Below are 57,671 nucleotides of genomic sequence, written 5' to 3'. Positions count from 1 at the left end.
ATTGACCAGGGTGTTGGCTGTTCCAAGGTTCCGGATATCAACGACGTTGGTCTGATGGAAGACCGTGCCACGCTGCGAATTTCCAGTCAGCACATTGCCAACTGGCTTCGTCATGATATCTGTTCAGAAGCGCAGGTAATGGCAACCATGAAGCGTATGGCTGTGATTGTAGACCGACAGAATGCCGCTGATACTGCCTACCGGCCCATGGCACCAGACTTTGATAAAAGTATTGCCTTTGCGGCAGCCTGCGACCTGGTGTTCAGGGGTTGTGAGCAGCCTAACGGTTATACCGAGCCTGTACTTCATCAACGCCGGAAAGAGTTTAAAGCGGCTGGTTTGGCTTAAAGACTGGCTGCCCGGGCGAATAAAAACGCTCTCAATCAACCGGTTAGCTGGTTAAATGAGAGCGTTTTCTCTATTGGGTCAACGATTCTCCCTGATCTTCTTTAACATTATTTTTGATGACTATTTGTCAGTGTTAAATAGCCAGAGCCTGCTCTACCGCATTACCAACATAGGTGGCTGGTGTCAGCGCTTTTAGCTCGGCCTTTACATTGGCAGGAAGCTCCAGACCATCAATAAACGTTGCCAGAGTCGCTTTGGTAATGCCTTCCTGACCACGGGTCAGTGCTTTCAGCTTTTCATAAGGCTGTTCGATACCATAGCGGCGCATGACGGTTTGAATGGGTTCTGCCAGCACTTCCCAGGCGTTATCAAGGTCTTGCTGAAGACGGGCAGGGGAGGCTTCCAGCTTGCCAATGCCTTTCAGGGTCGCCGCGTATGCAATCAGACTCTGACCCAGACCAACGCCCATATTGCGCAGCACGGTGGAGTCCGTCAGATCGCGCTGCCAGCGGGACACCGGCAGTTTGGCAGCAAGATGCTGCATAATGGCGTTGGCGATGCCCAGGTTACCTTCAGAGTTTTCAAAATCAATCGGGTTGACTTTGTGGGGCATGGTGGAAGAGCCTACCTCACCGGCAACCGTCTTCTGCTTGAAATACCCCAGAGAGATATAGCCCCAGACATCCCGGTCAAAGTCGATCAGAATGGTGTTGAAACGACAGATGGCATCATAAAGCTCAGCAATGTAGTCGTGGGGTTCGATTTGGGTGGTGTAGGGGTTCCACTCCAGACCCAGACTGGTAACAAACTGCTCGGCATGTTCAGCCCAGTCCACTTCCGGGTAGGCCGACAGGTGGGCATTGTAGTTGCCGACAGCACCATTGATTTTTCCCATGGGGACAATGCTTTCGATGTGTTTCAGCTGACGCTTCAGGCGGTAAGCCACATTGGCCATCTCTTTGCCCAGGGTGGTCGGGGAGGCGGTCTGGCCGTGGGTTCTGGACAGCATGGGCTGGTCGGCATGGGTCCTGGCCAGCTGTTCAATGGCTGTGATGATGTTACGCATCTCAGGCAGCACGGCTTCGCTCATACCGGTTTTCAGCATCAGGCCATGGGCGAGGTTATTGATATCTTCCGATGTGCAGGCAAAATGGACAAACTCACTGATCGCTGACAGCTCATCATTACCCTGAAAGCGCTCTTTGATCAGGTATTCCACCGCTTTCACATCGTGGTTGGTGGTGCGCTCAATCTCTTTCACCCGCTCAGCTTCGGCCATGGAGAAACTACTGACCAGACTGTTCAGCAACTGGCTGGCTGGTTCAGACAGTGCCGGAACCTCGGTAATGGCAGAATGGCTGGCCAGAGATTGCAACCAGTGAACCTCCACCGCAACCCGAAAGCGGATCAGTCCATATTCACTGAAAATGGTTCTGAGGGATTGGGTCTTATCACCATAACGTCCATCAATGGGAGAGACGGCGGTCAGTGCATTCAGCTCCATGTTTTATGCCTTAAGCTCGGGGGAAAAGGGCGCATGATAACGGATCCCTCTGTCAGATTCTAATCATTGGCCGGTTGGCCTGAAGCAGAATGCTGATCAGGAGGGAGATCACAGGCAGTTTTCCGATGCAGTGGATGGGTCAGGCACCGGGAAGTGCCCTTTGAAATTCAGCTATTACAGTCGCTTGAGGCCATCAAGTAACTTGCTTCGGCTGATGAACAGGTGCCAGCGACTGCCACCACACTGACGCCAGAGGGCGGCAGAGCGGATACCGGCTAGCAGGATGGCTCTGATCCGGTTAGCGTTAACCGGGTTCTGCAGGTGACGCATATCGCCAGCCACCTGTATCCGGGTTTTAAAGGTGCTGATGGTATCCAGGTAGATGCTGGCCAGGCTGGCAATCACATTGTCATGCAGCATGCCAAAATGTTCGACCTGTTCTTTGGTTCTGTTGAGACGCTCACCGATGGTGTTCAGCATCTTCCGGTTACGACTCAGCTTTTTCTCAATGTGAATCAGGGCCAGGGCATAGCGGATAACATCCCCCTGAATCGCGGAGCTGTCCCTGCTTAACACGGACTCCAGGGTTTTTCGCCCCTTGGACAGACCATTGAAACCACCGTAAACTTGGGAGACATCATCCGGTGAGGTGACAAAAATACTGTGGATGGATGGGGTCAGAGCCTCTTCACTCCATTGCCCGGTCCTGGCCAGCTTGTCTACCAACTCTGCGGCCTGGAACACGCCAGATAATGCCGCCGCCTGGTCCTTTGTAGAATATCGCACCAATCTTCTTCTCTGGGATTTCCGTTGTCGTTGATAAGATTTTCAGGTTCGTGAAGGTCAAGCTGACGCTTGTGTTCGTGTTTCAATAACACCGCCGCCAAGGCAAACATTCTCACCATAAAGGTCATCATAAAAGACCACCGACTGGCCCGGGGTAACTGCCCGTTGCGGCTGATCAAAGATAACCCGGTAATCACCGCTGGCTTCCTGGGTAAGCGTGCAATCCTGATCCTGCTGGCGATAACGCACTTTTGCCTTGAGCTGACAGGGCATCTGTGGCGCTTTTCCTGAAACCCAGTCGATGTGCGAGCAGGTCAGGCTATCTGAGAAGAGCAGGGGGTGATCCTTGCCCTGGCCAGCGATTAGCACATTTCTTTCAAGGTCTTTATCAAGTACATACCAGGGCGCTTCATCGGCATTTTTCAGTCCGCCGATCCCAAGCCCCTGTCTCTGGCCAATGGTGTGGTACATCAAACCCGAGTGTTCACCAATCACCTTGCCATCTTCCGTTTCAATAACGCCAGGTTGTGCTGGCAGGTACTGCTGCAAAAAGTCCTTGAATCGGCGCTCGCCGATGAAGCAGATGCCGGTGCTGTCCTTTTTGTTATGGGTGATCAGACCGTGCTCTTCGGCAATGCGTCGAACTTCAGTTTTTTCCAGGTCACCGACCGGAAAGAGAGTGCGGGCAATCTGTTGTTCGCTTACCGCATGGAGGAAGTAGGTTTGATCTTTACTGTTATCAACCCCTTTCACCAGATAGCTATGACCATCACGATCCACACGACGGCAGTAATGCCCCATCGCTATGTAATCGCTGCCGAGGGTGAATGCGTAATCCAGAAAGGCTTTGAACTTGATCTCTTTATTGCACAGGATATCCGGATTCGGAGTTCTGCCGTTTTTGTATTCATTGAGAAAATGTTCGAAAACATTATCCCAGTATTCAGCGGCAAAATTGGCTTTATGTAAATGAATGCCAAGTTTGTCACAGACGGCCTGGGCATCGGCCAGATCGGTCATTGCGGTGCAGTATTCAGACCCGTCATCTTCCTCCCAGTTCTTCATAAAAAGTCCTTCCACCTGGTAGCCCTGCTGTTGCAGAAGCAAAGCGGATACGGACGAGTCAACACCGCCGGACATGCCAACAATCACTTTGGTTTGGGAGGGATGTTTTATCACTGGGGTATACTGCCACCTGTCAAAAATAGCTGGCCATTTTACCTTTCCCGCTAAATAAGCGCCATACCGATGGAAATTTATAGTGGTAAACGCAGATGGCGGTTTCGCTTTTGTAACAAAACTTCGTTTATTCCTGGCTAAGGATGGTATATGGTATACGCGTTTTTGTGCGGTCAGCTTGCCGTTGTCAGCAGTGCTTTTATCCTGCTGACACTGCTGTTGGATATGGCTGCATGCTTTAAATAACGACAAGAAGCGTTGAACCAGTCTTTGATCTGGCTAAACCGATGATTAGAGAACGGAGTTGATAATGGGATACCAAAAGATCAAGGTGCCTGCCAACGGTGACAAAATCACTGTCAACGAGGACCTCTCCCTGAATGTTCCCGATACCCCTGTCATACCTTATATTGAAGGTGACGGTATTGGTGCTGACGTTTCACCAGCAATGCTGAAAGTTGTTGATGCTGCTGTGAAGAATGCCTACAAAGGGCAGCGCAAAATCGAGTGGATGGAGGTTTTCTGCGGTGAGAAGGCTACTCAGGTTTACGACGATAACACCTGGCTTCCGGAAGAAACACTTGAGGCTCTCAAAGAGTATGTTGTCAGCATTAAAGGCCCACTGACAACGCCGGTTGGTGGTGGTATTCGCTCGCTGAACGTGGCTCTTCGTCAGGAGTTGGATCTGTTTGCCTGCATTCGTCCTGTGCGCTGGTTCAAGGGTGTGCCAAGCCCGGTAAAAGAGCCGGAAAAAACGGATATGGTGATCTTCCGTGAAAACTCGGAAGATATCTATGCAGGTATCGAGTGGCAGGCTGGCAGTGCTGAAGCCGAAAAGCTGATCAACTTCCTGCGCAATGACATGGGCGTTACCAAAATCCGGTTTGAGCAAGATTGTGGTATTGGGGTCAAGCCTGTTTCAAAAGAGGGCACCGAACGTCTGGTGAAGCAGGCAATTCAGTTTGCCATCGATAACAACCGTAAATCCGTTACCCTGGTTCACAAGGGTAATATCATGAAGTTTACGGAAGGTGCCTTCAAGGATTGGGGCTATCAGACAGCTGTTGAATACTTTGGCGGCCAGCCTCTGGATGGTGGTCCATGGCATACTGTCAAAAACCCGAATACCGGTGAAGATATTGTTATCAAGGATGTGATTGCTGACGCTTTCCTGCAACAGATTCTCCTGCGCCCGGCAGAGTATGATGTCATTGCCACCCTGAACCTGAATGGTGACTACATTTCTGATGCGCTTGCTGCCCAGGTAGGTGGTATCGGTATTGCTCCTGGTGCCAATATCGGTGCGCCAACGGCCGTTTTTGAAGCCACCCACGGTACTGCTCCAAAGTATGCAGGCCAGGATAAGGTAAACCCGGGTTCCGTCATTCTTTCTGCTGAAATGATGCTTCGACACCTGGGTTGGAGTGAGGCGGCAGATCTCATTATCAAGGGTATGGATGGTGCTATCGGTGCCAAGACCGTTACCTATGATTTTGAGCGACTGATGGAGGGTGCAACGTTAGTCAAGTGCTCAGAGTTTGCCGATGAAATAATTAACCACATGTAAGTTTTCAGTTAACTTTTCATCAGTTAAAGCCGGAAATTCATTTCCGGCTTTAATATTTTATCCCCCCTTTTTTTATTGTACTTTCCACGTTTATCTCCTGTTGTTGTGAGTCGCCCGATCAATTTTCGAAAGTCGGTCATTGTGATTTGCTCCAGTATCTTTAGAATGAGAAGAGAAATCCTGGCAAATTTGTCAATTTCTTAGTAGGTGTGCACTAATTTATCTTCTGTCATCAAATGTCTGTAAACCGTGCCGATCAGTATTTTGTGCTCGTTGTTTTTATGATTAGCTTTTATGATTGGCAGTAGTAAATACTTGCGGTGCCCTGAGTGTGCTGTTGGTTACCAGACAGTTAAGTTACAAATCGAAGGTTGGCAGTCATAAAACCATGAGTAATCTCGAACTGTTTCGTCTAAGCTTGCAAAAAGAGGGAGAGGAACAGGAAGGTGATCTGAGCGTTGCAGTCGTTCCGGAAAAAACCAGACTGGCTCCCCCTCCCATGTATCAGGTCTTGCTCCTGAATGATGATTTTACACCAATGGATTTTGTTGTTGAGGTACTGGAGAAGTTTTTCAGTATGCCAGAAGGGAAGGCGACTCAAATTATGCTGATGGTACATACCCAGGGAAAAGCCGTTTGTGGTGTATACAGCAAGGATGTCGCGGAAACCAAGGCTCAGCAGGTTAATGAATATTCCAGAGAAAACGACCATCCCCTGCTGTGCAAGACAGAAAAGGCCGATTAGCGTTTTCAAGGTTACACCATATGCTTAACAAAGACCTCGAAGCAACACTGAATAATGCATTTAAAGACGCCCGCGATAATCGTCATGAATTTATGACGGTTGAGCATCTTTTACTTGCTTTGCTTGATAATGAATCCGCAGCCAGAGTCCTGGTTTCCTGCGGAATTGATCTTCATAAACTTCGCCAGGACCTCACTGAGTTTGTCAGCTCAACGACCCCATTAATCCCCGGCGATGACCATGAGCGTGAAACGCAGCCAACACTTGGCTTTCAGCGAGTACTGCAGCGTGCTGTTTTTCATGTGCAAAGCTCCGGTAAAAAGGAAGTGACCGGTGCTAATGTACTGGTCGCTATTTTCAGTGAGCAGGAAAGCCAGGCTGTCTACTTCCTGAAGCAACAAGATGTGGCCCGCATAGACGTTGTTAATTTTATTGCCCACGGAATATCCAAGACGCCGGGTCAGGAGCTCGAAGAGCTTGGTCATGATCTGTCTGATGATATGGAGCCGGAGAGCAACAGTGGTGGCAGCAGCAAGAACCCCCTCAAACTGTATGCCACTGATCTGAATGATCAGGCGCGTCTTGGCAGAATTGATCCCCTGGTTGGTCGGGCTGAAGAAGTAGAGCGGGTCTGCCAGATTCTTACCCGTCGCCGGAAAAACAACCCTTTGCTGGTTGGCGAGGCCGGGGTAGGGAAAACGGCCATTGCTGAAGGCCTGGCCCGTCGGATTGTTGATGGTGACGTGCCTGAGGTTTTGTCCAAGGCTGTTGTTTACTCCCTTGACCTGGGTTCGCTTCTGGCCGGGACCAAGTATCGTGGTGATTTTGAAAAGCGTTTCAAGCAGTTACTGAGTGAACTCAAGAAACTGGATCATGCGATTCTCTTTATCGATGAAATTCATACCATCATTGGTGCAGGTGCAGCTTCTGGCGGAGTGATGGATGCCTCAAACCTTCTGAAGCCAATGCTGACTTCCGGCGAGCTGCGCTGTATCGGTTCTACCACATTCCAGGAGTTTCGTGGGATCTTTGAAAAAGATCGGGCACTGGCAAGAAGATTCCAGAAAGTGGATATTGTCGAACCCAACGTTGAAGACACCTTCCAGATACTGCTGGGACTGAAGAAGAAATTCGAAGAGCATCATGCTATCAAGTATCAGGATGAAGCCCTGAAAGCGGCGGCCGAACTGGCAGACCGCTACATTAATGATCGTCATATGCCCGATAAAGCCATTGATGTTATTGATGAAGCAGGGGCGTATCAGCGGCTTCAGCCTGAGTCCGAACGGAAAAAAGTTATTGATGTCGATGATGTGGAAAGGATTGTCGCCAAGATGGCCAGGATTCCGCCAAAGTCTGTCTCTTCCTCTGACAAGGAATTGCTTGGCAAGCTTGAGCGCAATCTGAAAATGGTGGTGTTCGGACAGGACGAGGCGATCACTTCATTATCCACTGCTATCAAGCTTTCAAGAGCAGGCCTCAAGGCACCTGAAAAACCCGTTGGCTCCTTCCTGTTTTCCGGACCAACCGGTGTCGGCAAAACAGAAGTTTGTCGCCAACTGGCAAAGGCCCTGGGTATTGAGCTCGTGCGCTTTGATATGTCTGAGTATATGGAAGCCCACACTGTCTCACGCCTTATAGGGGCACCCCCGGGTTATGTCGGGTTTGACCAGGGCGGTCTGTTAACAGAGGCCATCAATAAAACGCCGCACTGTGTGCTGTTGCTCGATGAAATAGAGAAAGGCCACTCCGATGTGTTTAACCTGTTACTGCAGGTTATGGATCATGGCACCCTGACGGACAACAATGGTCGTAAGGCTGATTTCAGAAATGTGATTCTGATCATGACCACCAATGCCGGTGCTGAAAACATGACCAGAAGCTCCATGGGCTTTCTTGAGCAGGATCATACCACTGACGGCAATGAGGCCATTAAGAAAACCTTCACGCCTGAATTCAGAAATCGTCTGGACGCCATTATTCCTTTTGCCTCACTCAATGATGAAATTATCAAGCATGTGGTTGATAAATTCCTCACTGAGCTCCAGGCTCAGCTGGATGAGAGGCGCGTGCAGCTGGATGTTGATGACAAGGCTCGCAGCTGGCTGGCGGAGAAAGGGTTTGATCGCCAGATGGGTGCAAGGCCTATGGGGCGGGTTATTCAGGAACACTTGAAAAAGCCCATGGCGGAACAGATTCTGTTCGGAAAGCTTGCCGAGCATGGTGGTAATGTAAAAGTAACCGTTCGCAAGGGAGAGTTGTACCTCAAGTTTGAGGCAGCGAAAAGCCGTGCTTCCGATCTGGAGGCAATTGATGGTGGGGCAGGTTAGAAGACAGCGGGTAGGTGCTCAGGGGTGAGCACCGCTGTTAGCGAGAACGGTAAGTGATACGGCCTTTCGTCAGGTCGTATGGCGTCAGTTCTACCTTTACCCGGTCGCCAGTCAGAATGCGGATGTAGTTCTTGCGCATTTTTCCGGAGATGTGCGCGGTAACAACATGGCCATTTTCCAGTTCTACACGAAACATCGTATTAGGAAGGGTGTCAATAACGACACCCTCCATTTCCAGACTCTCTTCTTTTGCCATTAAATAACTACCTCAAAGGGGTTGGTACGGCTTGGTTAAATTTGTTGGGCATTCTGCCTGAAAACAATTGGTAAAGCAAAGCACCCTTTACTGTCAGTCGTATTATTTCAGTTGTCGCCATTCCTGACTGACATAAAGCTCCAGAGGGCGGTATTCGATTTTGTAATTCATTTTCTGGCATTTCCGGATCCAATAACCCAGATGGAGATAGGGTAGCCCGAGTTTTCTGGCATGATCGATAAGCCATAAAATACAATATCGACCAGGGCTGCGTTGTGAGCAATCCGGATCGTAGAAGGTGTAAATTGCGGAAAGACTGCTGCGTAAATGATCTACCACCGATACTGCAAGCAGTTGTCCGTCCAGACGGAACTCATAAAATGCGGTAAATTCGGTGCTTTCAACCAGAAAAGAGGTGTACTGGTCAATCGTTGCAGGATACATATCACCATCCTGGTGGCATTGATTGATATACTTTTCATAGAGCAGATAATGCTCATCCTGAAAGTCTGCAGACACCTTGGCAACCCTGAGTGCAGAGTTGCGATTCCAGGTCTTTCGCTGCGTTCTTCTCATTTGAAAGGCATCTACAGGGATTCTTGCCGGTATGCAGGCCCTGCAGCGGTTGCAGTGTGGGCGGTAAATATGCTGGCCACTTCGTCGAAACCCAACGTCGGCAAGATCACTGCACAACTCTTTGTTCAGCGGAATTTCCGGATCCATAAATAGTGTGGTTGCCTGCTCCTCTGGCAGGTAACTGCATTCATGGGGTTGTGTGGCATAAAATTTGATATTTTTGTACTGGCTCATTATCGAAGGTCATTCCATTGCCATTCCTGTTTCCAGTCTGAACAGGAAGGTGTCTGTGAGCAATAGCGGTCCAAATAATCTACAAATCTGGATCTTGAAATCAATTTTGCCCCAAGAGAGTCCAAATGGTCTGAATAGACCTGACAATCAATCAGTTCAAACTGCCAGGCTAAAAGTTGTTCAGAAAGGGCTGCCATGGCGATTTTGGAAGTATTGCTCTCTCGGCTGAACATGGATTCCGCGAAAAAAATTCGCCCTTGAGCTACCCCATAAAGCCCTCCAACCAGCCTGTCTTCTTGCCAGACCTCAACAGAGTGTGCATGCCCGGCATCATGCAAAGCTGTGTAGGCGTCAATCATCTCATCGGTAATCCAGGTTCCTTCTGAGTCCCTGCGGATACTTGAGCAGGCCGTTATAACCGCTGCAAAGTCGTCATCAAAAGTAACCCGGTAGAGCTCTTTTCGCAGCAGCTTGCGCAATGATCGGGATAAATACAGCTCTCCCGGTTTCAACACCATTCGTGGGGAGGGTGACCACCATAAAATAGGATCGCCCTCATTAAACCAGGGAAAAATGCCTTGCTGGTAAGCCATTACCAAAGTGTCCACCGCAAGATTGCCCCCAATAGCCAAAAGCCCGTCCGGCTGTTTAAGCGCATGCTCAAGGGGAGGAAAGCTGATAACATGGTCCGGCAAAAGTGTTATTGTCTCAGGCATTGTCTAACGTGTTGTTTTATCAAGCTGTTGAGTGCATTGGTGCAGTATCAGGATTACTGCTCCCATCAGAATACCCTATAACCCGGGCTTAGCCCATGAATTTGCAAGTTGGCCATGTATGGCTGCAATTTGGTAAAAAATTCCCTGGACAGGCAAAGTTATCTGTTCATTTTTCAGATAAGCCTTTCAATATGTCTTTTTATGTATTAGACTCCGCCACCTAGTCTACTGATATTCTGCTTTTAACCAGCCGCTTAATGAAGAATAACTCATATCTTCTTAATATTTCTCTCGCTTCAGTGCGTAACTCTCGCGCTGGTGGAAGCTTTTTATTAATTCCTATCTTATAAAACTCCCCGGAGGTAATCGAATCTATGGGTACCCTGAGCATGGGCGGAAGCATTGATACAAGCAGTGAAATGGATATCATTGAACAGCAACGCCTGGCAGCTCTTATTGAAATTACAGAGCAACACAATCGGGAAGTAAGCCAGCTCAAATCGCGCCTGGAAACTGCCGAGAAGAAAGCTGAAAAAGCTGCTGCCCAGCTGAAAAACATGGAAAATGAACTGAAAGATCTGAGAGCCAGCAATCCTGATCGAATGAAGAAGCAGATCAAGCGTCTTCAGGAACAGAATCGCACGCTTACTGGTGAAAACAGTGGTCTGAAAACCAAACAAAAGCAGCTTACCCAGCAGCTGAATACTGCAACTCAGGAGCTTGAGCAGCTGAAGTCTGAAGAGGCTGAAGCAGAAACTGAGAAGGCGTAATTCCTAACCTGGATTACTGGTGACTCCTGGCAGTTCAGTAGGCATCCGGCAACCGCTTACCCCGTGCTTTGGGTTGTTGCCGGTAAGGCACCGCAAGCTTCTTGCAGGTATAGACTGCCTCGCAGGGTCTGTGCACTTTCTCCACAGCATGACCAGACAATTTGCATACCTGCATTTCTGATGCCATCCCCTTATATTTGAATTAGACTGAATTTCGGTTTTTATTCAATAACAGGAGTGCACGTATGAATGACTGGGTTTCCTGTCAGTATGACAGCATTGATCATATTGAAAAATCCTTCGACTTTAAAAAATACTCTCGAGCTTTGGCATTCTGTAACGCCATTGCCTGTCTGGCCGAATCTCATGTCCACCATCCGCGAATTGTTATTGAGTGGGGCAAGGTAACTATTGCCTGGGGAACCCATCAATCCGATGAGGGCAGTGGCGTGCTGGCTATTGATCGGGCATTGGCACAGCGTTGCGATACTTTATATGAACAGATGAATACCCCTGTTTCCTGATTCTTATAGCTCTGGGTATTCTGCCCAGAGTTCGCTCCGTCTCAGTTCATGAATCGGTGCCTGTGTCCTCATGTTTTGAGAGTGGTTCTCCTTGCTTAAAATCACACGCCCAAATGGCGAGTGTGAGCCGTGAGCTATTGATTTCTTTGAATTTCTCTTAATATTATAAAATGATCTTAATCTTCAATGGACGTATTTTGATTCTGAATCATACTTACGATGCTGGTTTGATCGACTTCCCCCTACGAACAGATCAGTCTAGGTCAGTAATGACCTTGGTACTTGGATTGTGTACCTATGTTTCACTCCTAATGGTCTTAGCCCGTGTCTTCTTCCCCCAGAAGCGCGGGTTTCTTTTTGGCTGCCTTTTATGTTTCAGCTCTTGATCCTCGTGGCTCTTAAAGATCTTTAGTTGGTCAGGCGAAGAGTAAGTTGGCCGTGTCTACTTTTGTCTGCATGAACGGCTTTTCGTTTGTTATGCATCAAAAACCTGGAAAATGATTAAATGGCAGCATGCGCCTGGAGTGATCAGTGAGTTGAAACAGAGCCGCTCTCACCACTGTTTTTCTTATCAGGAGAGAGGGGAGCCGCATCACCCAAAACCTCATGATCCACAGTGCTTTCTTTCTGTAGCTGCTCAATTTGCTGGGAAGACATATAAAAATCCGCTTCTCGACCCTCCAGAACCCGCTGACCATGCCAGGGCAATAGTCGATAATCTGCGTGATGACTGTAATCGAGAAATGGATACTTGATAATCTGAAAGTAGGGGGAGTAATCAAAGTCACGGGGCGTGCACAGCTTTGGATTTCGTTGAAAGAGTTGTACGCCGGCATCGCCATCGTGTTTAACCAGGGGCAGGATGGGAAAGTGGATAAAACTAAAAGCTTCAGCAATCATGGTTGAGCAGACGGTTTTTGTTTCCTGACCCGGAGAATGCTGAAATAACGAGGAGCCAAGTCTTCTGGGCAGGAAAGAGTAGGGGAAGAAGAACCGGGCAAGATCAAGAATCTGTCTGACATTGTAATCCATACCCAGGCGGCTGGTTGCGTAGTGTATTACTTTCTGGCTGTCACTGTAGCTCAGACCTTTAGGTCGGCATATCCGCAAATGCTCCCCTTCATAGTTTTTCAGGGGCTGGATGGCGGTACCGATTCCCAGTTCACTCTCAATAATCAGTTGTTCATCAGGGGAGCCGCCATAGGATTCACTGACAATCTGGCGAATTCTGTCATCCTCAATGTCGTGTAGTCGGCCAAGGTAGAGCATGGCATGGGACCAGGGGCTTTGAGTGGTTTGCTTAATAACCCGGCTGACTCTGGATCTTCCTTCAACCAACAGAACATCGCAGGGCTTAATTTCATGCCTGACACGTTCAAAATCACACAGGGGGCTTGTTCTTTCCTGAACGTTGTGGCTTAGCCAGTCTGTAAGGCATCCCGCAACCATTTTGAAGAGTTCCATACTCCAGTCCTGAGCCAATCTTTATTTCTTTATGTTAGCATTGGTTATTCTTGACATTATGAATTGAGATAAAATTGACATTTTTTCATGAGTACATCTGCTTGATGGCAAGCACCCTGAAAAACATCAAAAAGCTGTTACTACCAAATAAGGCATAATAATGGGCTGAATAGCCAGCAAGCATGGGAGTATGCTTTGTGAACAATGGATCAAAGCCGGAAAATATTGTGGCAAATCTGCAGTTTTTGAATAAGAAAAAAGGATTGCCTCCTGTACACAGTTGGAACCCTCCTTTCTGTGGTGATATTGATATGCGCATCAGTCGGGATGGCCGTTGGCACTACAATGGCTCCCCCATTGGCAGGGAATCAATGGTGAAGCTGTTTGCTTCAGTTCTCAGGCATGATGATGATGGCCATTACTACCTGGTTACTCCGGTAGAAAAGGTAAGAATCCAAGTGGATGATGCGCCATTTGTTGCGGTTTCTGCAGAGGCTCGTGATGGTGCGAATGGTCCTGAATACCTTTTTACCACCAATGTTGGTGATGAGGTAGTGCTAAGCAACGAACACAATCTGAAAATGATCAAAAGTATGAAAACCGGAGAATTTGTGCCTTATATCCGGGTTAGAGATCGACTGGATGCATTGGTAAATCGCAATGTGTTTTACCAGTTAGTGGCAGAGGCCGTTGAAACCCGGGTGACTGAGGGGATAGAGTTAAGCATTCGCAGTCAGGGGCAAAACTATTCCCTGGGAGTTGTTGAGGGTGGCTGAGCCACCCTCATTGCAGGAAAACTCACATGTTTGGATAATTCGGGCCGCCAGCACCTTCCGGGGCAATCCAGGTGATATTCTGAGCGGGATCCTTGATGTCACAGGTCTTACAGTGAACGCAGTTCTGGCTGTTGATCTGAAACCGGTTTTCTCCGCTATTCTCGTCCACCACAATCTCATAAACCCCGGCAGGGCAGTACCTTTGTGCTGGCTCATTATAAGCCGGAAGGTTTTGCTTAAGCGGAATGGTTGCGTCTTTAAGCTTCAGGTGACAAGGCTGATCCTCCTCGTGATTGGTATTCGAGAGGAACACTGAACTCAACCGGTCAAAGGTGATCACACCATCAGGTTTTGGATAGTTGATGGGGCTGGACTCTGCCGCTGGCTTGAGCTGGGCGTAATCCGCAGTGGTATCGTGCAGGGTGAATGGCAATTTGCCATTGAAAATATTGAGGTCTGCAAAGGCAAAGGCAGCACCAAAGATGTTACCAAATTTATGCATGGCCGGACCGAAGTTCCGCTGTTGATGCAGTTCTTTATAAAGCCAGGACGCTTTGAATGCCTCATCAAAGGATTCCAGTTTATTGCCGCCCTCAGAGCCTGCACCCACCGACTTGAACACTTCTTCTGCCGCAATCATGCCGGACTTCATGGCGGTATGGGAGCCTTTTATTTTGGCACCATTCATGGTTCCAGCGTCACAACCAATCAAGAGTCCGCCCGGAAAAGTCATCTCAGGTAATGACTGTGGCCCACCTTTGGCCAGTGCTCTTGCACCATAGGAAACCCGTTTTCCACCTTCCAGGTATTGTTTGATAACAGGGCTCTTTTTGAACCTCTGGAACTCTTCAAAGGGGCTAAGATGCGGATTTGAATAGCTCAAATCGGTAATAAGGCCCAGTACTACCTGATTATTCTCCAGATGGTAGAGGAATCCGCCACCGGTAGACCCGCTTTCAGCCAGTGGCCAGCCGGCAGTATGAACCACCAGGCCCTGTTGATGCTTCTCGGGTGCGATATCCCACAGCTCTTTAATGCCGATGCCGTAATGTTGAGGATCACGCCCTTCATCCAGCTTAAAATGGCTGATAAGTTGCTTGCCCAAATGCCCGCGGCATCCTTCGGAAAAGAGTGTGTATTTGGCGTGCAGCTCCATACCTGGCATAAAGCTGTCTTTCTCGTCACCGGAAGCTGAAATCCCCATATCTCCGGTGGCAATGCCCCTGACACTGCCATCGTCGTTAAACAGCACTTCCTGGGCGGGGAATCCCGGGAAAATTTCCACCCCAAGTGACTCGGCCTGCTCCGCCAGCCAGCGGGTGAGATTGCCGAGACTGATGATGTAATTGCCTTCATTGTGCATGGTTTTAGGCACAAACAGGTTGGGTACTTTTATGGATTTTTCTTCAGAACGAAGTACATAAATATCATCGGATGACACTGGAGTATTTAACGGCGCACCCAGCTCTTTCCAATTGGGAAACAACTCATTAAGCGCCGTTGGTTCAAAAACTGCCCCCGAGATGATATGAGCGCCAACTTCGGAGCCTTTCTCAACAACGCAGACACTGAGTTCTTTGTCCTGCTCCTGAGACAATTGCATCAGCCGACAGGCGGCTGACAAGCCGGAAGGGCCTGCACCCACGATAACGACATCAAATGCCATGGATTCGCGTTCCATGATGAGCTTCCTCCCTGTCGGAGTGTTATTTTCAGAACGGTATTCAAACAACTGTTTGAAATTGTTTGGCATTATACTCAGTGTTTCCCTAAATGGACAACACGTCATTAGTTATTAATACCTATACACAGCAATGTTCCGGCTGCTGAACAGCTGCTATCTTGTCCTCCACAGCTATTCTACAACCAGCAGGATCAGGTGTATTTCCGGTAATGCATAGTAACAGACACCTGTCTTAAATAAGAATATCTGAGTGAACTGACTGAAACATACGTTTGAACCCTTATTGACGTACTGGTAGACTGCGCTCCAGCAGATGTGTGAACACAGGTTGCTGAATGATAATAAAATTTGTCTGTCCGGTTGTTCGTTATCTGCTCGACAATTCAAGACCTAGCCAATAACGAGAAGGGAAGGCTGCGAACTCATGAAAATATTAGTAGCCGTCAAAAGAGTCATTGACTATAACGTCAAGGTTCGAGTGAAGGCGGATAACACTGACGTCGATCTCACCAACGTCAAAATGGCAATCAACCCTTTCTGTGAAATTGCTGTTGAAGAAGCAGTAAGACTCAAAGAGAAAGGTGTCGCTACAGAAATCGTTGCCGTATCCCTTGGTGCCAAAGAGTGCCAGGAGCAGATACGAACAGCGCTGGCTCTTGGTGCAGACCGAGGCATTCAGGTTCAGACTGATCAGCCCCTGGGTTCCCTGGCAGTTGCCAAACTGCTAAAGGCCATTGTGGATGAAGAAAAGCCTGACCTTGTTCTTCTGGGTAAACAATCCATCGATAGTGACAATGGCCAGACCGGTCAGATGCTTGCGGCACTTGCCGGTATGTCTCAGGCAACCTACGCCTCAGAAGTCAATGTTGACGGTGATAACGTTAATGTTACCCGTGAAGTGGACGGCGGTTTACAGACGTTAAGCCTGAAGCTGCCCGCAGTGATTACCACGGATTTGCGTCTGAATGAGCCGCGTTACGCATCACTGCCCAATATTATGAAAGCCAAGCGTAAGCCTCTGGATGTCAAATCACCAGAAGATCTCGGTGTAGCAGTGTCGTCTACTTTAACGACGATCAAAGTAGAACCACCGGCTGAACGACAGGCGGGTATCAAGGTGGCCAGCGTGGATGAGCTGGTAGAAAAATTAAAAAATGAGGCGAAGGTGATCTAATGGCCATATTAGTCGTTGCTGATCATGATAACAGCACGCTCGGAGCGGGAACGCTGAACACGGTTGCAGCTGCCACCGCAATCGGGGGAGAGATTCACCTGCTGGTTGCAGGGTCCGGGTGTAGCGGAGTTGCAGAGCAGGCCTCTGCTGTAGCGGGTGTATCAAAAGTCTTGCTGGCCGAGAATGCTGCACTGGAAAACCGACTGGCTGAAAATGTCAGCCTGCTGGTTGCTGAACTGGGCAAGGATTACTCTCACGTACTGGCATCCACCTCAACCGATGCCAGAAATATGATGCCACGGGTGGCAGCTTTACTGGATGTTGATCAGATATCTGACATCATCCGTGTGGAAAGCGAAGATACCTTTGCTCGTCCGATCTACGCCGGTAATGCCATTGCCACGGTTCAGTCCAGTGCATCTATCAAGGTTATTACCGTTCGGAACACAGGTTTTGACCCGGTTTCTGCGGAAGGTGGATCTGCCAGTGTAGAAACCGTCGCCAGCAGTCATGATGCGGGAGTGTCGAGCTTTGTCAGCGAAGAGCTGGCTCAGTCTGACCGTCCTGAGCTGGCGGCTGCGGACATCATTGTGTCCGGTGGTCGTGGCATGGGTAATGGAGAGAACTTCGAGTTACTTTACAAAGTAGCGGACAAGCTTGGCGCTGCAGTCGGTGCTTCCCGTGCTGCCGTGGATGCAGGCTATGTACCCAATGACATGCAGGTCGGACAAACCGGTAAGATTGTTGCTCCCAAGCTGTACGTCGCCGTTGGTATCTCCGGAGCCATTCAGCATCTGGCTGGAATGAAGGACAGTAAAGTCATTGTTGCTATCAACAAAGATGAAGAAGCGCCCATATTCCAGGTTGCAGACTATAGTCTGGTAGCAGACCTGTTTGAAGCTATTCCGGAACTTGAAGGCAAGCTCTGATCAATAGGGCAGCTGCCTTTTAAAAAAAATACCACTTTCTTTGAAAGTGGTATTTTTCTACTGGTTTTATGCCTTTTTTTTCTCCCGGGGTTTTAAGCCCCATCAACTCTGTGCATAATCTTTCACAATAAAACGATAAGAAACATACCGGAGTAGATTTTGATACGAGTTCTGGTTGCGGATGATCATGATTTGGTGAGAACTGGAATTTCTCGCATGTTAGCTGATGTTGAGGGTATTGAAATTGTAGCCCAGGCTGTCAGCGGTGAAGATGCTATCAGCCTTTATCGGGAACTCACTCCGGATGTCACGTTAATGGATGTCAGAATGCCCGGCATTGGCGGGCTCGAAGCCACCCGGAAAATCTGCCAGATCAACCCTCATGCAAAAATCATTGCCGTAACCGTCTGTATGGATGACCCATTTCCCACCAGGCTGCTTGAAGCCGGCGCGTCAGGTTACGTCACCAAAAGTTCAAATATTACCGAAATGGTTACAGCCATTCGCACGGTATTTACCGGAAAGAAATACATTTCCCCGGAAATTGCCCAGCAAATGGCTTTGAAAGCTATAGAGCCAGACAGCGCGTCACCCTTCAATCAGCTCTCTCATCGCGAAATGCAAATAGCTCTTATGATTGTTAATTGCGAGAAAGTACAGACCATATCCGATAAGTTATGCCTTAGTCCCAAAACGGTGAATAGCTATCGCTACCGGATGTTTGAAAAGCTGAATATCACCAGTGATGTCGAGCTGACACACCTGGCTATTCGCCATGACCTGGTAGATACCATAGAGTGAACGCTGCCTTACAGGCTCTGATGAACCTCTTGTTGAGTTCCTTTCGCTACTCCCGGTGCTGATGCCCGAAAATCCTGTTACCTGTACTGAAAAATGCAGGCTTATTCGTTTCTACCGCTCTGTGAAGATATAATGAGCAGGTGATTTGATAACCGTTGTCTGGTGGTTCATGACAGGTAGTGAAGAAAGCAAAAAGTTTGATCACAAATCATTTCTGGAAAAGGTGTCGAGCCGTCCGGGGGTCTATGATATGCGTGATCACAGTGGCAAAACACTCTATATCGGTAAAGCGAAAAATCTTAAAAATCGTCTCTCAAGCTACTTCCGGGCAACCGGCCTTACCACCAAAACCATGGCTTTGGTAAGCAAGATTGCTGATATTCAACTGACGATTACCCACACTGAAACTGAGGCGCTGCTGCTTGAGCAAAACCTGATAAAAGACAGAAAGCCACCCTACAACATTTTGCTGAGGGACGATAAGTCATACCCCTATATCTATATTTCCGGAGATGATGATTTCCCCAGGATGGACTCCTGTCGTGGACGTAAACGACAGAAAGGCCAGTATTTTGGGCCTTACCCCAGTAGCGGAGCGGTTCGGGAAAGCCTGCACCTGCTGCAGAAGATTTTTAAGATACGTCAGTGTACTGACATCTATTTCAACAATAGAACCCGGCCCTGCCTGCAATATCAAATCAACCGTTGCAAGGCCCCCTGTGTTGGCCTGGTCTCAAAAGAAGAGTACCAGCAGGATCTTGAGGATACCCGGCAATTCCTGGATGGCAAAAACCAGCAGTTAATTCGTTCGCTGATAAAGCGCATGGAGGATGCTGCGGAATCCCTGGATTTTGAAGAGGCGGCGGCAACCCGGGATAAAATCAACCACCTCCGGGCTGTTCAGGAACAGCAGACGGTGACCAAATCGGCCGGTGATATTGATGTGATCGGGTTTGCCCAAATGGGTGGCAATACCTGTTTTGACGTGCTCTTTGTTCGTTCTGGCAGGTTGCTTGGCCATAAATATTACTTTCCTGATTTTAAGCTGGAAGCTGAACGGTCTGATTACCTGGAAGATTTTATGGCCCAGTTCTATGTCAGGCTGTTTGCCAGTCGTGATTTTCCCGAGGAGATCGTGGTTCCGTTTGAGCTGGCCGGTGCAGATACTATTGAGGACGCGATCCAGGCTGTTTCTGGCAAGAAAATCAAGATCAAGGACAAGGTACGTTCTGAACGGCACGATTGGTTAGGCCTGGCCAATAAAAATGCGCAGCAGAATCTTGAAAGTCACCTGGCGAGCAAGAGCCATTTAAACCAGCGATACGCACAACTTAAGGGTTTACTGGACATTGAGCAACCCATCCTGCGTATGGAGTGTTTCGATATCAGCCATACCATGGGGGAGGCAACTGTTGCATCCTGTGTGGTATTTGGTCCGGAAGGGCCGGTGTTCAGTGAATACCGCCGTTACAATATAACTGGTATAGAGCCCGGGGATGATTATGCCGCCATGGCGATGGCTCTTGATAAGCGTTATCAGAAACTGGCGGAGGCAGATGCAGGGGAGGGGGTCAGGCCGGATCTTATCATTATTGATGGGGGTAAGGGGCAGTTAGGAAAGGCGTCGGAGGTGATGACCAGGCTGCAATTGCCAATTCCCCTGCTTGGGGTTGCCAAGGGAGTAACCCGAAAGCCCGGGCTTGAAACACTGATTTACCAGGATCAGGAGCTCAACCCCGAAGGTGCTGACGCAGCATTGCTGTTGATACAACAGATCCGGGATGAAGCACACCGCTTTGCCATCACCGGGCATCGACAGCGCAGGCAAAAGGCCAGAAACCGTTCCGTGCTGGAAGATATTCCGGGTATTGGCAGCAAAAGGCGATCAGCTCTATTGAAGTTTTTTGGTGGTCGTGAAGGCGTGAGTGGTGCAACCATCGAAGAATTGAAGAAAGTTGAGGGTATCAGTCTGAAGCTGGCGCAGCAGATACATGAATATTTTCATAATGACTAGCACCGAAGAGCAGGACTGTGTACCGTATGCCCTGCTTTGATTTCTGGGATCATCCCGAAAGAGTAAGGCGATATGTCAAACCGTCCCAATAACGTCCCAAGGCTGCCAGCTGAATGCTTTATGGCCTTACAGCACAAGGGCTTAATTAAGTAGTTATGAACGTCCCGAATTTTCTAACACTAACACGAATTGTTCTGGTCCCATTTCTCGTCGTTATTTTTTATCTCCCATTTGAGTGGAGTTACCTTGCCTGTGCTGGAATATTTGCTTTCGCTGCCGCAACGGACTGGTTTGATGGGTATCTTGCCCGTCGGCTCAATCAGACAACCCCTTTCGGGGCATTCTTTGATCCGGTTGCTGATAAAATAATGGTTGCCACGGCGCTGTGCCTGCTGATTGATGAGTTTCGTGCCTTCTGGATGACGGTGCCGGCTCTGATCATTATTGGTCGGGAGATCGTCATCTCGGCCCTGAGAGAGTGGATGGCTGAACTGGGTAAGCGGACCAGTGTTGCCGTGAGCATGATCGGTAAGGCGAAAACCATGGCTCAAATGGCAGCCATTACCTTACTGCTATTATCACCAGTGCCTGTTGATTCCTGGATTGGTTTACTTGGTATTGTTCTGCTGTACCTTTCAGCAATTCTGACACTATGGTCCATGTATATTTATCTGAAGGCTGCCTGGCCAGATCTTTCTCCGTTCAATAAGCCTGACTGATGTGACGGAAAGCGGTTGACATCAAAGCAAAAAAACCTAAAATACGCTTCGTGTTCGGGCGCTGGCAGACAGTTAGCCAAAGTCGTCTAGCACTGGTTCTTGATTATCGATTGCCGATTGTTGATTATCAAAAAAAGTGTGCGGGAATAGCTCAGTTGGTAGAGCGCAACCTTGCCAAGGTTGAGGTCGCGAGTTCGAACCTCGTTTCCCGCTCCAATTATTCCGTTTATGTGATTCAATTGCATAAATACGAGCACGATACATTGATGCTTTCAATGTTCAGGTTTGTTCTTGCAGCAAGAACAAACCAGGCTCAAGGTTCTGGCGAGTTAGCAAAGCGGTTATGCAGTGGACTGCAACTCCATTTAGACCGGTTCGACTCCGGTACTCGCCTCCAGAATAAAATTGCAGGCAGAGCCTGTTTTTTTATGCTTTTACTCTGTACTATTCAAGTACTGCCCGAGTGGTGAAATTGGTAGACACAAGGGACTTAAAATCCCTCGATCGCAAGATCGTGCCGGTTCGAGTCCGGCCTCGGGCACCACCCATATTTCTTCTTTTGAGAAGGGCGAGTTAGCAAAGCGGTTATGCAGTGGACTGCAACTCCATTTAGACCGGTTCGACTCCGGTACTCGCCTCCATTTCTTTTTCCCTTCTGTTAAAAAAAGAAAGAGCTCCAGCGACCGGGGAATTTCTTTTTATCCCTGATAAATTCCAGAAGTGTGGTCAGTGGCATGTACTTCAATGACTCTCTGGCCTCCCGAAACCCATCGCCATAAATTGGGTCAGCACTTTGCTCTAGCTGCTTTTTTCTGAATTCAGCATCTTTGGTATTAAGGTTTTTTAACCAGATATACTCCATTAATACGCACATTCCTTCCTCTACCTTCAGTGGCAGATTTTCATAATAATTGTAAAAAAACCAGGCATGGGTGAGTTCATGAATCATGACGGTTCGGAAATGTTCTTCCGGCAGATTGATCTGGATTAAAATGCAGTCAAAATTTCTGGCTAATATCTGTCCTTTCCGGTGGGTTGTTGTGGTTCGGGTAACTCCCAGAATGGGGTGATTATCATGAAAGTCGTGATGACTGGCGTCATTTAGCTCATCGCGGCCGCAGAGTTTTACAGGCGTCTGTGTCGAGTTCAGGCTAAGTCCAACCGATGCCAGGGCTGAGCGCATTTCAATAGCAATGCGGTCGGCGCGCTCCTGGGTGGAAACGCCATTGAGGCTGCATTTGTTGCAGATAACAACCCCGTCGGGATACTGCATACCGCCATTGGTGAGATTGTCACAAACAAGCCGGCTGCAGCTGGAACACTCCGGATGCCCATCATGGTTATTGCAAAAAGCATTGCCCCAGAAATCCACAAAGTAGTTTCTGGTGAGAGGGTTCCGACAGACAGAGCAGAGTGGGGCGGTCTGCTTTTGGGCACAAACCGGGTGCCAGGCCATTTTATCAAGTTCTACATAGTTTCCCTTGACGGGCTTTCTGCAACTCGGACACCTCAGGCAGTCAGGATGAAAGGCCTGGTTCCGGAATACGACAAAAGCCTTTCCTGCAAATGGCTTCCTGCAGCCACTGCACCTGAAACACCCCGGGTGCCAGCGCATGCCCATTGCCTTAACGCATTGGCCCTTGAGTGGTTTTTTACAGCCCTGGCAATAGTTCATGACCTTCCCTGATGTATGAGTAATCAGTCCCCAGACCATTTACGGAAGAATTCCTCCTTTATTACTGGTAAAAACAATTCTTCATGGTGATATGGTCTTCTTTTCAGCGTAATCAGATATGATGATCGGCAGCCATCTTTTTCAGTCTACTTGCTTCTGCATGGTAGTACTGGCTTGTGGTATTGATTGAATCATGACCTGCAAATATAGCAAGGTCTTCGATATCCATTGTTCGAGCCAGGTGCGTCAGTGCTGTGTGGCGCAGCGTGTGAAATGGCAGCCCCTGTAATCTGTGCCTGATATCCGGTGAGGCCTTGCTCTGGCAATTTTCCATAAAGGATCGCCACCAGAATCGAAGCCCCCGGGCTGAAAGCGGGGTGATCAGCCCCCCGGTTTTGCGTGTTTTTGGTGCCAGGGGAAAAGGGTCTCCGTACAGGCCTGAGAATCCATTCATGCGCCTGTATTCAATGATTTGCTGTTGAAGCACTCTATTCAGGGGGACCTGCCTTCTTTTTCTGCCCTTACCCAAAACACTGAGATAAAAACCGTTGTCATTATCGGGGTGTATATCTGAACAGGTATGCCCGGTCAGCTCAGATTCCCGTAAAGCCAGCCCATAACTTAAAGAGAGGATAAGGCGGGTTCGGGCTGATTCCATTCGTTCTCTTTCGGTGCCCATTGGCAGGCTTGCCAGACACTCTTTAATAAATTGCCACTCATTATCATAAAAATATCGGATGATGGTGTTGCCCCGGGCTACCTTTTCACCCGAACGAATAAGTGATGCGGCTGGATTGCCAGCGGTATAGCGATTTTTCTCCAGAAAAGAGAAAAAAGAGGACAGTACATCAATAACTTGATCGGTGCTTTTTCCTGGCTTGATGGGGGATCTGAACATAATTCTCTCCGGCTGACCGGGAAGAATGCCAGGCATCAGCCAGCGCGGAGGTAAGTTCTGGATAAAGCCGACATAGGCTTGCAGGTGCTTAAGGCGCACATATTTATACCCAATTCCTAATTCAAAGTACAAAAACGCTGTCAGCCTGGTTATTTCTCGCTCATAACGGCGCAGGGTCTCTTCTGAGCGGGCTCCGGACTTGTTCAGAAAAAGCACCATTGCTTCACCATCATTGCCCGCTCCCATCATATTGTCATTTGTACCATGATGAGCGGGCAGGGCGGGGAGGGCATTCAGGAAAACAGAAGGGTGAATCGGCTGGCTCACTGCGTTACCTCAGGAGTATCGGTTTTTTTAGACAACGCTTTTTCAAAGGCCTCGGCAATACCGCGGGCTCTTTCAAGTTCAAGTCGAAGAGTGCTGATTTCATCAAGTCGCTCTTCTGTTTCCAGCAGCCGACTCTCCAGCTTTTCTTTATCTGATATTGCGGTCCTGTATTGCTCTTGCATCATATTGGATTCCCTGGCTCCCGCCAGAAGGTTGCGCACTGCACCTAATAAATTGCCCTGATCGCTGTCCAGCAGCACCATAAGCTGATTGGCAAGCTGAACCGTGGCTTCTGTCTTGCCTTTCTCTGAAGACAGATTATTTCTTTCTTCGCAAACCTGAATATATGCCTTCGATTTGCTGTCCAATCGGCTTTGCAGCTCCAGATTGTGTTTTTTTAATTCCTGCTGTTCCTGGAGTTGGTTGCTTATCTTCTTTTCCAATCCCTGCTTTAACCTTCGCTCATCATCGACCACGCCAATCCAGTGATTCAGTTGCTCCTGGCTCCGTTGGTCCATCTGTTTTTCCAGGTTGCTGATGGCTTGAAGATGAAGGGCTTTTTGCTCAGCAGCCGCAGATTGCAGTTGTTCAGTTTGTCTCTGTTCTGATTTCAGCAGTGATTCCAGTTCTTTCAGGTCCTGGTTTCTCTGCTGCAAACTGAGCCTCGTTGTCTCCAGCTCTGTACTGATATGCTGAACCTGATCCTGGAGTTCAGAGTTGCTGCGGGACAGTTGACTATTCTTTTCCAGCAGTTGATTCAGGCTTTCCTTTAGCTCATCGATCTCCTGGTTAGCGGCCTCTGCAAAATCCCGCTGCTCTTCGGATAACTGGTGCTTCCATTGGGCAATTCCTCTTTTCAGGCCTCTGACCAGATCCTCCGGCAATTCAAGCGCTTCGGCTTCGCCCAGAGCGCCTAAATATCGCCATTCATTGTAATAAGGCAGCACGGTCTGCTTCCCCATTTTTCCGATGCGGGCGACTTTGTCGGCGTTAATTCTCTCACCTTTCTCTTTCAAGTCATCAAGGATGCTGAAAATGTGCTGCCTTCTGACTTTGTCCTGCTCTGAGTTCTTCATATTCGCTGTAGTATCCCAAAATATAGAACCAATAATACCGGTATTGTAATACCAGTATTATCAGTCTCACAATATAAAACTTTACTGCCGGTAACTGAACTTACCGGCAGTAACTTGTATTTGATAGCGGATATGGGTAGCAATAGGCAGAGGGCAGAGCCTGTTGGTGATTTATTGGGTAATTCGACGTGTCGGTGCGTCCCTAAGACGAAACCGGTTTACTTTAGGAAATAAGAGAGGAAGGTCCGGGTTCAGCCCCAAAATGCCGAAGAAAAATGAGAAGTGGATATAGTGAGGATAAGAATAGAGGAGGGTTAGGGCCCTAAAGAGTAACTTCTACAATACTCCCACAACCGTGTAGAGCCCTGGTGATACTGGCTTGTTCATTTCAGATATCGAGCTTTCTGCTTGATTTTTTCCACCAGTTTTTTGCCTTTGGCCGTCAGGGTCAGCTTGAAATAGCGACCATCATCTTCGTGCTGGACCTTTTTGATCAGACCGAGGCCAGGCCTGTCGTGCCGTCCTTCACCCAGACGTTTCACGCTGACCGCGATATCACTTGGGGTACCACAGGTGAGCTTTTCAGCATTGACAAGATCTGTAATGGTTTCCCCGGGGTTTTCTGCAACCACGAGGAGAATTTGCCATTGGATAACCGTCAGTGGTTGTTCCTGCATCAACTGGGTTAATTTGATAAGACCTTTTAAAGTCATTGGCAGTTACCTTTCTCTAGTTAGTTATGAGGTTTGTTGTGGACTAGTAGCGTCGTTTACTTTCCATGCTATTAGGCTTAAGCCTAGTCTGTACAACTGTTACGGCGACTGCTATACCAGAGTAAATGTTAGACAGTTTTCTACTGTTATAGCAAGTTTCCGTTCACAGTCGTTAAACATTTCGGCAATGAGTAACAAAACTGTTACGTTAGGAAACAAACGCTCAGAGGGCGATCCTTTCAGTCATGGAGCATCCGGATCGTCATTCAGCCCGCCAATTATTACGACTGAAGGCGGATAGAGCTCAATGACGTCTAATGAGCAGTGTCTCCTTAATATTGGTAAAGTGTTAGACAACGATTTTTGGAAAAAATTCTCTAAAAAAATACATTACGCATATTTTGTCGTGAATAAAGCCCATGACAGGTGTTTTTTTTCTGAGAGACAGTGTTTATATCGATGATATTAATGTTCGCATAATATATATTATGTTAAATTAGTGATATTGGTTACATCCTCTCGATGGCAACACCCAGACAACCCTGAACCTGCCCTAAGGTGATGATAAAACGATGAAAATAGTCAGTTTTAATGTAAATGGTGTGAGGGCGCGCTTGCATCAACTCTCCCGGGTAATTGATGACCATAGTCCTGATCTGATAGGCCTTCAGGAGATTAAAGTATCTGATCAAGACTTCCCGGTGAAAGCCATTGAGGATCTGGGCTACAGCGTCTTGTATCATGGCCAGAAAACCCATTACGGCGTTGCATTACTCAGTAAGACGCCTGCAGTGAGTGTTCAAAAAGGATTCCCTACGGACCTGCCTGACGCCCAGCGTCGCGTTATCATTGGCGACTATGAGTTGAACGGGCAAATGTTGAGAGTCATTAATGGCTATTTCCCTCAGGGAGAAAATCGCAGCCACGAGACCAAATTTGCCGATAAAACCAGGTTTTACAATGATCTGCAGACTTATCTGCAAAACTCCTGTTCCCCCTCCTCCAATATTCTCGTGATTGGTGACTTTAATATCTCTCATACAGACCTGGACATTGGCATTGGTCCCACTAATGCCAGACGATGGCTAAGAACCGGCAAATGCAGCTTTTTGCCAGAAGAACGGGAATGGTTTGACCGACTGCTTGGCTGGGGGCTAACTGATTGTTTCAGGAAGCTATATCCTGATGAAGACAATCTCTTCAGCTGGTTTGATTACCGTAGCCGTGGGTTTGAGAGTGAGCCAAAGCGTGGCTTGAGAATAGATTCTATTCTTGCAACCAACTCTTTAATGCAGATATGCCAATCCATTTTTATGGATTATAAAATCAGAGCCATGGAAAAGCCCTCTGATCATGCCCCCGTCATCGCTGAATTTTCTGAGTTAATATAAATTCTTTTTTATAAGATATTGATAATCTTTACTCTATTTATCATGTGATAATCATTCGTATTTGCATCTTTGCAAAGCCTGACTATTCTAACTCCATTCAATAACAAATGATTGGGATATAAATATGACCGCTTTGCAAAAAAGCAGAATGCTTTTTATCATTCTCTTTGCTTCTCTTCCCGGGTATTGTCTGGCAGGACTGGATGACGGTGTAAAAAAGCATGAAATATCATTAAATTATCTGGGTAAGGGAACATTTAAAGGTCATATTTGTGTGCAATGCTCTGACCAAAATAATGCTTGTGAGTCTGTCCTGGAATTTGAACAGGATGGTGATTTTCCATACCTGCCCTCTTTAGCAGAAATGAAGTTTCAGGGGCACTTTCAAAGAGATCTAAATGACTTATCAGAGCTTGGTTCAATCACCGTACAAAAAGACAGCAGGGAAACCAAAATTCCGTTAGGTATTGATTATGATGAACTGTCGCTTGGTGATAAAGACAATCCGACCACCAGGGCTGTGATTGCGCATCTACACCCGTCCTTATTCCATCATGCCAAAAAAGAATTAGACAACATTACCGAGGCTGCGGACTACCTGACGGGTACAACCAGGAACTCTCAAACCCTGCACTTATTTAAGCCGGAACCACACAACCTTTCATTCAAAGATTCAGAGAACCTTGCAAGCGCTGTCCATGACGATTTTATGGTGCTGGATATTGGTGAAAGTTACTCGATGGTCCTTATATTCAACCAGGAAAACATTCCGGAATTTATCTACGTACTTGATCGCTGGAAACTGTACAGAGATCCAATATTCAAAACCATCATCGGCTATGGTGATCTGGTTGGCCTGGTGTTGCACGGCATGGACTTTATCAAATACAGCGGCTCATTGCTGGGCATAACAAGCCATGGTCATCATCATTCACACTTTGCCTTTTTGAAAAATCTTGCCGGTTCTGTTGGTATTGGGCCGACGGCGTATCACACCTTGACCAGTCTGATAAGTTCCGGTTTCCATATTGCCGAGATAATTGACCATAGCCATGGTGTCAGTGAGTTTATCAGTGGTGGTCAGAAGCACTACCATGATCACCATCATGGTGCATGGGAAAACCTCTTTGGTCACATGCATTTAGCGCATACAGTTGTGGAAATGATTGCCGAGCCTTCTCTTGCCCATGGGCTTCAAACGGTTTTAACCTTTGCCAGCTTTGGCTATCACCATGTGCCACATCATTATTATGAACACCCAATGTCGGATGTTCTTCGTCCGGTAATATATTCCCGGGGTCAATCTACTCCTGATGCTAAAACCGTGAACTAACGCATTCCATTTACTCAGAACTCTGATCACTTCAGAAATGGTGGTCAGATTCTCCCTTTTCCTTTCATCACCTGGTTGAACTATAAGAAACTGGTCGTATTTCCTATGGGATATTGCGAGAACTCCGGATCTTATGGATACTAATACGCGTCCGGCGTTGTACTTTTTATAAATGATTCTTATCTAATGCTTCGGTAACTCGCCGGATAGACGATGAAATACGTCAGGGCAATGACTGCCAGCTCAGAATAAAAATATGATACTGGGGTAAACAAGAGTGCAAAAGTTAGTCAATGTGAACGGCTCATGGTTAGCCGCCAGTGTTATAGCGGTTGGCATTGGTATCTACCTGCTGACTGCGGATGTCGTTAATATTAACGACGCTGAAAAAGTCAGCCCGCCTTCCAGGGATAGTCAGGAAAATACGGTTATTCCCGTTGTCCAGGCCTCTCACTTTGAGCAATCACCGGTCAATCGCACACTGACACTTTATGGCACCACGGAAACTGACCGGACCGTCACAGTCAGTGCTGAACTGGCAGCCCGGGTTATTAATATCAGTGCTGAACGTGGTCAGCTGATGGCATCGGGCGACGAAATTATCCGGCTACGTGAAGGCAGTCTGAAGGCTCAACTGAAGTCTGCTGAAGCTCGTGTCAGACAAGCTGAGCAGGATTACCAGTCAGCCCTTATGCTGCAAAAGAAAAAACACATTGCTGATAATCAGATTACTCAGCTAGAGGCTTCCCTGGCTGAGGCGCTGTCGCAAAAAGAGCAGCTCCAGACGCACTGGGACAATACCCTGATTAAGGCCCCTGTTTCCGGCATTCTTAACAAGCGCTATGTGGAAATTGGTGACTTTATTGATAAAGGAAAACCGGTGGCTGAAATTCTCGACCTTGACCCACTGGTGGTCCATGTCGATGTTCCCCAGAATCACATTAATTATTTTACCTCCGGCCAGAAAGCGGTTGTCCGGTTTCTCGACGGAGCAACCAGCGAAGCCACTATTCGCTTTATTGATCGACAGGCTGATCCATCAACCCGGACATTTTCTGTTGAGCTAACCATCCCGAACCCTGATATGAAAGTTCCCGCAGGCCTCAGCGTTGAAGCCGACCTGTTGATGGAAGCAGTTATGGCACTGGAAATAAGTCCTGCATGGCTTGCGTTGAGTGAAGAAGGCGAACCGGGGATTAAATGGGTGACAACGGGCAATCGGGTCGAGTTCACCCCCGTCGATGTCGTCAAGTCGGAAAGTGACCGCCTCTGGGTGACAGGCATTCCCGAACAGGCCAGGGTCATTACCCGTGGTCAGGGCTTTGTTCGGTCCGGTGATCAGGTTGATGTCATCAACCCTGATGTTTCTCTGGTTGCCGGGGAGTAATGGCCAATGCAAAGTCTGATTGCTGCATCACTCATGCGGACCCGTACGGTCATGATGCTGCTGGCGTTAATCCTGATGACCGGGCTGGCCAGCTATCTTACGATTCCCAGGGAGTCGAACCCTGATATCACGATTCCAGTCATTTATATCTCCGTATCACACGAAGGCATCTCGCCGGAAGATGCCGAACGGCTGCTGGTACTTCCCCTGGAGAATGAACTCAGGGCGATAGAAGGTGTAAAGGAACTCAAAGCCACTGCATCCCAGTCCCATGCCTCCATTACCCTGGAGTTTATCGCCGGACTGGATACGGATGAGGTCCTTGCAGACGTCAGGGATAAGGTTAACCTTGCCAAAAGTAAGCTGCCACAGGATACCGATGAGCCCATTATCAACCAGATTTCCTTTGCCAGTATGCAACCGGTGATTACGGCGGTACTGTCTGGCAATTTGCCCGAGCGCGCACTGGTGAGAATCGCCCGGGAACTTAAGGATGTGCTGGAATCCAGAAAGCAGATTCTGGAGGTGGATATCGCTGGTGATCGGGAGGAAGTGGTTGACGTTATTATTGATCCACTCAAGCTGGAAAGTTACGGGCTGGTGCCTGCGGATGTGATCAATCTGGTCTCCCGGAACAACCAGCTGGTTGCTGCCGGCAACCTGGACAATGGTAAGGGACGGTTCTCGGTCAAGGTCCCTGCTGTCTACAAAACCGTGGCTGATATCCTCTCCCAACCCGTCAAGGCGGACGGTGATCGGGTAATTACTTTTGGTGATATTGCCAGCGTTCTCAGTACCTTCAAGGACGGTGGCGGTTACGCCAGAATGAACGGCAACAACAGTATCGCCCTGGAAATCAAAAAGCGCCCCGGGGAAAACATTATTGAAACTGTGATGCTGGCCAAAGCCATTATTGCTGAAGGCCAGAAACTGGCACCGAAAACCCTGAAGGTTGACTATGTGGGTGATCAGTCAGTGGATGTGGTGGATATGGTCAACGACCTGCAGAACAGCGTTCTGGCGGCCATCACTCTGGTGGTAACGGTGATTGTCGGGGCGCTGGGCCTGCGCAGCGCCGTGTTGGCAGCCATCGCCATTCCCGGCTCTTTTCTGACTGGCATTCTGATCATCGCCATGATGGGCTTAACCATTAATATGGTGGTCCTGATCTCGCTGATGATCGCCGTTGGTATGCTGGTTGATGGTGCCATTGTGGTCACTGAATATGCTGACCGGAAAATGAGTGAGGGGGTTGCCCGCAGGCAGGCCTATCAGGAAGCCTCGTTACGCATGGCATGGCCAATCATCGCATCCACAGCCACCACACTTGCGGCTTTTTTCCCGCTGATGTTCTGGCCGGGCATTATGGGTGAGATGATGAAGTATCTGCCATTAACCCTGATTGCTACCCTCTCCGCATCTCTGGTGATGGCGCTGATTTTTATCCCAACCATCGGTTCCCTGATTGGTAAGCCCAGAAAACTCAGTGAGCTGGAAAAAAGGTCCATCACCGAAGCGGAAACCGGAGATTTAAACAATGTGCCCGGTTGGGCCGGGATCTATATTCGCACGTTGTCGAAAGCGATCCGGCACCCTTTAAAAATATTGTTCTCTGGCATGGCGATGGTGGTAGCCATTTACTTTGCCTTTATCAGTTTTGGCAAAGGCATTGAGTTCTTTCCTGATGTTGACACCAACAACATCATGATCAAGGTGCGCGTGAACTCCAGCAACCTGTCCATAGATGAAAAGGATGAGATTCTGCGACGGGTAGAAGCGATCCTGTTGCAACAGCCAGAATTAAAAACGCTGTATGCCCGAACCGGTGATAACCAGGAAGTGGGGACCATCCGCCTGAATATGGTGGACTGGAAATATCGCCGCAAAGCAGCCCTGGTGGCAGAAGAGATTAATGAGAAACTTGCCCATTTCGCCGGTCTCGACATCACCGTTGAACGAAGAAAAGATGGCCCTCCCCAGAGTAAACCCCTGGAATTGGTGGTCAGTGCCAAAGACCTTGATGTCCTCCACGAGACCGTGGGCAAAGTCAGAACGATTCTGACCGGCATTGATGGCTTTACCAATCTGGAAGACGACGGCCCTACTTCCGGCTATGAATGGCGCATCGATGTAGACCGTGCCGGAGCTGCCCGCTATGGTGCCGATGTCAGCAGTGCCGGTGGTCTGGTACGGATGGTGACCTCGGGTTTAACGGTGGGCGGTTACCGTCCGGATGACAGCAGTGATGAAGTGGATATTCGTATTCGTTTTCCTGAGTCAGACCGCCACCTGGAGAGCATTGATCAGCTCCGGCTGATGACCCCGGCGGGCCTGGTCCCCATCAACAACTTCACGACCCGGGAGATTGCCCCCAAGGTTGACAGTATCAAGCATCTGGATGGTAAACGAACCGTCAAGGTCAGTGCCAACCTGGCCGAAGACATTCTGCTCAATGACCTGCTGCCCGAGTTGCAGGCGCAGCTTGATGCATTGGAGGTGCCACAGGAAGTCAGCTTTACCATCAAAGGACAGAATGAAGATCAGCAGGAAAGCGGTCAGTTCCTGATCAAGGCATTTGCGGTTGCCCTGTTTGTGATGGCCATGATTCTGGTGACTCAGTTCAACAGCTTCTACCAGGCATTCCTGATTATGTCAGCGGTGGTACTGTCTACCGGAGGTGTGTTGTTTGGCTTGCTTCTGGCTGGAAAACCCTTTGGCATTGTGATGTGCGGTATTGGGGTTATTTCCCTGGCGGGTATCGTGGTCAACAATAATATTGTGCTGATTGATACCTACAATGTGTTACGCAAACAGGGTATGAAGGCTGAAGAAGCGATTCTTCGCACCGGTGCCCAGCGTCTGCGACCGGTGATGTTGACCACTGTCACTACTATTTTGGGTCTGATGCCAATGGTGCTCTCCACCAATATTGATCTGTTCAACCATCGACTTGAGATTGGCGGCCCAACTGCCCAGTGGTGGCATCAGCTATCAACGTCCATTGCCGGGGGATTGGCCTTTGCCACTCTGCTGACACTGATTCTGACGCCCTGCCTTCTGGTGATCGCAGGTCGTAGGCAAGATAGAAAGATGGCACAGAAATGATCTTCAAGAAGGAGCGAAAGGTATATACATTTGTTGACACTTTTCTGACTACTATCTAGTATCTACATAGATAGATACTAAAAAGGTTTTACATGGAAACTGAAATCAAGCGATGGGGTAATAGCGCGGCTGTGCGATTACCCGCTAAGGTTCTCGCCAAAGCTGGCCTTGAGGTAAATAGCAGTATCAAGATTGAAGCACTTGATGGTGAGATCGTTATCAAACCTGCCAGCTCCCATAAAGAGTACACAATGGACGAACTGCTATCAGCCAGTCCTGCCAGTGCCTTCATTCTGGATGAAGAAGACCGGGAATGGCTCAATGATGCACCAAAGGGAGAGGAGCTTCTGTAATGGCGTATATTCCCGAGCGTGGCGATGTGATCTGGGTTGACTTTGATCCAACGCGAGGCGTGGAAATACAGAAGACTCGGCCTGCACTGGTTTTATCTCCAAAAGCATTTAACCAGAGGACAAAGCTGGTTCTGGTAGCACCTGTCACCTCCACTGCCCGTGGTCATGCCTTTGAAGTTTCAATAGCGGGCAATCAGGTTTCCGGGGTTGTAGTGTGCCAGCAGGTTCGAACGGTAGATTACCAGGCAAGACACATAAAAAAGGTGGAAAGAGCTTCAAAATCGGTCGTTGATGAGGCTTTGGCAAAGGTCAGGGCTATTGTGGCCTGACGAAAAAAGACATCAGGCAATAGCATCTGCTATTACCTGAATAACTCAATATTCCAGAATCGTAACCTTATCGCCTATCCGGATAATACCTTCCTGGTCCGGAATAAGGTTCTGGCCAAAGATAACCCCCATTTCCGTTCGACGATATTGCGCCAGCGTAAATAGTGGTTCCCTCCCCTCTTTCTGTCCGGTTTCAGGGTTGACGGTGGTCATTACACACCGTGAACAGGGTTTGGCTACCCGGAATGTGATCTCTCCTACCCTGATCACTGACCAGGTGTCTTCTTCATAGGGCTGTTGACCACTGATAACAATATTGGGCCGGAAGCGAGACATCGGCACTGCATCAGTCAGGCGTTGATTCAAATCAGCCAGAGATGCTTCATTGGTGAGCAGGAAAGGAAAACCATCGGCAAAACTGGTGTGATCCTCTGGTCGGGAGTATCTGGCATCGGTTGGTCTGATTGATCGTTCCGGCTGATAAAACAGCCTGCATTTTATAGCCAGGAAATCGCTGAACCACCGGGCAGCAGCATCCCCGGCATCCAGTGCCTGACAATCGTCTTTCCAAACCGTTACTGTGGAAGAGCAAGCGCCCTCCTCCGGTATCGCTACATAGAGGTTCTCGACCGCTGGCCGGGTAATCAGTAATCCCCCATCAACAATGGATGTGACCACGGTTGCCAGCTCTGGATATTGCCGTTGAGTGATAAACTTGCCATGTTCATCCGTCAGCAGCCAGCGGCGATCATGCTCAAAACCTCTTCGAGTGACATGGGCGCTTTCCAGGGGTATTCCCCTGGTTGATTTGATTGGGTAGATCGCCAGCCCGGTGACTTGCATCCGCCATTGCTCCTGTAAATTTTTTAGACTGAAAATATTAGCGCCTAAGGATACGGCTATTGCCTGTTGATGAGAACCTTGTTTATAAGAAGAATCAACAGCAAAATATCCGGCAAACATACGGGTTATAACGGGATTCTCAATGACACAGCAGCTGGTGGATATAGGCGTTAACCTCAGTGATAAGGCTTTTGACCAGGATCGTGATGGAGTTGTCAGCCGTGCTGTTGAGCACGGTGTTACTACCATGATCCTCACCGGTACTTCTTTGACAGAGTCACAGAAGGTACTGGGGCTGGCCAGAAAATATTCAGAACACTGCTTTTGTACCGCCGGTATCCATCCGCATGGAGCCAAAGATGCCAATACCCAGACCTTTAAAGAGCTGAAAGCCTTATACAGTGAACCAGTGGTGGTGGCCGTTGGCGAAACCGGTTTGGATTTTAACCGTGACTTTTCCCCACGGCCTGTCCAGGAGAAAGTATTTGAGCGTCAGTTAGAGCTGGCTATTGAGTCTGGCCTGCCACTGTTTTGCCATGAGCGGGATGCTTCAGAACGCTTTGCGGATATCATCAGAAACTATCGGGATCAGGTCAGCAAGCTGGTTGTACATTGCTTTACAGCCGATAAGAAAGCCCTGTATCGATATTTGGACCTGGACTGCCATATTGGCATTACCGGTTGGATCTGTGATGAACGACGGGGAACCCATCTTCACCCGCTGATGAAGGATATTCCTGTAAACCGATTGATGGTGGAAACTGATTCACCATGGTTGCTGCCAAGAACATTGGCGAAAAAGCCGAAAAACCGGAGAAATGAACCGGCCTTTCTCTTTGAGGTTGTGCAAATGATTGCCACGCACACCGGGCAATCCCCGGAAGAGGCTGCCCGGAAAACCAGGGCAACATCACTGGAATTCTTTAATCTCACGGCTCCTCATCATGACCTTCAGGGTCAAGATGGACAATAACATCCGCTTCGGGCAGGTATTCAAGCACTGCTCGCTTGGCCTGAACGCCGAGATCGTGGGCATAGATCAGCGGCGTATGTGGTTCAAGATCCAGATGCATCTGAATAAACGGGGTTGAGCCGGACATCCGGGTTTTGACGTCATGAATACCCAGAACACCGTCAACCGAGAGGGCCCGTTTCTCAATTTCCTGAAGTTCTTCCTCAGGCAGAGCCTTGTCCATCAACTGCTCGATGGATTCCCAGGCAAGACTCCTGACACTGAACAACATATAACCGCCAATCAGCAGGGCAAGAACATTATCTACCTGGTGATAGCCATAGCTGGTGCCAATCAGCGCAGCCAGCACCGCAATATTGGTCAGAAGATCGACCTGATAATGCAGTGAGTCCGATTTTATAGCCGCTGAGTTGGTTTTTCGGATGACATAGCGCTGTATGGATAACAGGATCAGTGTGGCAATGATGGAGAAGACCATCACCATAATACCGGCGCTTTCATTTTCCAGCATCACGTCCTCACCGGTTATCCGGTCAAGCGTGTTAAGCACCAGAACAATGGCCGAACCACCAATAAAGGCTGACTGAGCCAGAACGGCAAGCTGCTCAGCCTTGCCATGGCCAAAGTGATGGTCTTCATCCGCTGGCGCAATGGCAATCCTGACGGCAAATAATGTGATCAGGGAGGCCAGAATGTCCATGGTGGAATCCAGCAAGGTAGCCAGCAGGCTCATGGAGCCGGTCATAAACCAGGCAATAAGTTTGGCAATGATCAGCAGGCTTGCCGTTGCCACTGAGGCATAGGTTGCCAGTTTGAGGAGGCGGTTTTTGTCGTCAGACACGTTCTTTCCAGTGTTACTGTCATTAAGCCCGGACGATGCCATCCTGGCACGCGATTCTCGTCTTTGAGCCAGAGCGTAGTTAATCATGCGATCCCTGCCAATTAACAACCGTCGATATTGCTATCCTATCCTGAAACGGGGGTTATCAGCCACTGATTCAACGCCTCAAGGGTAAATGGCCAGCCAAGTTCCCTGCCCTCTGCTGACGCGATGACCGGAATCCGGACACCATAACGATCAACCAGACGATCATCCTCACTGATCTCGACAGCTACCCATCGGCAAACCTGCTGCTTTTGCAGAAAATTGAGCATTTGTTCAGCTTGTTCACACAGGTGACATCCGGACGTGGTATATAAAGTCAGTTGAATCATAAACTATTCCCTAAAAAGGGTGTCTATCATAGCGATAATATAACCGTAGAGTTAGTAAAGATTACGTAGATATAACTACAATATGATGTTTTTGCTTATACTCTCTCTGGGCATTAATAAATTCAGCTGGCGATCCCATGGACTTTACATTTTTCAATCAACTCATGCTTATTCTGGCTCTGTCAGCCGTCACTATTGCCTTTTTCAAGCGATTTCAACTGCCGGAAAGCCTGGGTTATTTATTTGTCGGCATCATTCTTGGGCCAACAACTTCCGGACTGATACAGCAGGACTTTGATATTGCCCTGCTGGCCGAGATCGGGGTGGTTTTCCTGCTGTTTACCTTAGGCCTGGAATTCTCCATGAAAACCATTATGGCCATGAAAAAAGAGGTATTTGGCCTGGGTGGGTTGCAGGTACTCCTGACAGGCGTCGGCATTTTTGGCGTTCTGATCGCTTTTGATTTTGCCGTACTCACATCCTTTGTCTGTGCATCGGCACTGGCGCTCTCCTCCACCGCGATTGTGTCCAAGGAACTCACCCAGAGTAACGAAATACGTTCCCGCCAGGGGCAGCTGGCCATCGGTGTCCTGCTATTTCAGGATATTGCTGCCGTTGTCTTTCTGATTATGATTCCTGCCCTGATCGGTGGAGGCAGTGGCTCCATCGCCTCCTCCCTCGGGTTTGCCTTTGCCGAAGGGGTTGTGTTTGTGGTGATCATGCTGGCCATTGGCAAATGGGTTCTACCCCTTATTTTTCACGAAGTTGCCAAGGCCAGGTCTGAAGAACTGTTTGTTCTTATGGCATTGGTTATTGCCCTGATGGCCGCCTGGCTCTCTCACGCAATGGATTTATCCATGGCGCTGGGCGGTTTTGTGGCAGGCATGATGATGGGTGAGAGCCACTACAAACACCAGGTTGAAGCTGATATCAAACCCTTTCGGGATGTGCTCCTCGGGCTGTTTTTCGTATCCGTTGGCTTAATGCTGGATATGGATGTGCTGGTCACTTTCTGGAAAGAGATTCTACTGGGTACGGTAGCATTGATCGTCTTTAAGTTTCTGGTGATCTACACCCTGACCAGAACCTTTGCCGAGAGCAAAAATATCTCCCTCAGAACCAGCCTGTCACTGGCACAGGGTGGCGAGTTCTGTTTCGCCCTGGTTGCCCTGGCATCGCAATATGGTGAGAGTGGCGGCAACCTGACTTCCGTTGTACTCGCGATTACCATCTTATCGATGATTATTGCGCCGCTTCTGATCAGAAACAGCAATGCCATCGTTAAACTGGTCAAGTTCGATAAATCCGAACAGAGTATTCATCGGATAAAAGAAGAGGAAGTCCGCAAGCAAACTGCCCATATACACCACCATACCCTGATCTGTGGTTATGGCCGTGTCGGGCAAACCATTGCCCGCTTTTTGACCCAGGAAAACAAAGCATACGTTGCCATTGATGATGACCCTATTCATGTACATGAAGCGGGTCTTGCCGGTGATCCGGTCTTCTTTGGGGACTGCAGGAAGTTAGAACTGCTGATGGCGGTTGGACTGGAGCGGGCAAGTCAGGTGGTTATCTGTATCGACCGCCCCGAAAATGCGCTTAAAATCCTACAGGCTGTTCGACAGCAATCGCCCGAGGTTCCCGTTCTTGTTCGCACGCGGGATGACAGCCAGTCCGATGCATTGAAAAAGGCCGGGGCAACGGTGGTTATTCCAGAGGTGCTCGAGTCCAGCCTGGTCATTGTCAAGCATGCCCTATTGATGCTGGGCATGAACCCTATCCGTGTTCGTCAAAGAGTCCATGAAGCCAGAACCAAAGGGTATGAAATCCTCAACGGCTTTTATCCGGGCATTAGTGATTACCTGCTGGAGAATGATACGAAAACCTATCGCCACGCCGTTGCCCTGGGCAAAAAATGTGCGGCAGATCAGAAAACCATTGAGTCTCTTGATTTTAAAGGTACAGACGTTTCAATTGTCGAGGTCCGTCGAGATAATATGGTGCTGCAACCACAAGTCGGAATGATTTTAAATGCCGGTGATATTGTGGTTTTGACTGGAAGCAATAGCGATATTTCTCACATTGAGAAACTTTTTCACTAATTTATTGCCTAACAATAAGCAAACAACAATTATAATAGTCGGATTATTTCAGGCTCCTGGCCTGAAATAGTTAACCTTAGATTGAAATGGCAATGGAGTGCCTCCCATTCAGGATGGTAGGTATGCCAAGAATAATTGTGTCCAATGACCGTTTCCAGACTCTTCGATTTGCCGGGTTAATATCCTTGATTTTCTTATTGTGTAACGCCTCACTGGCTTATGCATCCCATCAAAATGAAGTTTACCTGTTATCACCAGACAGTCATTCTGATTTAGAAATAGTAGCTTCAGAACAGCAGGAAATCACGATTGCCATCGATACCAAAGGTCTTAAGAAAGATCTTCAGGGTAACATTCCTGTACAAATTATTTTGGAAAATGAGAGCCTGTTATTTGAAAATGGTGAGCAGCAGATATTATGGCATGATCAAATCAGCGCACTGAAAAAAGAAAGTAACAAAAGAGTTAATACAGATGAGCTGATTTATTTAACACTCACGCCAGGCCAAAGTCATGTTGACAAGATTATAAAAATAAGAATAAGAAAAGAGAAAGATCTTTCCAGGTTGTCAGCCCTTGCTGCATTTTTCCCTCAAATGATTCCTGTTATCTTCATGGATGAAGTTACATTCGGTCCAAAGCCCGTTATTTTCTACGAAGCACTCATGAGATGGAATTATAAGCTATTGGGAGGTGATCTTGTTAAATCGATTCGAAATCTTGTTCTGAGCCAAACGTTTGGTAACCAAAAATCCCTGGCAACGCAATGTTCAGCAGATTTTATTGAAGGGTTCCTGCTTTTTGAAGCTGCCAATTATGGAGAGACTTCGGCATCGTCCAGAACCAAAAGCCAAACCATCCGGGCATATGTTATGAGCGCCCCCTTCAAGAGGCTGATGGACTGTATCTCAAACACAGTGGCATCAGCACTGTTTGACATCCAGAAAAATCACATCGGTGACGAGTGGCAATATTTGCAAGGACAGAACAAAGAGTCGATCAATGGCCTGGCAAAAATAATGGTCGGCTATAGTTTTAATACCTTTGCTTTTGAGGCGGGAGACTTCTTTAAGTTACTAAAGCAAACCATTGGTTTTTCTAATGCAATTGAGGATCTTGCGTTACAGAATGAACTGGACCGGTCAATTGTTAAAGCCACTCAGCTTACTCTTCAGGCAGGGTACGAAGATTTCTTTAAGGGCCAACTCAAATCTCATAGTTTTAATGAGAGCTACGCTCTGCCAATGGCCTCGGGTGCAGGGGTTATTGAAATCCTGTTGAGGCTGTATGCCCAACAGGGCATGGCAGGGCGGGACCAGACCCATCAGGTTCATTCATTGACCAAGCGGGCCGAAGCAATAGGAGTATCCATCAATAAAGCCCTGGCACTACCGGAATTATCTGAACTTCAACTACTGACACTTGGTGTCGCAATACCTGCTGTCATTTATGGTGCATTTAAATTAACTACTGGATCTGATGTTTCATCTCCGTTGTTTAAACTATTTGATGCCACTTATGAAGGAATGGTACTTGGTGCTGCCACGCATTTATTGTCACCTGTTCTTCAGAGATATGGTATTTGGGCAGCAAACACTGTACAAAAGCCAATTCTTCAATTTATGGAGGCAGAGCCTGGAAGCTGGTCAGAATATTTTCTGGCAGATACGATTCGTTACCGTATAGATGTGGTTACTGAAAGTCAGCAGTAAAAAAAACTGATTTTGATAATAGATATAAATCTTTATTAATCCATTTATGGGAATGCAAAGGGAATAAAAACAAATTTTGTATCTCAATTAATTATGATTAAAAAATATTAGATTCGTTTAAAATATTTGAAAATTCGTCTCTACAACAGAGATAACAACTTTAAACAATATTATTCCAGATTTTTCTGTGGCAAAGGAGAGCCTGTCTACTTAGGTGGTAAATAATGGCTTTTCTATTATCCTTCAAATCCAGAAAAAAACCTGAAACATTTAAATCAGATACGACTGTTTATTATCCCCTGCCCCTGCTGTCACTCATATCTGAGTTATTTAACAGTAAAATCTTTCTGATATTTTTTGTCTTCTCAGTTTTCCCTGTTAATTCTTTTGCTGTTAATATTTCGAAGCTATCTCCCGGCAATAACAACTCTGTGGAGATTACAGTCAAAGACAACACACCACTTCAATTGGAAATTGATACCGAGATATTAAAAGAACAAATTTACGGTAAAATACCCATACGACTTCAATCAGAACATGATCAGGCTTTTTTCAGTTCAGGAGACGCAGAGTCAAATAAAATGTATTGGCATGACAAGGAATCTTCTGTTGTTGATAATGGGAAAATCCAGCGTGCAAATAATGATCGGTTCATTAATCTAACACTGAATACCACGGATGAAATGGTGGGTAAAAAAGTAAAAATCATACTTGAGAAAGAGGAGAATCTTTCCAGGGTAGCAGCTGTGGGTGCTTTTGTTCCTCAGGTGGTCCCCATTATTGCCATGAACATGGTAACCTGGCAGCCACACTCATTCTGGCAAAATCTTTTACGCTGGAATTATTTACTTCTGGGTATTGATGTTATTCATTCAATCCGGAATCTTGTCCAGAATCAGGTGTTTACGGATACTGACTCTCTCTTTGCCCAGTGCGCTGCGGATTTTGTTGAAGGCTTTACCGCATATTCATTACTGGCGAATCATGGCGAAAAGGTGCTCGGCGACCCGGACAGACCAGCAGCGGCGGCAGTAAACACCGGAAAAATTGAAAAAAACGTAATAGAGACGAGTAGGACAGAAACGTTCAGACTATTCATGAGGACAACACCCACCAATCGAATGCTTAACTGCATGTCTTCCGTTGTTGGCAGTTCACTGAAGACACTACATAACGAAGGTCGTTTGCATCAGGTCTTTGGGAAATGGCCCATGCTCCATAGCCTGAATGATGAAACAATTGACGGTATCGCCATGCTGATGGTCGGGTATGGCCTGAATATGATTGGCAACGTTCCCGGAGGTGCGCTGTCTTTAATTCGAAGAGACCTGGGCTTCGAACATTTGCCTGAGCTTGCCGGTGATTTTAACAACTCGATAAAGACCAGTATTCAACACACCATTCACAATGGCTATATGACGTACTTTAAAGGCAGGGGGTGGGATGCAACGTCAGCTTATGCTCTTGCCTCAGGAGCCGGGTTGCTGGAAATCGGGTATCGTTTTTACCAGTTAAATGAAATGATACCGGCAGGCCAGGATGAACGCCTGAGCCTTTCAGGTTCAGACGACACAAGCCTGATCACCAACCTGCAGCATCAGATAACCTCTATTGGTGAGCGGGCGGAGGCGATAACTTCATCAGGATATCAACTGATCCCTCTGCCCGAAAACATCAGAGGCTATGTAGTTCCTGTAGCAGCAGCAACCATTCTCCCGATAGCAACCTATTACGCCATGAATGGGGTATTGAATTATTACACTACCGGTGGTTTGAATATTGCCTTGCAAAGAGCAGTGACATCCGCAACCAATGGCCTGGTTCTCGGTGCAATGGCTTATGTGTTACTGCCCTATGTCAAGGATCTGGGGGCCAGAGGTACCCAAATGCTGGCTGATCAACTGGTATCATGGACAGATGCTGATAACGATAGCTGGATCGGCTACTTTGCAGCCAGAGATACCCATTACCGGATCAGGGTTATCGTCCTCAATTAGTCTTACCTGTTTGCCAACTGAATTAACAAGATCATAATATGTTCATGTTAACAGTTGATAAAGAGAGTTGGCTGATGTCAGAAAGAAAAGGGACAGGCATTAAATCAGTGGTGTTGAGTGCGCTGTCTGCTGCATTCGGTGTTCAGAAAAGGGCGAATCTGGAAAGGGATTTCCAGCAGGGAAAGCCAGCGCACTACATCATCGCTGGTATCGCCGGAACCGTACTGTTTGTTTTGATACTTTTATTTGTGGTGTATGTCGTCACTCAAAACACTTAAGCTTTTACTGAGAACTGACCCAGTATACCGCCGTCGCAACAACCAGCATTATCAATGCAACAGCCGCAATGGCATCAATTGTACTGTCTTTCATTATTTATCTCCTTGATACTGTCAAAATGGCACATATTGTCTCAACTCATTTAAATTAGCGAAACCCTGACCAACCATCAACTTATTGCACCCCTTTGATTTATTACTTTTTAGCCTACTTTTATTAATAAATAATAGTTTTACTTATAAGTAAAAATCAGTATTCTTCCTCTGTCCCAGGTTTCTGACCTGTTCCCTGGATGTGGCTAATCAGACGAACAATTCATGTATAAATACGATGATTACGACCAGCAGATAGTCGATGAGAGAGTCCTGCAGTTCAGGGACCAGACTCGTCGTTTTCTCGCTGGTGAGTTGCCAGAAGATGAATTCCTGCCTCTTCGTCTTCAGAATGGGCTTTATGTACAGCGCTTTGCCCCCATGCTGCGCATTGCGATTCCCTATGGCATGGTGAGCAGTACACAGATGCGTAAACTGGCCTACATTGCCAGACGTTACGATAAAGGGTATGTCCACTTTACCACCCGGCAGAACCTTCAGTTGAACTGGCCAAGGCTGGAAGAAGTACCGGAAATTCTGGAAGAACTGGCCTCTGTCGAAATGCATGCTATTCAGACCAGCGGCAACTGTATCCGCAATACCACAACAGACCAGTTTGCTGGTGTAGCGCACGATGAGATTATTGATCCCCGCCCCTGGTGTGAAATTATCCGGCAATGGTCCACTTTCCATCCGGAGTTCGCTTATCTTCCCAGAAAATTCAAGATAGCGGTTTGTGGCAGTGAACAGGATCGGGCAGCAACACAGGTGCATGATATCGGCATTCATGCTTTCTTAAATGAAAATAATGATGTTCGATTTAAAATCCTGGCTGGTGGTGGTCTTGGGAGAACACCCATGGTGGGCTCCGTTATCAAACCATCCCTTGAGCCAGAGCACCTCCTGAGTTATCTGGATGCAGTACTGAGAGTTTATAACCGTTATGGACGGCGGGATAACAAGTACAAGGCCCGAATCAAAATTCTGGTGAAGGCTCTGACACCTGAGGTTTTTGCAAAGAAGGTTGAAACTGAGTGGTCTCACCTGAAAGAAACAGACACCAGGCTTCCCCAACAGGAGATTGATCGGGTTCAATCTTTTTTTACTGAGCCTGACTACGAAAAGCTGACCAATATCGACTTCACTGATCTGGCTTTATCCGCCGAACCGGATTTTCAACTGTGGCTCAGACGAAATGTCCATCCCCATAAAAAGCCGGGGTATAGTGCTGTCACCCTGACTCTGAAGGCTACGGCTGACGCTCCGGGAGATGCCAGTGCCGAGCAACTGGAAGCTATCTCAGACCTTGCTGACCAGTTCAGTTTTGGTGAGCTCAGAGTGAGCCACGAGCAGAATCTGATTTTTGCTGATGTTCCCCAAAGCCGACTTCACGAGCTCTGGTTGACACTGAAACCACTGAACCTGGCAACACCTAACCAGGGTCTGCTTACCGATATGATCTGCTGCCCGGGAGGCGACTTCTGTGCACTGGCTAATGCCCGCTCCATTCCGTTGGCAGAAAGCATTCAGCGACGGTTTGATGATATGGATTTTCTCCATGATATTGGCGAGCTGGATCTGAACATTTCCGGTTGTATGAACGCCTGTGGTCATCACCATGTCGGTCATATCGGCATTCTCGGTGTTGATCGTAAAGGTGAAGAGTATTACCAGGTTCAGGTCGGTGGTGCATCCGGGCATGACGCTTCTCTGGGAAAGATCCTCGGACCCTCCTTTAAAATGGATGAAGTGCCGGACATCATCGATAAGATCCTGAAGACCTACGTCGAACTCCGCACTCCGGAAGAGCGTTTTATCGATACCTGTCGACGGGTTGGTGTGCAGCCATTCAAGGAGAAGGTTTATGCCAAAGCTGCTTAAGGATCAGCAAATCAGAAATGATGACTTTCAGATTCTGCAGCAGGATCCGGAAGAGCCCGTATTACCTGATGGCAATGTGCTCTTCCATGTGTCGTCAATTGATCAGGCTGTGAAAGCCAATGGCCTGCATAAAGGTCAGGTTGGCATCTGGTTTGACAGTGACGACGAACCTGAAACGGTGGCCAATGCCCTGAACCAGTTTGAAGTCATCGCCGTTAACGTTCCCAGGTTTATGGATGGTCGTGGCTACTCTCTGGCCCGTTTGCTTCGGGAACGCTTTGATTACCGAGGGGATATAAGAGCCATAGGCGACATTCTTGTGGACCAGCTCTATTACCTTAAGCGCTGTGGATTCAGCAGTTTCAGATTAAGGGAAGATCAGAATCCGGATTACGCCCTGACCGCTCTGACCACATTTAGTACGGACTATCAAACCGCTGCCGATAAATTACCCCCTGTGTATCGGTTGAGGCATCAGCTCTAACCACAGTTTGGAATCTCTTTCTTATTTGGAAGAGATTTTCCCCTTCTTCTGCACGAAAACCAAACTGTTGGTTATACTGTCCTTTCCATAAATAATCCAAGAATGAGCCTGAATGATGGAAAGCGGTTCCCTGCTCTTCTCTTTTTTTCTGATTTTCACCGGGGCAGCGATTCTCGCCACCGGAGCCTTGTTCACACGTCAGCCCCTGCTGGTAGCCTATATAGCCCTCGGTGCCATACTCGGTCCGTTTGGACTGGAAGTGGTTAATGACACCAATCTGCTCAATGATATTGCCCATGTTGGCATCATCTTTTTGCTGTTCCTTCTCGGGCTGGACATGCAACCAAGTCACCTTGCCCATCTGCTCAGGAAAACGGCTACCGTTGGCCTACTGAGCTCATTTCTCTTTGCCCTGACGGGCTATGGACTCGGGTTGACATTTGGTCTTCCCCAGAACGAGGCGATCATCATTGGAGCAACCATGATGTTTTCCAGCACAATCATCGGCATTAAACTTTTGCCAACCACCGTGCTGCATCACAGACATACCGGTGAGATCATGGTCAGCCTGCTGCTTCTGCAGGATTTGATGGCCATTATTGCGCTCCTGCTGCTTTATAACCTGAATCCGTCGCATAGTGCCAACTACAACGAACTCATCATGGCCTTTATTGCCCTGCCAGCCTTGATCTTCACCGCTATTATGCTGGTTAAATACCTGCTGCTGCCATTGATGGTCCGCTTTGACCGTTTTCATGAATATCTGTTTTTGATGGCCCTGGGCTGGTGTCTTGGCTTTGCGGAGTTAGCTCATAGCCTGAACCTCTCCTATGAAATTGGTGCCTTTATTGCCGGTATCAGTATTGCCACCAGTCCAATCGCCCAATATATAGCCATCAATCTTAAACCGTTACGAGATTTTTTCCTGGTGCTGTTCTTCTTTTCTATCGGAGCCAGCTTCAATCTTGACTTGATTGGCCAGGTACTTTTCCCGGCAACGGTGATGACTGGGGCTGTTATCCTGATCAAGCCGGTGGTTTTTGGTTTTCTGCTGCGCAAGGTCAGTGAGAATCGGTCCACAGCCTGGGAAGTCGGCTTTCGATTAGGTCAGACCAGTGAGTTTTCAATACTGATAGCGGCTTTTGCCAGCGGACAGAATCTGATTGGTGAGATTTCAGCGCATATTATCCAGGCAACAGCGATACTCTCACTGCTGGTATCTTCCTACATCGTCGTATTCCGCTTTGAATCCCCTATTGCCCTGTCAGAACGCTTGAGAAGGGATTAACACGGATATGGAGCAGAATAATTAATTCCGCGCCATCTGCCGTCCCATAAAGTGTGGGCCATCAATCACCAGGAGAATTTTTCTGCGGGGAACCAGGCTACTGTCATAAGCATCAAGCCAATCAATGGATCGACCATGTTTATCGACAGCAAGAGTCACATTGTTATTAATATCTATGACAATGACTGGCATTTTGGCAACCTGTGCCAGAAAAAAAGTATCTATATGGTCTGAAAAACATCCCGGAGCGGCTATTTCGTCAAGTCCATTAGTTATGGAGGTATTGCCAGCGTCATAACCAACATCACCTTGTAATCTCGCATAGGCTCGTGCCTCGATGGGTGAAAAATTGCTGTTGCCATCTGGATAGCGCTGCTGCCATTCTCTTGCAAAACGGGCAACCTGTTGTCGAAGATCTGTTGCATCTCTGGCTATTTCCGGGCACTGGTGGGCTGCTGAATCGTACAGGCAATTACCGTCTCGACTACTTCGATAAATAGTTTCCCCATGCTGCCTCAACAAAGCATCCACATTTGTTTCCTGCATCTGTATACATTCCTCTGGCCCCACTATTTTATAAGCTGGTGGCGGCTCAAAAGGGTCTTCTACAACGAATTCCGGTAGTGGCGTGTAGGCCGGGGGAGGCTCGGCAGGAAGGGGATTTGATGTTACTGGAGGCACATGCGCGGCCGCAGTCCCTGCTGAAGCAGGAGGCTCAGCAAAGGCGGAGTATGGAGGTGGTGCCGATGGCACATAAGAAGCATAATTTGCAAACCTTGGCGGGTCTACATAAGGAGCAGTGGATGGGGTCGCTGCCGATGGTGGAACATACGAAGCAGTGGATGGCGTCGGTGGCGATGGAGGAGCATAGGAAGCAGTGGATGGCGGCGGTGACGATGGTGGAATATATGAAGCAGTGGATGGAGATGGCTGAATGGGAGCTTCAGGACTAACTGTATCCGCTGAGATAGGCTCTGGCGACTGTATATCAGGTGGTGTCGTTGTGCTGTTTCCACCCCTATGGTGGTAAAAATACCCAATGACACACACCCCAAGTACTGCAGTTACAGCACCAGCGGCAATAATCGCAGCCAGGGGGCTGGCAAACAAAGAAACAGCCAGGCCCGCAAGCCCTCCTAAAGCTAAAACGGCCACCCCGGCAACTGCCCGAACGGTTCTGGACTGCGTCCAATGCTTAGTCTCACCGACATTATTGTCATTATGCGACTGATTATGATGGTAACCAGTCGCTACTGATGCTTCAACAGGGTTCATTATTATTGTCCATTTGAATAACTGATAGAACATTTGACTGCTATTTAGATCTATAGTTCAAATTTAATCAGCTCAGATAAGAACAAAAATGATGAATACCTGAAGAACCGGGTGCTGCTAAGAAAAGAAGCGACTGGTGTTAAACCGTCCCCACCACTTCATTAAGGTGTTATCCAGGGCTGACTCAGCCGCCATCCCCAGTTTGTCGGCAACGCCTTTTTTCATTACATACTCAACCTGTACCAGAACAACCTCATCGACCCTCCGGTAGATATACTCATCACTGGTGCTGATCTCATCAATAAGGTTGAGCGTCAGGGCTTTCTGACCATACCAGATTTCACCGGTTGAAACCTGATCAATATCAACAACTTCCCGCTCGGTCTTGACAAAATCCTTGAATAGCAGATGTGTATCTTCCATATCCTGGATAAATTTCTGCCGTCCTTTTTCGGTATTTTGCCCAAGAACGGTCAAAGTGCGCTTGAACTCACCGGCAGTGTGTAACTCAATATCCACATCATGCTTTTTCAAAAGACGGTGAACATTGGGCAACTGTGCCATTACGCCAATAGAGCCCAGTACCGCAAAAGGTGCTGCAACAATATGATTGGCAACACAGGCCATCATATAGCCACCACTGGCAGCCACTTTATCGACGGTGACCGTCAACTTAATTCCTTTATCGCGGATTCGCTTCAGCTGGGATGCAGCCAAACCATAGGAATGAACCAGACCGCCACCACTTTCCAGCCGGATCACCACTTCGTCCCGCTCTTTATCTGCGAGAGAAAGAACTGCCGTAATCTCTTCCCTCAGCGATTTGACCGCTGAGGCTTTAATATCGCCATGAAAATCCAGTATGAAAACTCTTGGTTTACCCTCTTCCTCACACTCTTTATTTTTTTTGGCTTTTTTCTCCAGCTTCGCCTTTTCCTTCTGCTCTTTGGCTTCTTTTTTCAGCTCAGCCTTATCCAGCAAGGCATGTTTCAAATCCGCCTGAAGGTGCTCGTAGTGTTCATTAAGACGAGTAATCTCAAGATGTCCCTTGTGCATTTTTCTGGCTTTCTGACCTATTGCTGTCACCAGAGCCACTAAAATCACCACACCACCAATCAGGGTAAACGTTTTGGCCAAAAACAAAATAAAGTCTGCCAGATACTCCAAAGGGACCTCCTTAGAAAGGCTTGTGAGTTCCAATATCAAAATGGCCTATATGATAACTGATTTATCATTGGCGGGGACTATAAAAAAGTGATGGGTGCCGGAAATTGTTACCGTTAGAGATTCATACAAGCGTTTGAATTTCATTGACACATTCGGTAAATACCCATAACATCCGTTTTGTCTAACCAGAAATGCTTAATGTTAAGAAGAAGGATAAAGAAAATATGAGCACTCCTGCCGAAATCATTGAGTCCATGAAAAGCCGCTTTAATACCGATGCAGCAGCGGGCGTCGATGAGATTTTCCAGTTTGATATTGAAGATGCTGATGCCTACCATCTGATCATTAAAGATGGGTCTCTGGATATTGTTGCTGGCACCCATGACGACCCAAGCGTAACACTGATTATGGACAGTGAAACCATGTCCGGTGTGATGTCAGGAGAAATTGATGGCATGCAGGCGTTTATGATGGGTAAGTTGCGTGCTGAAGGAAACATGATGCTGGCTACCAAGCTTGGTGCCTATTTTCCTAACTAATAGACGACTGTCTGTTAACTGTTTGTGAAAAAAAGTTGTCTCCTGATAGATCATCACAAAAAGCCAGCCCTGGATAATTTCATGGTTGGCTTTTTTATTGTCGAAACCCCCTCATATCGGGAAATTAATTGCCATTTATCCAAAAATAGCTACCGTTTATCCCGAATGACGTGAGAAATCAGGTGAGAAAAGATATACAATCACTGACTTTTAATAATAACAATAACGCCATCAGCACCATCGATGAAAAAAATGGATGAAAAGATAAGAGAGTTCATACCTGAAAATTCTGCTGGCTTTACTTTGGTAGAATTGATCATCACCCTGACCGTTATAAGTATTCTGTCGTCTATTGCTTACCCCTCCCTTACCGAGAGTATTGCCAATAATCGGGTCCGCAGTCATGCTGAAGAGATACAGAGTATCCTGGCATTTGCCCGCTCAGAAGCGATCACCCGTGGTACTGATGTTATTATCTCACCGGATAATGGCTGGGCTGGAAATAATGGCACGGTAACCGCCAATGGTGTCGACATAATGCAACTCCCTCCCCTTTCCGGTACCGCGATCAATTCAACTGCAGCACAGTTTAGCTTTGATGCAAGGGGACTTTTCACTGGTGCCAATGTTTCCATCAATGATGCCAGGGCTTCTGATACTGCAATATTGAGTATTGATGGTGGTGGCGCTACATCACTATTGATAACTGGAAAGGTTCAGGAACAGCTTGAGACAGATACCGGCAATGCCCAGGAAACAAGTGATGAACAGAAATAACGGCTTTACCATGATTGAAGTGCTGGTGGCCATGATCATCATATCAGTGGGATTGTTAGGCATTGCCGGTCTCGTGGTTGAGTCACGAAAGAATATTGTTGAAGTACAACAACGATCCATTGCCTTACAACTGGCTGAGGATCTGTTAGCCCGTATTAATGCCAATAATTCCGGGCTGGCCAGCTACAACGGCGATATTGCTGCCGCACCAGCCCTGCCAGCAACCCTGTGCGACGGGGCGAATTCTAACTGTACACCCGCGCAAACAGCCGCCTTTGACCTCTGGCAGTGGGGAGCGGCTCTCTTTGGTAATGAGGTGCAGACTGCTGCAGACACAGGAGCAGGTGGTCTCATTTCACCACGGGCATGCATCAACATCAATAATACCGATGTGACCCTGACGATTGTCTGGCGGGGAAAATTTACCCGCCCCGATACCAGGGCAGCGGTTACCTGCGGAGACGCAGATGCAGGCTATCGCTCCACAGTGGATAATGATCTTCGTCGGGTCATGGTGATACAAACCACCATCGGTTAGGTGCAGTACATGGATGTGAGGAAAGTCATGATAAAAAACCCGCGGGCCATTGCCAGTGATAAAAGACAACAGGGGTTTACCCTGGTTGAACTGATGGTCGCTGTCACCCTTTCGCTATTTCTGCTGGCTGGTGTGGCCGTTCTCTATCTCAACACCTTTACCGCCCAGCGTGACAGCAGTGCCATGATTACTCTCAATGATAATGCCCGCACAGCACTGGCCATCATCTCCCGCGACCTTCGCTCTGCAGGGTATATCAATGGCTTGCCGCCAGAGAGCATCAATCAAAATGGCCTGGCGGTTAGCGATGATTGCACTGGCATTGCTGCAGCCCTGACCCCTTCCCCCGCATTTATGGCCGGACGGGCCAGTAACGATATTTTCGGCTGCGCTGCCGGGCAGCCCGGAGACTATACCGCCAATGATGGCCTCCCTTCTGACTGGCTGCTGTTCCGGGGAGCAATTGGCGAAGTGGTTACCAATCCAGTGGCAGACACCAACTACCTGGTCGCCAATACTCAGGAAGGCCACCTTTTCCGTTCTGCCAATGCCCCGTTAATTTCCGCTGACCAGGAGATTCGGGAATATCAGTTCAGCCTGTTTTATCTTCGGGATAATCAGCTGAGGCTGACCCGTCTTGTCAATGACGCCCTGGTTGAAACCACACTGGCCAACAATATCGAAGCCATGCGCGTATTTCTGGGCATTGATGATAATGGCGATGGTCAGGTAAACCGCTATCAGGGAACACCGGCCAACACTAATAACTGGACAGAGCAACAATGGAATGACGTACAAAGCATCAAACTTTACCTGCTGGCCACTACCGATCAAATCAATGCCTTTGAAGATTTTCGCACCTACCAGATGGGCGACATTACTGTTCAGCCCAATGGCGATAACCGCAATCGTCGTTTAGCCAGTACCACCATCTTTCTCTATAACCAGACCTATCGGTGACCGGGGATGACACAGTTCAAAGCAAAACAGGGCGGTATGATTCTGATGGTTTCCCTGTTGTTTCTGATGATGCTGACCACTATTGCTGTCACACTGGTAAACCAGTCCAGCCGGTCACCGCGCATGATCGCCAATGCGGAAATAAAGCTGATTACGTTCAACCAGGCACAGGCAACGCTCAACCAGATTGCTGTTATGGGCATGGACAGTTTTGACCGGGGCATCTGTGGGGCGGACCAGGCTCCCTATAACCCATACGACCCTGACGATACCATGGACGAGCCAGAGAAATTGGCACATACCTGTGGTGCCAACAATACAGCGCCCAGCCCAAGCATTCACTATCAGGCTTCCAGCCAGACGTTACCCCGCAGCGAGAATGCCAGTGGCGTTGGTAAGTACAGCGTTGAGTTTTACCAGATTCAAACGAACAGTGCACAGTCAGGCATAGCCACCTCCCTGGCCATGAACACCTATAAAGTAATGTTGGGTGAACAGGGTGGTTCAGCAACCGGGGATTGGAATGTCAATGTCGGCAATATAGTGGCAACGGCAAGCCCATAGAAACAGCCAGGGGCCGTACCAGAAAGTTCTGGTTTCAACATAAACATGAATAACAAATTTGGTCGTATAATGTGGCATAGAGTGATTTTACAAGGCATTAAATCTGCGGCACTTGTCGCTGTACTTTTGCAGTATCAACTTGCTGCCCATGCTGACGATACGGAACTGTTTACTGGTGCCAATATTAACAATAATGCCAGGCCCCAGGTGATGATCTTGTTAGATACATCCGGGAGTATGGACTATGATGCCCCTTCTATCCCCAAACGCCCCTATAACCCATCAATTATTTATGGTGGTAGCCGAAATCCCAGTAGCCGCTACACCATTTACTGGAATTACGAGTTATTAGTTGATGGCAGCCCATGTACTCCAGTTTATTTTTTCGGAACATCCGGAACAGTTGTTGGCGCAACCTGCCCTGGCAATTACCTTAACTGGTATAATCAGACTGAATTCCAACCTCCCGGAACCCGGATTAACCTGGCAGTTAATGCAATTACCGATCTTATCAATAATAACCCCGGAGTAGACTTCGGCCTTGCTGCTTTTCTGAATGGCCGTGATCGGGGCAGAGGGGGCTATATCAGACGCCGAATAAGTCCGGATAGCAGCAATATTCTGAATGACCTGAATTATATTGATCCAGAAGGCGGAACACCTCTTTGTGGTGCCTACTACGAAGTCCTTAACTTTTTTATGGGGCGGGAATTATATCGAGGACAACTGACCGGCAGCCGGGACACCAGTGTAGAACAAATCCCTGGAAGCCGATACAAAACCACCAGTGAATATGGCGATATTCCAGTGGTTAAACCCTGTCAAAACCTGTACATCATATACGTAACCGATGGAGAGCCGAGTGCTGAGTTTGCGGTAAATAGCAGAGTCAAATCTGATAATCGGTTGCTGATCGATGGCCTGACACCCATTACCAGCTGTGATAATTATGCTGATAACAGTGGTGGGTTAAGTGAAAATTGTCTGCCAAAGCTTGCCGAATATCTGGCAAAGCCAGGACCAGGTGGACTTGATGGTAATATTGCTACCGGAAATCAAAAAGCATTTACCTACACCATTGGTTTTGCGACAGATCAGCCTCTGTTACGCGAGACCGCAGATAAAGGAAACGGAGTCTGCTATACAACCGTTGGCAGCAATATAGACGCTGACACCGGGTGTGTGGTCGTAAACGATATCGCTTCAGCATTCCAGGGTGCCCTGGGAGAAATTCTCCAGCAAACCAGCACCTTCGTTTCTCCTGCAGTTGCCGTAAATACATTCAAGCGAACTGAGTCGCTGGACAATGCTTACTATGCCATGTTCCTCCCAACCGACTCCGCTCGATGGAAAGGCAATCTGAAAAAATTGAAAATCTATAAGGATGACTCAAGTCCTGCCTGTACAGATTTGGATGATCACGTGCCAGGTACCGTGATTGATCGGCGATGTGATGTGGCACTGGATGATGGCAGCAATCGGATTGCCGATGGCCGTAGCACGTATTGGGGAACTGTTGATGATGGTAGTGATGTGGCCAGTGGGGGATTAGGGGCAACCCTTCTAAACTCAAGGGGGACGTTTTATACCAATTTGGTTAATGCTCAAAATCAGGAGTCAATTGGCTCACTGGATAATATTGATACGAGCCGTTTTAATCTTGACGGTAATGAGAGCTTCACCGCTACAGATCTGATTAACTGGGTCAAAGGACTGGACAGCAGTGGCAATACGCTGGACTGGGTTCTGGGTGATATTCTGCATTCAAGACCAGTAACTCTGAATTATGGCGATACTGATGGCAGCGGCACTGAGTACAGTGAAAATAATCCCGATATACGACTGGCTTTTGGCACCAACTATGGCGTCCTGCATTTTATTGAGGATCAGGGGAATAACGTGGTTGAGAACTGGTCATTCTTTGCCGGAGAAACCGCCGGTAACGCAGCAAAGCTCTATGAAAACCGTGATGATGCAGGCCACCCCTACGGGCTTGATGGCCAGATAAGCGTGATCCGCCTTGACTATAACAAAGACGGCAATATCAAACATACCGATGGTGATCGCATGATCCTCTATTTCGGCATGCGCCGGGGTGGCAGCAGTTACTATGCCATTGACGTTTCCAATCCGGATGGCACTCCTACCCTGCTTTGGCGGATTGACCATACCATGCCCGGATTTACCGAGCTTGGCCAAAGCTGGTCAACACCGGTACCTGTTATTTTACCGGGCCATCGGGAGTTGGTGACGACCACCGAAGGCAAGGTAACGACCAGCTCAATCAACTATAAATATGCTCTTGCCTTTGGTGCCGGTTATGACTCAACCAATGATGATGATCGCCAGGGTGAAGATTTTATCGACGCAGCGGGTGACTCTCATAAAGTCAGGAAATATTCACAAAATGGCCGGGGCCTGTTCTTCGTTGACGCTTCGTCAGGGTCATTAATCCAATCGTTTACTGCCCCTGACGCCATTGATACAGCAAACCCGATACAGTACGAAAGCAGTGATCTGAAATGGAGTGTGGTGGCATCCCCCGCACCCATGGACAGTAATGGTGACGGCCTTACAGACCGGGTCTACTTTGCAGATACCGGTGGCAATGTTTTCAGAATCGATATCGGTAAGGCTTATCCTGATGCCAATGCTCCCGATGTTGAAACTGCCCTGTGGTCCATGATCAAGCTGGCAGAGCTTGGGGCAGATGAGACAGATATACGCCCATCTCCGGATAGTATCGACGATCGTCGTTTTATGTACCAACCGGAGCTGGTGAGAACCACTTACCGGGGACGTGCATATGATGCGGTAGTACTGGGCAGTGGTAACCGGGCCAACCCCATGGCCACTTCAAATACTGACCGTTACTACGTTATCCGTGATACCAATATTTTCTATAACCGCTTTGGCAGTTGTAATGACTGCACAACACCACCCAACGTTATTTCCCATAGCAGTCTGTACGATGCCAGCCGTAACCTTATCCAGCAGGGTACTGATCAGCAAACCGCTAATGGCTTGTCGCTACTGGATAGCAGTAACGGCTGGTATATCAACCTTTCCGCTTCGGGGGAAAAGACAACCACCACCGGCGATGTTTACAGCGGTCAGTTGCTCTACAGCACCTACGCTCCCTCCTCTGCCCCGGGGGCCAACATCTGCACACCCAGTATCGGTTCCAGCCGCTTTTATGTGGTGGACCTTCACACTGCTTCGGCGATTCGGGACGTAGACAATGATAATGATAAAGAGATACATGACCGGTTTTCCTTATTTTCCGTTGTAGGGATGCCCGGTGATGCCACTATTGTCTCCCTTGGTAAAGACACTCTCTCCCTCGGTAAAGACAATGGCTCCCTCGGTAAAGACAATGGCTCCCTCGGTAAAGACAGGAACCTGATCGATTTGAATACCGGATACAGCGGTGCTGTCAATGAAGTCGGTATGCATCGCAGTGGCTGGATAGAACAATAGCAATACATCAGGAGTAAAATAACATGGGAAAAGCCTCAGGCTTTACGCTTATCGAGCTAATTATCGCCGTTGTTATTGTTGGCATACTGGCCTCTATTGCTGTGCCAAGTTACCAAAACGCTATCCAGAATGGTCGGCGTGCCGAAGGACAGACAGCACTGCTGGACATTGCCGGAAGACAGGAGCAGTTTTTCCTTGATAACCATCAATACACCGCCGATTTAAGGAATCTTGGCCTGGGAGCCAATCCATTTATATCAGACGATGGCTGGTATTCAATCAGTGCTGCCTGTGGCGGTAACGGAGATTTTTTCGCCTGTTCCGACGGCTTTGTGCTGATTGCAACACCACAGGGAGGTCAGGTACCTGATGGCGGCCTGGTCCTCGACTCTTTAGGTAATAGGTTCGGTAATTGGTAAGGCTAAAGAAATCGAAATTGGTCTGAAATCCCCTCTTGTTAGGCAAAGATCTCCGCTATTCTCGGTGATCTTTCTGGCGTTTCATTCTTTCTCAATGATTAACTTTGCCACAAATATTTCAGGTTTCTTATAAGCATTTAATTATGATTGGATAATATCAAACAAACAAATCCACCAGCTTTCTGGCTATAGTAAAACCCGGTGGCAGCTCTGGCGGATTATCCCGATGAAACCAGCCGCCAAAGCTGAGTTCCTTTTCTTCGAGGACAATTTCACCACTTGTGTACTCCCCATGAAACCCCATCATTAATGAATGGGGAAAGGGCCAGCTCTGACTGAAACAGTAATGGAGTTTGCCCAGCGTAAGGCCTGTTTCCTCAAGTACCTCACGATGCACAGCCTCTTCGGCACTCTCCCCGGGCTCGACAAAACCCGCCACCAGCGTATGCATGGTTGACGCTTTACCATGGCGATGATGTCGAACCAGAAGCATTTCTTCCCCCCGGATCACCAGGACAATGACACAGGGAGAAATCCTCGGATAGGCATGGTGCTCACATTGGGCACAAGCCATTGCCCACTCTCCGACTTTTTCCTGCATCTGATGACCACAACAGCCACAAAAGGCATGTTCCCTGCGTGAAGTCAGGATCTGCAGGCCATGGCTAAGGAAACTATAAACCGTTGAGTCTGACTCAGACAGTAAGGCCCTGATGCTTATAGTACCTGTTTCAACGGTGAGACTTGTGAGTTCAACAATCCCTGCTGCCTTGCCATGAAAATAGCCGGTGACTATCGCCTGTTGTTTGATTGCCAGCTGAAACTTGTCGAGACTGTACCAGAGGAAGTTTTCTCCGGTGCTTTCGTCATTTAAAACAACCTGTCCTTCAAACAGTACCAGCCAGCACTGGCCAATCAGTTCAGGTTGCAGGCCTTGCAAAGGTGAATAGTTCACATCCATCACATCGGTAAGATCATGATCCAGTGGCAAAGTAAACTCCTTGATTCCTTTCCATACCCTGAAGACACATTAAAATTATGAACTAATCGTTAGCAAGCCACAGGCAGTTACCCGACTGTTTTTGAATCTGTTCCAGCTTGTTTTGATGGTTTTGCAACTCAGTATCACTGACAGAGATGACTCGCAGCGCAGGCCTGCCTGCAGCCAGTCGCCGGATAATACTGCCCTCTTCCGAATCACCAGCACCATCCTCACTGCTGCCAAGGGAAAGAGCCGTCTGCCCGCCGGTCATGGCAAGGTAGACTTCCGCCAGAATCTCAGAGTCCAGCAAAGCGCCATGCAGGGTTCGGGAAGAGTTATCAATGAAATACCGCTTACATAAAGCATCCAGATTATTTTTCTGGCCCGGATGTTTTTTTCTGGCAAGGGCCAGAGTATC

Annotated in this window: 54 protein-coding genes, 4 tRNA genes and 1 pseudogene (2 of these 59 cut by a window edge); 38 read left to right on the top strand and 21 right to left on the bottom strand. The window is 48.0% G+C overall.

Going from position 1 to position 57,671, the window contains the following annotated elements; genetic code table 11:
- Positions 1 to 348, top strand: the 3' portion of a protein-coding gene (locus ACO6V1_RS00515; protein WP_422465397.1) for a malate synthase G. The gene continues 1,836 nt to the left of window position 1, outside the view; the window shows 348 of its 2,184 coding nt (coding positions 1,837–2,184); the start codon falls outside the window, past its left edge; its stop codon occupies positions 346 to 348.
- A 133-nt stretch (positions 349 to 481) separates the two neighbouring features.
- On the opposite strand, the gene purB is transcribed toward ACO6V1_RS00515, so the two are convergent.
- From purB to mnmA, 3 genes are all read right to left on the bottom strand, one after another.
- On the bottom strand, positions 482 to 1,852 hold the full coding sequence (gene purB / locus ACO6V1_RS00510) for an adenylosuccinate lyase (RefSeq protein WP_422444955.1): 1,371 nt from the start codon (positions 1,850 to 1,852) through the stop codon (positions 482 to 484).
- A 174-nt stretch (positions 1,853 to 2,026) separates the two neighbouring features.
- On the bottom strand, positions 2,027 to 2,638 hold the full coding sequence (gene hflD, locus ACO6V1_RS00505; protein WP_422444953.1) for a high frequency lysogenization protein HflD: 612 nt from the start codon (positions 2,636 to 2,638) through the stop codon (positions 2,027 to 2,029).
- A gap of 57 nt (positions 2,639 to 2,695) precedes the next feature.
- Positions 2,696 to 3,817: a tRNA 2-thiouridine(34) synthase MnmA gene (gene mnmA / locus ACO6V1_RS00500; protein WP_422459101.1), complete on the bottom strand. Its 1,122-nt coding sequence runs from the start codon at positions 3,815 to 3,817 to the stop codon at positions 2,696 to 2,698.
- 310 nt (positions 3,818 to 4,127) lie between these two features.
- Between mnmA and icd the strand changes: the two genes are divergently transcribed.
- The 3 genes from icd (at position 4,128) to clpA (ending at position 8,459) form a co-directional block, all read left to right on the top strand.
- The gene (gene icd / locus ACO6V1_RS00495; RefSeq protein WP_422459103.1) at positions 4,128 to 5,384 is read left to right on the top strand and encodes an NADP-dependent isocitrate dehydrogenase; all 1,257 of its coding nucleotides are present in this window, start codon (positions 4,128 to 4,130) and stop codon (positions 5,382 to 5,384) included.
- A gap of 388 nt (positions 5,385 to 5,772) precedes the next feature.
- Entirely contained in the window at positions 5,773 to 6,129 is a 357-nt protein-coding gene (clpS, locus tag ACO6V1_RS00490; protein WP_101748546.1) for an ATP-dependent Clp protease adapter ClpS, read from the top strand.
- 20 nt (positions 6,130 to 6,149) lie between these two features.
- Positions 6,150 to 8,459, top strand: coding sequence for an ATP-dependent Clp protease ATP-binding subunit ClpA (gene clpA, locus ACO6V1_RS00485; protein WP_422444949.1), 2,310 nt, complete (start codon positions 6,150 to 6,152; stop codon positions 8,457 to 8,459).
- Positions 8,460 to 8,496: 37 nt separating this feature from the next.
- Here clpA and infA read toward each other — a convergent pair whose 3' ends face one another.
- The 3 genes from infA to aat form a co-directional block, all read right to left on the bottom strand.
- Positions 8,497 to 8,715, bottom strand: coding sequence for a translation initiation factor IF-1 (infA, locus tag ACO6V1_RS00480; RefSeq protein ID WP_020583463.1), 219 nt, complete (start codon positions 8,713 to 8,715; stop codon positions 8,497 to 8,499).
- A gap of 102 nt (positions 8,716 to 8,817) precedes the next feature.
- Positions 8,818 to 9,525 (bottom strand): arginyltransferase, encoded by a 708-nt coding sequence (locus ACO6V1_RS00475; RefSeq protein ID WP_422444946.1) that lies wholly within the window; start codon positions 9,523 to 9,525, stop codon positions 8,818 to 8,820.
- Positions 9,525 to 10,241: a leucyl/phenylalanyl-tRNA--protein transferase gene (aat, locus tag ACO6V1_RS00470; RefSeq protein ID WP_422444944.1), complete on the bottom strand. Its 717-nt coding sequence runs from the start codon at positions 10,239 to 10,241 to the stop codon at positions 9,525 to 9,527. Before aat ends, ACO6V1_RS00475 begins: the two co-directional genes overlap by 1 nt.
- Positions 10,242 to 10,630: 389 nt before the next feature.
- Here aat and ACO6V1_RS00465 point away from each other — a divergent pair, with 389 nt between their 5' ends.
- Positions 10,631 to 11,011, top strand: coding sequence for a hypothetical protein (locus ACO6V1_RS00465; protein WP_422459105.1), 381 nt, complete (start codon positions 10,631 to 10,633; stop codon positions 11,009 to 11,011).
- A gap of 34 nt (positions 11,012 to 11,045) precedes the next feature.
- On the opposite strand, the gene ACO6V1_RS00460 is transcribed toward ACO6V1_RS00465, so the two are convergent.
- On the bottom strand, positions 11,046 to 11,171 hold the full coding sequence (locus ACO6V1_RS00460) for a hypothetical protein (protein ID WP_422444942.1): 126 nt from the start codon (positions 11,169 to 11,171) through the stop codon (positions 11,046 to 11,048).
- A gap of 85 nt (positions 11,172 to 11,256) precedes the next feature.
- On the opposite strand from ACO6V1_RS00460, the gene ACO6V1_RS00455 reads away from it, so the two are divergent.
- Positions 11,257 to 11,535, top strand: a complete 279-nt coding sequence (locus ACO6V1_RS00455; RefSeq protein ID WP_422444940.1) for a 4a-hydroxytetrahydrobiopterin dehydratase — start codon at positions 11,257 to 11,259, stop codon at positions 11,533 to 11,535.
- Between the two features lie 528 nt (positions 11,536 to 12,063).
- Here the strand turns inward: ACO6V1_RS00455 and ACO6V1_RS00450 are convergent.
- A complete protein-coding gene (locus ACO6V1_RS00450; RefSeq protein WP_422444938.1) occupies positions 12,064 to 12,999 on the bottom strand; it encodes a YiiX/YebB-like N1pC/P60 family cysteine hydrolase in 936 nt (311 codons plus the stop codon).
- Between the two features lie 182 nt (positions 13,000 to 13,181).
- Between ACO6V1_RS00450 and ACO6V1_RS00445 the strand changes: the two genes are divergently transcribed.
- Positions 13,182 to 13,775, top strand: a complete 594-nt coding sequence (locus tag ACO6V1_RS00445) for a DUF1285 domain-containing protein (RefSeq protein ID WP_422465395.1) — start codon at positions 13,182 to 13,184, stop codon at positions 13,773 to 13,775.
- Positions 13,776 to 13,797: 22 nt separating this feature from the next.
- On the opposite strand, the gene ACO6V1_RS00440 is transcribed toward ACO6V1_RS00445, so the two are convergent.
- Positions 13,798 to 15,456 carry an electron transfer flavoprotein-ubiquinone oxidoreductase gene (locus ACO6V1_RS00440; protein WP_422465393.1) on the bottom strand — a complete coding sequence of 553 codons (1,659 nt, stop codon included), beginning with the start codon at positions 15,454 to 15,456 and terminating at the stop codon, positions 13,798 to 13,800.
- Between the two features lie 427 nt (positions 15,457 to 15,883).
- Here ACO6V1_RS00440 and ACO6V1_RS00435 point away from each other — a divergent pair, with 427 nt between their 5' ends.
- The 9 genes from ACO6V1_RS00435 (at position 15,884) to ACO6V1_RS00395 (ending at position 21,737) form a co-directional block, all read left to right on the top strand.
- On the top strand, positions 15,884 to 16,633 hold the full coding sequence (locus ACO6V1_RS00435; protein WP_101748524.1) for an electron transfer flavoprotein subunit beta/FixA family protein: 750 nt from the start codon (positions 15,884 to 15,886) through the stop codon (positions 16,631 to 16,633).
- Positions 16,633 to 17,562 carry an electron transfer flavoprotein subunit alpha/FixB family protein gene (locus tag ACO6V1_RS00430; protein WP_422444930.1) on the top strand — a complete coding sequence of 310 codons (930 nt, stop codon included), beginning with the start codon at positions 16,633 to 16,635 and terminating at the stop codon, positions 17,560 to 17,562. Before ACO6V1_RS00435 ends, ACO6V1_RS00430 begins: the two co-directional genes overlap by 1 nt.
- A gap of 159 nt (positions 17,563 to 17,721) precedes the next feature.
- Positions 17,722 to 18,363 carry a UvrY/SirA/GacA family response regulator transcription factor gene (gene uvrY, locus ACO6V1_RS00425; RefSeq protein WP_422444928.1) on the top strand — a complete coding sequence of 214 codons (642 nt, stop codon included), beginning with the start codon at positions 17,722 to 17,724 and terminating at the stop codon, positions 18,361 to 18,363.
- Positions 18,364 to 18,532: 169 nt separating this feature from the next.
- On the top strand, positions 18,533 to 20,377 hold the full coding sequence (uvrC, locus tag ACO6V1_RS00420) for an excinuclease ABC subunit UvrC (protein WP_422465391.1): 1,845 nt from the start codon (positions 18,533 to 18,535) through the stop codon (positions 20,375 to 20,377).
- Between the two features lie 155 nt (positions 20,378 to 20,532).
- Positions 20,533 to 21,096, top strand: coding sequence for a CDP-diacylglycerol--glycerol-3-phosphate 3-phosphatidyltransferase (gene pgsA, locus ACO6V1_RS00415; protein ID WP_101748528.1), 564 nt, complete (start codon positions 20,533 to 20,535; stop codon positions 21,094 to 21,096).
- Positions 21,097 to 21,236: 140 nt separating this feature from the next.
- A tRNA-Gly gene (locus tag ACO6V1_RS00410) sits at positions 21,237 to 21,312 on the top strand.
- A gap of 107 nt (positions 21,313 to 21,419) precedes the next feature.
- Positions 21,420 to 21,493: transfer RNA gene (locus tag ACO6V1_RS00405), tRNA-Cys, on the top strand.
- Between the two features lie 60 nt (positions 21,494 to 21,553).
- Positions 21,554 to 21,640, top strand: a tRNA-Leu gene (locus tag ACO6V1_RS00400).
- A 23-nt stretch (positions 21,641 to 21,663) separates the two neighbouring features.
- A tRNA-Cys gene (locus tag ACO6V1_RS00395) sits at positions 21,664 to 21,737 on the top strand.
- Positions 21,738 to 21,754: 17 nt separating this feature from the next.
- Here the strand turns inward: ACO6V1_RS00395 and ACO6V1_RS00390 are convergent.
- The 5 genes and pseudogenes from ACO6V1_RS00390 to ACO6V1_RS00370 form a co-directional block, all read right to left on the bottom strand.
- Positions 21,755 to 22,468 (bottom strand): protein DA1, encoded by a 714-nt coding sequence (locus tag ACO6V1_RS00390; protein WP_422465412.1) that lies wholly within the window; start codon positions 22,466 to 22,468, stop codon positions 21,755 to 21,757.
- Between the two features lie 114 nt (positions 22,469 to 22,582).
- Positions 22,583 to 22,711, bottom strand: a pseudogene (locus ACO6V1_RS00385) (LIM domain-containing protein); the annotation flags it as partial.
- A gap of 172 nt (positions 22,712 to 22,883) precedes the next feature.
- A complete protein-coding gene (locus ACO6V1_RS00380) occupies positions 22,884 to 23,996 on the bottom strand; it encodes a tyrosine-type recombinase/integrase (protein ID WP_422465389.1) in 1,113 nt (370 codons plus the stop codon).
- Positions 23,993 to 25,072, bottom strand: a complete 1,080-nt coding sequence (locus ACO6V1_RS00375; protein ID WP_422444920.1) for a hypothetical protein — start codon at positions 25,070 to 25,072, stop codon at positions 23,993 to 23,995. Before ACO6V1_RS00375 ends, ACO6V1_RS00380 begins: the two co-directional genes overlap by 4 nt.
- A 383-nt stretch (positions 25,073 to 25,455) precedes the next feature.
- Positions 25,456 to 25,785 carry a MarR family winged helix-turn-helix transcriptional regulator gene (locus tag ACO6V1_RS00370; protein WP_020583484.1) on the bottom strand — a complete coding sequence of 110 codons (330 nt, stop codon included), beginning with the start codon at positions 25,783 to 25,785 and terminating at the stop codon, positions 25,456 to 25,458.
- Between the two features lie 572 nt (positions 25,786 to 26,357).
- On the opposite strand from ACO6V1_RS00370, the gene xthA reads away from it, so the two are divergent.
- From xthA to ACO6V1_RS00340, 6 genes are all read left to right on the top strand, one after another.
- Entirely contained in the window at positions 26,358 to 27,176 is an 819-nt protein-coding gene (xthA, locus tag ACO6V1_RS00365) for an exodeoxyribonuclease III (protein WP_422444918.1), read from the top strand.
- 124 nt (positions 27,177 to 27,300) lie between these two features.
- On the top strand, positions 27,301 to 28,509 hold the full coding sequence (locus ACO6V1_RS00360) for a hypothetical protein (RefSeq protein ID WP_422465387.1): 1,209 nt from the start codon (positions 27,301 to 27,303) through the stop codon (positions 28,507 to 28,509).
- Positions 28,510 to 28,786: 277 nt separating this feature from the next.
- Positions 28,787 to 29,896 (top strand): efflux RND transporter periplasmic adaptor subunit, encoded by a 1,110-nt coding sequence (locus ACO6V1_RS00355; RefSeq protein WP_422444914.1) that lies wholly within the window; start codon positions 28,787 to 28,789, stop codon positions 29,894 to 29,896.
- A gap of 6 nt (positions 29,897 to 29,902) precedes the next feature.
- Positions 29,903 to 33,001: an efflux RND transporter permease subunit gene (locus tag ACO6V1_RS00350; protein ID WP_422465385.1), complete on the top strand. Its 3,099-nt coding sequence runs from the start codon at positions 29,903 to 29,905 to the stop codon at positions 32,999 to 33,001.
- A 92-nt stretch (positions 33,002 to 33,093) separates the two neighbouring features.
- Positions 33,094 to 33,354: an AbrB/MazE/SpoVT family DNA-binding domain-containing protein gene (locus tag ACO6V1_RS00345; protein ID WP_269674359.1), complete on the top strand. Its 261-nt coding sequence runs from the start codon at positions 33,094 to 33,096 to the stop codon at positions 33,352 to 33,354.
- Positions 33,354 to 33,683: a type II toxin-antitoxin system PemK/MazF family toxin gene (locus ACO6V1_RS00340; protein ID WP_163370907.1), complete on the top strand. Its 330-nt coding sequence runs from the start codon at positions 33,354 to 33,356 to the stop codon at positions 33,681 to 33,683. Before ACO6V1_RS00345 ends, ACO6V1_RS00340 begins: the two co-directional genes overlap by 1 nt.
- A gap of 45 nt (positions 33,684 to 33,728) precedes the next feature.
- On the opposite strand, the gene ACO6V1_RS00335 is transcribed toward ACO6V1_RS00340, so the two are convergent.
- Positions 33,729 to 34,526 carry an MOSC domain-containing protein gene (locus ACO6V1_RS00335; protein ID WP_422444909.1) on the bottom strand — a complete coding sequence of 266 codons (798 nt, stop codon included), beginning with the start codon at positions 34,524 to 34,526 and terminating at the stop codon, positions 33,729 to 33,731.
- 142 nt (positions 34,527 to 34,668) lie between these two features.
- On the opposite strand from ACO6V1_RS00335, the gene ACO6V1_RS00330 reads away from it, so the two are divergent.
- Positions 34,669 to 35,499, top strand: coding sequence for a TatD family hydrolase (locus ACO6V1_RS00330; RefSeq protein WP_422444907.1), 831 nt, complete (start codon positions 34,669 to 34,671; stop codon positions 35,497 to 35,499).
- On the opposite strand, the gene ACO6V1_RS00325 is transcribed toward ACO6V1_RS00330, so the two are convergent.
- Positions 35,456 to 36,340, bottom strand: coding sequence for a cation diffusion facilitator family transporter (locus ACO6V1_RS00325; protein WP_422465383.1), 885 nt, complete (start codon positions 36,338 to 36,340; stop codon positions 35,456 to 35,458). The genes ACO6V1_RS00330 and ACO6V1_RS00325 overlap by 44 nt on opposite strands.
- A 125-nt stretch (positions 36,341 to 36,465) precedes the next feature.
- Positions 36,466 to 36,714 (bottom strand): glutaredoxin family protein, encoded by a 249-nt coding sequence (locus tag ACO6V1_RS00320; protein WP_101748540.1) that lies wholly within the window; start codon positions 36,712 to 36,714, stop codon positions 36,466 to 36,468.
- A 137-nt stretch (positions 36,715 to 36,851) separates the two neighbouring features.
- On the opposite strand from ACO6V1_RS00320, the gene ACO6V1_RS00315 reads away from it, so the two are divergent.
- The 7 genes from ACO6V1_RS00315 to ACO6V1_RS00285 all read left to right on the top strand — a co-directional run bounded on the left by ACO6V1_RS00315 (position 36,852) and on the right by ACO6V1_RS00285 (position 46,552).
- Complete coding sequence (locus ACO6V1_RS00315) at positions 36,852 to 38,819, top strand: cation:proton antiporter (RefSeq protein ID WP_422465381.1); 1,968 nt, start codon at positions 36,852 to 36,854, stop codon at positions 38,817 to 38,819.
- Between the two features lie 122 nt (positions 38,820 to 38,941).
- A complete protein-coding gene (locus tag ACO6V1_RS00310; RefSeq protein ID WP_422465379.1) occupies positions 38,942 to 40,531 on the top strand; it encodes a hypothetical protein in 1,590 nt (529 codons plus the stop codon).
- Positions 40,532 to 41,112: 581 nt separating this feature from the next.
- On the top strand, positions 41,113 to 42,528 hold the full coding sequence (locus ACO6V1_RS00305) for a hypothetical protein (RefSeq protein WP_422465377.1): 1,416 nt from the start codon (positions 41,113 to 41,115) through the stop codon (positions 42,526 to 42,528).
- A 44-nt stretch (positions 42,529 to 42,572) separates the two neighbouring features.
- Positions 42,573 to 42,806, top strand: coding sequence for a DUF2970 domain-containing protein (locus ACO6V1_RS00300; protein ID WP_422465375.1), 234 nt, complete (start codon positions 42,573 to 42,575; stop codon positions 42,804 to 42,806).
- Between the two features lie 318 nt (positions 42,807 to 43,124).
- Complete coding sequence (locus ACO6V1_RS00295) at positions 43,125 to 44,780, top strand: nitrite/sulfite reductase (RefSeq protein ID WP_422459187.1); 1,656 nt, start codon at positions 43,125 to 43,127, stop codon at positions 44,778 to 44,780.
- Entirely contained in the window at positions 44,764 to 45,264 is a 501-nt protein-coding gene (locus tag ACO6V1_RS00290; protein WP_422465373.1) for a DUF934 domain-containing protein, read from the top strand. Before ACO6V1_RS00295 ends, ACO6V1_RS00290 begins: the two co-directional genes overlap by 17 nt.
- 115 nt (positions 45,265 to 45,379) lie before the next feature.
- Positions 45,380 to 46,552, top strand: a complete 1,173-nt coding sequence (locus ACO6V1_RS00285; protein ID WP_422446123.1) for a cation:proton antiporter — start codon at positions 45,380 to 45,382, stop codon at positions 46,550 to 46,552.
- A 21-nt stretch (positions 46,553 to 46,573) separates the two neighbouring features.
- Here the strand turns inward: ACO6V1_RS00285 and ACO6V1_RS00280 are convergent, their stop codons facing one another.
- On the bottom strand, positions 46,574 to 47,098 hold the full coding sequence (locus ACO6V1_RS00280; RefSeq protein WP_422444890.1) for an OTU domain-containing protein: 525 nt from the start codon (positions 47,096 to 47,098) through the stop codon (positions 46,574 to 46,576).
- A 119-nt stretch (positions 47,099 to 47,217) separates the two neighbouring features.
- On the opposite strand from ACO6V1_RS00280, the gene ACO6V1_RS00275 reads away from it, so the two are divergent.
- The gene (locus ACO6V1_RS00275; protein WP_422444888.1) at positions 47,218 to 47,505 is read left to right on the top strand and encodes a hypothetical protein; all 288 of its coding nucleotides are present in this window, start codon (positions 47,218 to 47,220) and stop codon (positions 47,503 to 47,505) included.
- Positions 47,506 to 47,944: 439 nt separating this feature from the next.
- On the opposite strand, the gene sohB is transcribed toward ACO6V1_RS00275, so the two are convergent.
- On the bottom strand, positions 47,945 to 48,994 hold the full coding sequence (gene sohB / locus ACO6V1_RS00270; protein ID WP_101745810.1) for a protease SohB: 1,050 nt from the start codon (positions 48,992 to 48,994) through the stop codon (positions 47,945 to 47,947).
- Positions 48,995 to 49,218: 224 nt separating this feature from the next.
- Here sohB and ACO6V1_RS00265 point away from each other — a divergent pair, with 224 nt between their 5' ends.
- From ACO6V1_RS00265 to ACO6V1_RS00235, 7 genes are all read left to right on the top strand, one after another.
- Positions 49,219 to 49,533, top strand: a complete 315-nt coding sequence (locus tag ACO6V1_RS00265; RefSeq protein WP_422444886.1) for an SCP2 sterol-binding domain-containing protein — start codon at positions 49,219 to 49,221, stop codon at positions 49,531 to 49,533.
- Between the two features lie 243 nt (positions 49,534 to 49,776).
- Entirely contained in the window at positions 49,777 to 50,310 is a 534-nt protein-coding gene (locus tag ACO6V1_RS00260; RefSeq protein ID WP_422465371.1) for a GspH/FimT family pseudopilin, read from the top strand.
- Positions 50,297 to 50,848 carry a type IV pilus modification protein PilV gene (gene pilV / locus ACO6V1_RS00255; protein WP_422444882.1) on the top strand — a complete coding sequence of 184 codons (552 nt, stop codon included), beginning with the start codon at positions 50,297 to 50,299 and terminating at the stop codon, positions 50,846 to 50,848. Before ACO6V1_RS00260 ends, pilV begins: the two co-directional genes overlap by 14 nt.
- Positions 50,849 to 50,875: 27 nt before the next feature.
- Complete coding sequence (locus tag ACO6V1_RS00250) at positions 50,876 to 51,808, top strand: PilW family protein (RefSeq protein WP_422444880.1); 933 nt, start codon at positions 50,876 to 50,878, stop codon at positions 51,806 to 51,808.
- Positions 51,809 to 51,814: 6 nt separating this feature from the next.
- Positions 51,815 to 52,372, top strand: coding sequence for a hypothetical protein (locus tag ACO6V1_RS00245; RefSeq protein ID WP_422459193.1), 558 nt, complete (start codon positions 51,815 to 51,817; stop codon positions 52,370 to 52,372).
- A gap of 45 nt (positions 52,373 to 52,417) precedes the next feature.
- Positions 52,418 to 55,852 (top strand): pilus assembly protein, encoded by a 3,435-nt coding sequence (locus ACO6V1_RS00240; RefSeq protein ID WP_422465369.1) that lies wholly within the window; start codon positions 52,418 to 52,420, stop codon positions 55,850 to 55,852.
- Between the two features lie 23 nt (positions 55,853 to 55,875).
- Positions 55,876 to 56,271 (top strand): type IV pilin protein, encoded by a 396-nt coding sequence (locus ACO6V1_RS00235; protein ID WP_422444874.1) that lies wholly within the window; start codon positions 55,876 to 55,878, stop codon positions 56,269 to 56,271.
- 157 nt (positions 56,272 to 56,428) lie between these two features.
- Here ACO6V1_RS00235 and nudC read toward each other — a convergent pair whose 3' ends face one another.
- Positions 56,429 to 57,262, bottom strand: a complete 834-nt coding sequence (gene nudC, locus ACO6V1_RS00230) for an NAD(+) diphosphatase (RefSeq protein ID WP_422465367.1) — start codon at positions 57,260 to 57,262, stop codon at positions 56,429 to 56,431.
- 52 nt (positions 57,263 to 57,314) lie between these two features.
- Positions 57,315 to 57,671, bottom strand: partial view of a DNA polymerase III subunit epsilon gene (gene dnaQ, locus ACO6V1_RS00225; protein WP_422444870.1) — the end only. Its footprint extends 357 nt past the window's final position; 357 of the gene's 714 nt are visible here — the last part of the coding sequence; its start codon lies off the right edge, out of view; its stop codon occupies positions 57,315 to 57,317.

This window comes from Endozoicomonas sp. ALC013 (genome assembly GCF_049310205.1).
In the GTDB taxonomy this organism is placed as follows: Bacteria; Pseudomonadota; Gammaproteobacteria; order Pseudomonadales; family Endozoicomonadaceae; genus Endozoicomonas.
Note: the sequence above shows the minus strand (reverse complement) of the source record. Positions and strands in the feature narration are given on the sequence as shown.

Bases quoted from the DNA above. Each gene is read 5' to 3' on its own strand.
- purB (WP_422444955.1), bottom strand. From the start codon at position 1,852: ATGGAGCTGAATGCACTGACCGCCGTCTCTCCCATTGATGGACGTTAT.
- icd (WP_422459103.1), top strand. From the start codon at position 4,128: ATGGGATACCAAAAGATCAAGGTGCCTGCCAACGGTGACAAAATCACT.
- clpS (WP_101748546.1), top strand. From the start codon at position 5,773: ATGAGTAATCTCGAACTGTTTCGTCTAAGCTTGCAAAAAGAGGGAGAG.
- clpA (WP_422444949.1), top strand. From the start codon at position 6,150: ATGCTTAACAAAGACCTCGAAGCAACACTGAATAATGCATTTAAAGAC.
- infA (WP_020583463.1), bottom strand. From the start codon at position 8,715: ATGGCAAAAGAAGAGAGTCTGGAAATGGAGGGTGTCGTTATTGACACC.
- ACO6V1_RS00475 (WP_422444946.1), bottom strand. From the start codon at position 9,525: ATGAGCCAGTACAAAAATATCAAATTTTATGCCACACAACCCCATGAA.
- aat (WP_422444944.1), bottom strand. From the start codon at position 10,241: ATGCCTGAGACAATAACACTTTTGCCGGACCATGTTATCAGCTTTCCT.
- ACO6V1_RS00465 (WP_422459105.1), top strand. From the start codon at position 10,631: ATGGGCGGAAGCATTGATACAAGCAGTGAAATGGATATCATTGAACAG.
- ACO6V1_RS00455 (WP_422444940.1), top strand. From the start codon at position 11,257: ATGAATGACTGGGTTTCCTGTCAGTATGACAGCATTGATCATATTGAA.
- ACO6V1_RS00450 (WP_422444938.1), bottom strand. From the start codon at position 12,999: ATGGAACTCTTCAAAATGGTTGCGGGATGCCTTACAGACTGGCTAAGC.
- ACO6V1_RS00445 (WP_422465395.1), top strand. From the start codon at position 13,182: ATGGGAGTATGCTTTGTGAACAATGGATCAAAGCCGGAAAATATTGTG.
- ACO6V1_RS00440 (WP_422465393.1), bottom strand. From the start codon at position 15,456: ATGGAACGCGAATCCATGGCATTTGATGTCGTTATCGTGGGTGCAGGC.
- ACO6V1_RS00435 (WP_101748524.1), top strand. From the start codon at position 15,884: ATGAAAATATTAGTAGCCGTCAAAAGAGTCATTGACTATAACGTCAAG.
- ACO6V1_RS00430 (WP_422444930.1), top strand. From the start codon at position 16,633: ATGGCCATATTAGTCGTTGCTGATCATGATAACAGCACGCTCGGAGCG.
- uvrC (WP_422465391.1), top strand. From the start codon at position 18,533: ATGACAGGTAGTGAAGAAAGCAAAAAGTTTGATCACAAATCATTTCTG.
- pgsA (WP_101748528.1), top strand. From the start codon at position 20,533: ATGAACGTCCCGAATTTTCTAACACTAACACGAATTGTTCTGGTCCCA.
- ACO6V1_RS00375 (WP_422444920.1), bottom strand. From the start codon at position 25,072: ATGAAGAACTCAGAGCAGGACAAAGTCAGAAGGCAGCACATTTTCAGC.
- ACO6V1_RS00370 (WP_020583484.1), bottom strand. From the start codon at position 25,785: ATGACTTTAAAAGGTCTTATCAAATTAACCCAGTTGATGCAGGAACAA.
- xthA (WP_422444918.1), top strand. From the start codon at position 26,358: ATGAAAATAGTCAGTTTTAATGTAAATGGTGTGAGGGCGCGCTTGCAT.
- ACO6V1_RS00360 (WP_422465387.1), top strand. From the start codon at position 27,301: ATGACCGCTTTGCAAAAAAGCAGAATGCTTTTTATCATTCTCTTTGCT.
- ACO6V1_RS00350 (WP_422465385.1), top strand. From the start codon at position 29,903: ATGCAAAGTCTGATTGCTGCATCACTCATGCGGACCCGTACGGTCATG.
- ACO6V1_RS00345 (WP_269674359.1), top strand. From the start codon at position 33,094: ATGGAAACTGAAATCAAGCGATGGGGTAATAGCGCGGCTGTGCGATTA.
- ACO6V1_RS00340 (WP_163370907.1), top strand. From the start codon at position 33,354: ATGGCGTATATTCCCGAGCGTGGCGATGTGATCTGGGTTGACTTTGAT.
- ACO6V1_RS00335 (WP_422444909.1), bottom strand. From the start codon at position 34,526: ATGCAAGTCACCGGGCTGGCGATCTACCCAATCAAATCAACCAGGGGA.
- ACO6V1_RS00330 (WP_422444907.1), top strand. From the start codon at position 34,669: ATGACACAGCAGCTGGTGGATATAGGCGTTAACCTCAGTGATAAGGCT.
- ACO6V1_RS00320 (WP_101748540.1), bottom strand. From the start codon at position 36,714: ATGATTCAACTGACTTTATATACCACGTCCGGATGTCACCTGTGTGAA.
- ACO6V1_RS00315 (WP_422465381.1), top strand. From the start codon at position 36,852: ATGGACTTTACATTTTTCAATCAACTCATGCTTATTCTGGCTCTGTCA.
- ACO6V1_RS00310 (WP_422465379.1), top strand. From the start codon at position 38,942: ATGCCAAGAATAATTGTGTCCAATGACCGTTTCCAGACTCTTCGATTT.
- ACO6V1_RS00305 (WP_422465377.1), top strand. From the start codon at position 41,113: ATGTATTGGCATGACAAGGAATCTTCTGTTGTTGATAATGGGAAAATC.
- ACO6V1_RS00300 (WP_422465375.1), top strand. From the start codon at position 42,573: ATGTTAACAGTTGATAAAGAGAGTTGGCTGATGTCAGAAAGAAAAGGG.
- ACO6V1_RS00295 (WP_422459187.1), top strand. From the start codon at position 43,125: ATGTATAAATACGATGATTACGACCAGCAGATAGTCGATGAGAGAGTC.
- ACO6V1_RS00290 (WP_422465373.1), top strand. From the start codon at position 44,764: ATGCCAAAGCTGCTTAAGGATCAGCAAATCAGAAATGATGACTTTCAG.
- ACO6V1_RS00285 (WP_422446123.1), top strand. From the start codon at position 45,380: ATGGAAAGCGGTTCCCTGCTCTTCTCTTTTTTTCTGATTTTCACCGGG.
- ACO6V1_RS00280 (WP_422444890.1), bottom strand. From the start codon at position 47,098: ATGCAGGAAACAAATGTGGATGCTTTGTTGAGGCAGCATGGGGAAACT.
- ACO6V1_RS00275 (WP_422444888.1), top strand. From the start codon at position 47,218: ATGTTACTGGAGGCACATGCGCGGCCGCAGTCCCTGCTGAAGCAGGAG.
- ACO6V1_RS00265 (WP_422444886.1), top strand. From the start codon at position 49,219: ATGAGCACTCCTGCCGAAATCATTGAGTCCATGAAAAGCCGCTTTAAT.
- ACO6V1_RS00260 (WP_422465371.1), top strand. From the start codon at position 49,777: ATGAAAAAAATGGATGAAAAGATAAGAGAGTTCATACCTGAAAATTCT.
- pilV (WP_422444882.1), top strand. From the start codon at position 50,297: ATGAACAGAAATAACGGCTTTACCATGATTGAAGTGCTGGTGGCCATG.
- ACO6V1_RS00250 (WP_422444880.1), top strand. From the start codon at position 50,876: ATGATAAAAAACCCGCGGGCCATTGCCAGTGATAAAAGACAACAGGGG.
- ACO6V1_RS00245 (WP_422459193.1), top strand. From the start codon at position 51,815: ATGACACAGTTCAAAGCAAAACAGGGCGGTATGATTCTGATGGTTTCC.
- ACO6V1_RS00240 (WP_422465369.1), top strand. From the start codon at position 52,418: ATGAATAACAAATTTGGTCGTATAATGTGGCATAGAGTGATTTTACAA.
- ACO6V1_RS00235 (WP_422444874.1), top strand. From the start codon at position 55,876: ATGGGAAAAGCCTCAGGCTTTACGCTTATCGAGCTAATTATCGCCGTT.